General features: G+C 36.6%; 39 protein-coding genes. 25 read left to right on the top strand and 14 right to left on the bottom strand.

Features of this window, described 5'->3' with window-relative positions; genetic code table 11:
- Positions 1–85 precede the first annotated feature (85 nt).
- Positions 86–1,066 (top strand): DUF4097 family beta strand repeat-containing protein, encoded by a 981-nt coding sequence (locus GQR60_RS11865; protein ID WP_124993134.1) that lies wholly within the window; start codon positions 86–88, stop codon positions 1,064–1,066.
- A 908-nt stretch (positions 1,067–1,974) separates the two neighbouring features.
- Here the strand turns inward: GQR60_RS11865 and GQR60_RS11860 are convergent.
- On the bottom strand, positions 1,975–3,519 hold the full coding sequence (locus GQR60_RS11860; protein ID WP_124993133.1) for an MFS transporter: 1,545 nt from the start codon (positions 3,517–3,519) through the stop codon (positions 1,975–1,977).
- Between the two features lie 150 nt (positions 3,520–3,669).
- On the bottom strand, positions 3,670–5,097 hold the full coding sequence (locus tag GQR60_RS11855) for an MFS transporter (protein ID WP_124993132.1): 1,428 nt from the start codon (positions 5,095–5,097) through the stop codon (positions 3,670–3,672).
- A gap of 178 nt (positions 5,098–5,275) precedes the next feature.
- Here GQR60_RS11855 and GQR60_RS11850 point away from each other — a divergent pair, with 178 nt between their 5' ends.
- The 3 genes from GQR60_RS11850 to GQR60_RS11840 are packed head-to-tail and all read left to right on the top strand — an operon-like array spanning position 5,276 to position 8,369.
- Entirely contained in the window at positions 5,276–6,697 is a 1,422-nt protein-coding gene (locus GQR60_RS11850; RefSeq protein WP_124993131.1) for a nicotinate phosphoribosyltransferase, read from the top strand.
- Positions 6,698–6,736: 39 nt separating this feature from the next.
- Positions 6,737–7,855, top strand: coding sequence for an alanine racemase (locus GQR60_RS11845; RefSeq protein ID WP_124993130.1), 1,119 nt, complete (start codon positions 6,737–6,739; stop codon positions 7,853–7,855).
- Between the two features lie 58 nt (positions 7,856–7,913).
- Positions 7,914–8,369 (top strand): DUF2062 domain-containing protein, encoded by a 456-nt coding sequence (locus tag GQR60_RS11840; protein WP_160463470.1) that lies wholly within the window; start codon positions 7,914–7,916, stop codon positions 8,367–8,369.
- 194 nt (positions 8,370–8,563) lie between these two features.
- Here GQR60_RS11840 and GQR60_RS11835 read toward each other — a convergent pair whose 3' ends face one another.
- On the bottom strand, positions 8,564–10,024 hold the full coding sequence (locus GQR60_RS11835) for an aminoacyl-histidine dipeptidase (RefSeq protein ID WP_124993128.1): 1,461 nt from the start codon (positions 10,022–10,024) through the stop codon (positions 8,564–8,566).
- 319 nt (positions 10,025–10,343) lie between these two features.
- Here GQR60_RS11835 and GQR60_RS11830 point away from each other — a divergent pair, with 319 nt between their 5' ends.
- The 8 genes from GQR60_RS11830 (at position 10,344) to GQR60_RS11795 (ending at position 21,056) form a co-directional block, all read left to right on the top strand.
- Positions 10,344–11,588 carry an ROK family protein gene (locus GQR60_RS11830; RefSeq protein ID WP_124993127.1) on the top strand — a complete coding sequence of 415 codons (1,245 nt, stop codon included), beginning with the start codon at positions 10,344–10,346 and terminating at the stop codon, positions 11,586–11,588.
- A gap of 340 nt (positions 11,589–11,928) precedes the next feature.
- Positions 11,929–12,828 (top strand): nucleotidyltransferase family protein, encoded by a 900-nt coding sequence (locus tag GQR60_RS11825; RefSeq protein ID WP_124993126.1) that lies wholly within the window; start codon positions 11,929–11,931, stop codon positions 12,826–12,828.
- Between the two features lie 17 nt (positions 12,829–12,845).
- Entirely contained in the window at positions 12,846–14,225 is a 1,380-nt protein-coding gene (gene glmM / locus GQR60_RS11820; RefSeq protein WP_124993125.1) for a phosphoglucosamine mutase, read from the top strand.
- Between the two features lie 63 nt (positions 14,226–14,288).
- Positions 14,289–15,512, top strand: a complete 1,224-nt coding sequence (gene gluP / locus GQR60_RS11815; protein ID WP_225441407.1) for a glucose/galactose MFS transporter — start codon at positions 14,289–14,291, stop codon at positions 15,510–15,512.
- Positions 15,513–15,568: 56 nt separating this feature from the next.
- Positions 15,569–16,675 carry a phosphotransferase enzyme family protein gene (locus GQR60_RS11810; RefSeq protein WP_124993124.1) on the top strand — a complete coding sequence of 369 codons (1,107 nt, stop codon included), beginning with the start codon at positions 15,569–15,571 and terminating at the stop codon, positions 16,673–16,675.
- Positions 16,676–16,809: 134 nt separating this feature from the next.
- Positions 16,810–19,137 carry a glucosamine-6-phosphate isomerase gene (locus GQR60_RS11805; protein ID WP_124993123.1) on the top strand — a complete coding sequence of 776 codons (2,328 nt, stop codon included), beginning with the start codon at positions 16,810–16,812 and terminating at the stop codon, positions 19,135–19,137.
- A 63-nt stretch (positions 19,138–19,200) separates the two neighbouring features.
- Positions 19,201–19,848 (top strand): carbohydrate-binding family 9-like protein, encoded by a 648-nt coding sequence (locus GQR60_RS11800; RefSeq protein ID WP_124993122.1) that lies wholly within the window; start codon positions 19,201–19,203, stop codon positions 19,846–19,848.
- 254 nt (positions 19,849–20,102) lie between these two features.
- Positions 20,103–21,056 (top strand): ROK family protein, encoded by a 954-nt coding sequence (locus tag GQR60_RS11795; protein ID WP_124993121.1) that lies wholly within the window; start codon positions 20,103–20,105, stop codon positions 21,054–21,056.
- Between the two features lie 62 nt (positions 21,057–21,118).
- On the opposite strand, the gene GQR60_RS11790 is transcribed toward GQR60_RS11795, so the two are convergent.
- Positions 21,119–21,367 (bottom strand): hypothetical protein, encoded by a 249-nt coding sequence (locus GQR60_RS11790; RefSeq protein WP_124993120.1) that lies wholly within the window; start codon positions 21,365–21,367, stop codon positions 21,119–21,121.
- Between the two features lie 94 nt (positions 21,368–21,461).
- Here GQR60_RS11790 and galE point away from each other — a divergent pair, with 94 nt between their 5' ends.
- Entirely contained in the window at positions 21,462–22,478 is a 1,017-nt protein-coding gene (gene galE / locus GQR60_RS11785) for a UDP-glucose 4-epimerase GalE (RefSeq protein WP_124993119.1), read from the top strand.
- Positions 22,479–22,581: 103 nt separating this feature from the next.
- Here the strand turns inward: galE and GQR60_RS11780 are convergent, their stop codons facing one another.
- The 7 genes from GQR60_RS11780 to uxaC all read right to left on the bottom strand — a co-directional run bounded on the left by GQR60_RS11780 (position 22,582) and on the right by uxaC (position 30,503).
- The gene (locus tag GQR60_RS11780) at positions 22,582–23,640 is read right to left on the bottom strand and encodes a LacI family DNA-binding transcriptional regulator (RefSeq protein WP_124993118.1); all 1,059 of its coding nucleotides are present in this window, start codon (positions 23,638–23,640) and stop codon (positions 22,582–22,584) included.
- Positions 23,641–23,780: 140 nt separating this feature from the next.
- Positions 23,781–25,091 carry an MFS transporter gene (locus GQR60_RS11775; RefSeq protein ID WP_124993117.1) on the bottom strand — a complete coding sequence of 437 codons (1,311 nt, stop codon included), beginning with the start codon at positions 25,089–25,091 and terminating at the stop codon, positions 23,781–23,783.
- Between the two features lie 11 nt (positions 25,092–25,102).
- Positions 25,103–26,293, bottom strand: coding sequence for a mannonate dehydratase (gene uxuA, locus GQR60_RS11770; RefSeq protein WP_124993116.1), 1,191 nt, complete (start codon positions 26,291–26,293; stop codon positions 25,103–25,105).
- 114 nt (positions 26,294–26,407) lie between these two features.
- The gene (locus tag GQR60_RS11765) at positions 26,408–27,247 is read right to left on the bottom strand and encodes an SDR family oxidoreductase (protein WP_124993115.1); all 840 of its coding nucleotides are present in this window, start codon (positions 27,245–27,247) and stop codon (positions 26,408–26,410) included.
- Positions 27,248–27,253: 6 nt separating this feature from the next.
- A complete protein-coding gene (locus GQR60_RS11760; protein WP_225441406.1) occupies positions 27,254–28,027 on the bottom strand; it encodes a bifunctional 4-hydroxy-2-oxoglutarate aldolase/2-dehydro-3-deoxy-phosphogluconate aldolase in 774 nt (257 codons plus the stop codon).
- A 10-nt stretch (positions 28,028–28,037) separates the two neighbouring features.
- Entirely contained in the window at positions 28,038–29,075 is a 1,038-nt protein-coding gene (locus GQR60_RS11755; RefSeq protein WP_124993114.1) for a sugar kinase, read from the bottom strand.
- Positions 29,076–29,099: 24 nt separating this feature from the next.
- Entirely contained in the window at positions 29,100–30,503 is a 1,404-nt protein-coding gene (gene uxaC / locus GQR60_RS11750; protein WP_124993113.1) for a glucuronate isomerase, read from the bottom strand.
- Between the two features lie 795 nt (positions 30,504–31,298).
- Here uxaC and GQR60_RS11745 point away from each other — a divergent pair.
- The 12 genes from GQR60_RS11745 to GQR60_RS11690 all read left to right on the top strand — a co-directional run bounded on the left by GQR60_RS11745 (position 31,299) and on the right by GQR60_RS11690 (position 54,690).
- Positions 31,299–34,499, top strand: coding sequence for a SusC/RagA family TonB-linked outer membrane protein (locus GQR60_RS11745; RefSeq protein WP_225441405.1), 3,201 nt, complete (start codon positions 31,299–31,301; stop codon positions 34,497–34,499).
- Positions 34,500–34,520: 21 nt separating this feature from the next.
- Complete coding sequence (locus tag GQR60_RS11740) at positions 34,521–36,152, top strand: RagB/SusD family nutrient uptake outer membrane protein (RefSeq protein WP_124993112.1); 1,632 nt, start codon at positions 34,521–34,523, stop codon at positions 36,150–36,152.
- A 21-nt stretch (positions 36,153–36,173) separates the two neighbouring features.
- On the top strand, positions 36,174–38,162 hold the full coding sequence (locus GQR60_RS11735) for a hypothetical protein (RefSeq protein WP_124993111.1): 1,989 nt from the start codon (positions 36,174–36,176) through the stop codon (positions 38,160–38,162).
- Between the two features lie 72 nt (positions 38,163–38,234).
- Positions 38,235–39,917, top strand: a complete 1,683-nt coding sequence (locus GQR60_RS11730; RefSeq protein ID WP_124993110.1) for a cellulase family glycosylhydrolase — start codon at positions 38,235–38,237, stop codon at positions 39,915–39,917.
- An 83-nt stretch (positions 39,918–40,000) separates the two neighbouring features.
- Positions 40,001–42,853, top strand: a complete 2,853-nt coding sequence (locus tag GQR60_RS11725; protein WP_191991619.1) for a TIM-barrel domain-containing protein — start codon at positions 40,001–40,003, stop codon at positions 42,851–42,853.
- Between the two features lie 67 nt (positions 42,854–42,920).
- The gene (locus GQR60_RS11720; RefSeq protein ID WP_154675806.1) at positions 42,921–43,088 is read left to right on the top strand and encodes a hypothetical protein; all 168 of its coding nucleotides are present in this window, start codon (positions 42,921–42,923) and stop codon (positions 43,086–43,088) included.
- Between the two features lie 80 nt (positions 43,089–43,168).
- The gene (locus GQR60_RS11715) at positions 43,169–43,408 is read left to right on the top strand and encodes a hypothetical protein (RefSeq protein ID WP_370877221.1); all 240 of its coding nucleotides are present in this window, start codon (positions 43,169–43,171) and stop codon (positions 43,406–43,408) included.
- A 28-nt stretch (positions 43,409–43,436) separates the two neighbouring features.
- On the top strand, positions 43,437–45,614 hold the full coding sequence (locus tag GQR60_RS11710; RefSeq protein WP_124993109.1) for a beta-glucosidase family protein: 2,178 nt from the start codon (positions 43,437–43,439) through the stop codon (positions 45,612–45,614).
- Between the two features lie 68 nt (positions 45,615–45,682).
- Positions 45,683–49,780, top strand: a complete 4,098-nt coding sequence (locus GQR60_RS11705; RefSeq protein ID WP_124993108.1) for a hybrid sensor histidine kinase/response regulator transcription factor — start codon at positions 45,683–45,685, stop codon at positions 49,778–49,780.
- Positions 49,781–49,887: 107 nt separating this feature from the next.
- Positions 49,888–51,285 carry a sialate O-acetylesterase gene (locus GQR60_RS11700; RefSeq protein ID WP_225441404.1) on the top strand — a complete coding sequence of 466 codons (1,398 nt, stop codon included), beginning with the start codon at positions 49,888–49,890 and terminating at the stop codon, positions 51,283–51,285.
- A 20-nt stretch (positions 51,286–51,305) separates the two neighbouring features.
- Positions 51,306–52,391, top strand: a complete 1,086-nt coding sequence (locus GQR60_RS11695) for an SGNH/GDSL hydrolase family protein (RefSeq protein WP_124993107.1) — start codon at positions 51,306–51,308, stop codon at positions 52,389–52,391.
- 220 nt (positions 52,392–52,611) lie between these two features.
- Positions 52,612–54,690, top strand: coding sequence for a beta-galactosidase (locus tag GQR60_RS11690; RefSeq protein WP_124993106.1), 2,079 nt, complete (start codon positions 52,612–52,614; stop codon positions 54,688–54,690).
- A gap of 382 nt (positions 54,691–55,072) precedes the next feature.
- Here GQR60_RS11690 and GQR60_RS11685 read toward each other — a convergent pair whose 3' ends face one another.
- From GQR60_RS11685 to GQR60_RS11675, 3 genes are read right to left on the bottom strand one after another with little or no spacing between them, the layout of a single operon-like run.
- Positions 55,073–55,504 (bottom strand): 3TM-type holin, encoded by a 432-nt coding sequence (locus tag GQR60_RS11685; protein ID WP_124993105.1) that lies wholly within the window; start codon positions 55,502–55,504, stop codon positions 55,073–55,075.
- Entirely contained in the window at positions 55,491–55,781 is a 291-nt protein-coding gene (locus GQR60_RS11680) for a hypothetical protein (RefSeq protein WP_124993104.1), read from the bottom strand. The genes GQR60_RS11685 and GQR60_RS11680 overlap by 14 nt, the downstream gene beginning before the upstream one ends.
- On the bottom strand, positions 55,768–56,319 hold the full coding sequence (locus GQR60_RS11675; RefSeq protein WP_124993103.1) for a M15 family metallopeptidase: 552 nt from the start codon (positions 56,317–56,319) through the stop codon (positions 55,768–55,770). Before GQR60_RS11675 ends, GQR60_RS11680 begins: the two co-directional genes overlap by 14 nt.
- Between the last annotated feature and the right edge of the window lie 1,352 nt (positions 56,320–57,671).

Raw genomic sequence — 57,671 nt, 5'->3', positions numbered from 1 at the left:
AAGCGTCTCATAATACATGAGGAATAGACTGAGAATCTGTTCTTGATTATTAATTTACTAATTCAATTTTTAAAACCCGTATAAAATGAAAACTCAAAATTTAATTAAAAGGAATCTATTACTTCTAGTCTTGTTCCTGTTTTCTCTTAATTCCTTTTCTCAAACGGTATTTGCCGATGAAAAGGCAAATTATGATGGTGTGAAAAAAATAGTTGTAGAAGGAAGATTTTGTGATGTTACCTTGTTGGGTGAAAATCGTGAGGATGTGAAATTTGTGGGGATTATTAAAGGTGTATCCAGAAATGGGAGTTCTTATAAAATCAATCACCGGTTGGAAGGGAGCATTTTGAGAGTATGGATAGAATCGCCAAGAACGTCTTGGGGAAATATTGATGCATCATTACAATTTTTAGTCCCAACACAAATGGAGATTGACGTGAAAAATTCTTCAGGGGATGTTTATTGTGAGAATATTTCTTCGGATTACACCAAAATACACGCTTCTTCGGGCGATGTGAATGTGAAAAATATAATCTCTGATCTTGAGGTGATAACAAGTTCAGGAGAGATTAGTTTGTACGAAATCAAAGGGGATCTAAACTCACAATCAAGTTCGGGGAATCATGAATATAATAAAGTGGCAGGAAATGTAAAATGTAAAGCAACCTCAGGCGATATAGAAATGGTAAATGTGATTGGAAATATTTCTTCCCGAACTTCGTCCGGAAATCAGGAGTTTGATAAAGTGGAAGGGCAAATTAAAAGTATTTCTTCTTCGGGAAATGTTGGGATTCTTAATTCAAAAACAATTCTAAATTTAACCAGTAGTTCTGGTAATTTGAGAGGACAAGGATTGGTTTTGTTGGGAGAATCCTATTTTAAAGCCACCTCGGGAGATGTTAGTATGAACTTGTTAAATGATTTTGAGCAATTGAGTTTTGATCTTTCAGCATCTTCAGGATCGCTTAGGGCGGGTAACCGTAAAGGAGATGATAACCTGTATCTCAAGAGTGGCGAAATATGGGTTCATGGAAAAACCAGCTCTGGAAATCAAACTTTTAAATAAGTAGTTGTTGGGCCTGTTCGAAAACGTACATCGTGTGTGATGTATACGTACACTTTTAAAGATGTAAATATTTTCACATCACATGTAATTATTTGAAAGACAGAATTATATGCATTTTGGCCTGTGGATTGTAATTATATATTCGAAATCATTTGTTAAATGATTTTCCAAATATTGGGAGTGGTGTCCCGGGATTTTGGTTTTAATAGCATAATTAATTGGTTTTCTTTAATATGCCGTAACATTCAATTAGTTACGGCATATTATTTACTCTTAAGACTTCAATTAGGTTGCAAAACCATCATGTTGCGTATTTGTTGTTTCGTAACATTTTAGAAAATGGGGAAAAAATTAAATTTAACTTTTGATTAAATATAGCTTTTCCAGGTAATAAACAGTTAGCGTGTTTATATTCGGTTCAAGATTTTATTGTTAGACAATGATGCCAATAATTGTTTAACAGAGGTTCGGGAATATCTATAGGGGAAACTCCCGGACATTTTTAGTTGGTAATTGTTGGATGCAATGTGGTAATTCTAGACAACAATTCTAAAGGCTCCAAAATATAAGGGGTAACAAAGGATGTTCAAATTTGGGCATCCTTTCTTTACTTGGAAAAAGTTGCGTACTCATTATATATCACAAAATGGTAAAGGTGTATTGTCCCCTATAAAAACCAACGGGGGTTCAGGTTACAGTTCTGACAGAATCCTATTTTAAGTTTTCAAACCGCTAATACCCTTATTTGTCACTTGTGTAAACCGTACTGAAAATCACATTACAAAAAAAGTTGTTATCATGATTACTGGATTAGCCTGTCCCGATTAGATAGATCGCCTAAGAAGATACTAAAAAAAGCCGTCCAAAGGACGGCTTTTAATATGTAAGTGGTTTTATAAAATCACCAGTTAGCTAGGCAATTCCAAACCATAGTTTTGTTTTCTGTCAGCCTTTTTCAGTAAGAATGATAAGAAAATGGAAATTACACCACAGCCTACCAATACCAAAATCGGGATGGTATAATCTTTAGGTTGTCCTTCAGGTATTCCTTGATTTACAAAATCAAGCAGTGCCCCAATTCCCCAGAAGAATAAGAATAATCCCCAGTTTTGAAGGGTAAACATGGTAGCATATGCTGTACCTAATCTGTTTTCTGCAACAATTTTAGCAACCGAAGGCCACATGGCAGCAGGTACTAAAGAGAATGCAACTCCCAGACTTAATAATCCCAAATAAGCTATATACACATTATCTAGTATCGATAGAGAGATATGAGCAAAAATCAGAAGTAACGATCCAAGAATCATTAAGGATGCTGCTTTTCCTTTTTTATCTACATAATTACCGAAAATAGGAGTGAATATAATTGTTCCAAGAGGAATTAAACTCGCTGTTTTTGCTCCATTTCCTAACCAAATTGCTAGAATATCTTTCATTACAAACAGATAGAAACAGAAAGCAATCAACGCGCCGGTTTTAAACAAAAATCTGGTTTGTTTATTTTCAAAGTTATTAGGCACAACAGCAAAAAGAATTGCAAATAGGAAGAAAACAAGATAAATACTTGAGGCTCCAATTGCTTTGCTTCCCCATAAAATAACTTCTCCTGCCTGAGGAAGGGACTGAGTGAATCCAAATTTATTAATCAATAAATCGGGAGCATATTGCATGAATGGAAAAATGGCAGCATAAAAAGTTACACAAAGAAGAGCAATGTATAAAAACGATTTGTTCTTGATTAATGCAATTAAATCAGAGAATTTAAAATCTTCTTCAGGATCACAGACTTCACCGCTATTATCACTTATCGCTTTTTCTTGTTTATCCAACTTGATATCAAATACGGTATAAATCAGGAACATGATAAGGGCTAAGCCAATAAGCGAGGCTGCAAAAGTAACAGCAGGAGAAACATGTCCTCCTCCAATATCTAATGAAAGTGCAGTACCCATTGCACTACCCAATCGGCCAAATCCCATATTGATAGCCATCGCCAAGGCAAGATCGTAACCTTTAAACCATTTTACGATGGTTCTGGTTGCTACAACACAAACAACTTCAAGTCCGGATCCAAATAGAACCCGACCTACGATAATCATGTTTAACATGGTGCCGTGTTCAGTTCCGAAAAATCCGGAAGCAGCTAAAGCGGAAATAGATCCTCCCAGAACTGCAAGACCACCGAATACAATACCTGCAACTCGAATTCCCCATTTGTCGAGCATGATACCTCCAATGATAATCATACCAAACATATTGGCAATGGTGGTTAGAGCAAGAATCCGACCAAATTCTTCACTGGAAAATCCCATTTCCGATTCCATCAGCCCTTTTAAGCCGGAAAAGAAATCCTGAAACCAGTAGGTACTGAAGGTTAGTCCCGAAAGAAGGATCAACATTGCCCAACGCATTGCAGATGAGTCGCGCAACGTTCTTTTTAATGTTTCTGTCATTTTCGTTGTATTTTTTAAATTAAACTCAGGTTTAAGAGGTTACTAAATTAAGATAAATGAATAAAAAAACAAATCAGAAACTATATTGGGACTTATATGAAAAAAGCCGTCCCGAAGGACAGCTTTTTTATATGATATTTACTATTTAGGCTATTTTTGAATATTCGGTAATTCTAAGCCGTAACCTTTTTTCTTATCTTCCATTTTTAATAACATACCAACTATGATTGCCAGTAAGCCTAGTCCTGCAAAAATAAGCATTGGGTTTGTGTAATCGTATAATGGTACTGCTGTGCCGTTAGCTTTTGCTAATGCAACTTCTGGATTCGATTGATCCAATACATATCCAATTAACAATGGAATTCCCATTAATCCCCAGTTTTGAATCCAAAAGATCAATGAAAAAGCGGTTCCCAATTGATTTTCAGGAATGATTTTTGGAACTGAAGGCCACATAGCAGAAGGTACTAAAGACAATGCGATTCCTAAAATAATTACCAAAACAACTGCAACAAACCAGTAATTTAATATTGGTAATGAGAATACAGAATGGACTAATAATATTAAGACGGCTCCAATGATCATCATGGTAGCTCCTTTGCCTTTTTTATCGTAAACCCCACCAAACAGAGGTGTTAGGAATAGTGTTCCTAATGGCAGTAAACTTGGTATAATACCTGCAAGATTTTGGTCTAAACCATACTTGTTCACCATTAAATCGGATGCATATTTAATGAATGGAAAAACTGAAGAGTAGAACAATACACACAAAACAGCAATTAACCAAAAGCCTTTGTTGGTCACAATACGACCTATGTCGCTGAATTTAAATGGCTCTTCGCTATCAGTTCCGTTCGACTCAGCAAGTGATGCATCCAGTTTTTTATCCATCGACACATAGATAAAGAAAGTGATGAATCCAATAACCAGCAATATAAATGCAAAAGCAATAGGTGCGGAAACGCTTGGTCCCATTTTTTCAACTAGTTCACCGTTTACAACTTGGGTGTGTACACTTGAAAAATACGTAGCCAATGGAACCGGAGCTGCAATTGCCAGCATAGTTCCCAATCGGGCAACAGCCATTTGCATTCCCATAGCCAGAGCCATTTCGTTTCCTTTGAACCATTTTACAATGATTTTAGAAACAGTAATTCCTGCAATTTCTACACCAACACCGAAAATGGCAAATCCTACAGCAGCCATAAACACATGAGTATGGATACCAAAAGTTGTGTCAGTAACTAAGGTTGGATTAGTGATAGCCCAATACTTAATGCCTGCTCCTAAAACCATAATTCCGGATGACATAATTCCGGTAAAGCGAACCCCCATTTTATCAAGGATAATACCCCCGAAAATAAGCATCCCAAAAAATACATTTAACCAGCCATATGCACTGGTGAATATTCCGTAGTTTGTACTTGACCATGCAAACTCGGATTCCAGCATTGGTTTTAAAGGAGACATTACATCGGTTAAAAAATAACCTGCAAACATCGTGATAGAAATTATCCCCAATGCTCCCCATCGTGCTGCTTTCGAATCTCGAAGAGTCAGTCTTAGTGCTTCAGTCATATTCTTTTATTTTATCTGTTAATGTTGAGTAATTGTTTAAGGGGTGCTAAAGTAAGATTAATCCTTAAAGAAACAAAAAGCAGATATCATGTTTTATCTAAACATATCGATTCCAGATTTCTGGGCATAGTATCATATATTACTTATCTTTAGCAAGATTTTTATTTAAGTTAATCCAATGGACACATTAACAGAAAATACAGGGTTGTATACCGATTATTATGAGCTGACCATGGCTCAGGGATATTTTTTAAGTAGTAAAGAAAATGAACAAACCGTCTTTGATTACTATTACAGAACTAATCCGTACGAAGGTGGTTACCTTATTTTTGCAGGATTGCAGGACCTGCTTCAAATATTAAAAAACTTTAGTTACAGTAAAGAAAATATTGAATTTCTGAAGAAAACAGGATTGAAAGATGAGTTTCTGGAGTATTTAAAGGATTTTAAATTTACTGCCACTGTTTACAGTATGAAAGAAGGGGAAATTGTATTCCCAAATGAACCTTTGGTAAGGGTCGAAGGAAATATAATCGAAGCTCAGTTAATTGAGACCTTACTTCTGAATTATCTGAATTTCCAGTCGTTAATTGCCACAAAAGCTTGTCGGATAAGAAATGTAATTGGTGATAAGGATTTTGCTGATTTTGGATTGCGAAGGGCTCAGGGCTTGGGTGGAATACATGCCAGCCGTGCGGCTGTGATAGGAGGAGCAAATACAACATCGAATGTTTACAGTGCATTTAATTACGATATTCCGCTTACGGGAACACAGGCTCATGCCTGGATTCAGAGCTTTGATTACGAGCTGGAAGCATTTCGTCGTTATGCTGAAATCAATCCGGATAGTACTGTTTTGCTGGTTGATACTTACAATACACTTAAATCGGGTGTTCCTAATGCAATAATTGTTGCAAAGGAATTAGAAGCAAAAGGATACAAAATGATCGGCATTCGTTTGGATAGCGGCGATTTAGCATATTTAAGTAAAAAGGCCCGAAAAATGTTGAATGAGGCTGGTTTAGAATATGTGAAAATCATCGCATCAAACCAGTTAAATGAGTATGTAATTAAAAGTTTGAACGATCAGGGAGCACAAATTGATGGTTATGGGATCGGCACTGAATTGGTTACCGGAAAAGATGCCGGAGCTTTAGATGGGGTTTATAAATTGGTTCAGAACAACGGAATTCCAAGATTGAAAATATCTGAGAATATTGAAAAAATCACCATGCCTGGAAAGAAAAAGGTGATTCGTTATTTTGATGAGGATGGAATGTTTTTTCGGGATGGTATTTTATTAGAGAATGAAGAATCGACGAATCGTCTGTTTCATCCTTTTCATAGTCATAAGCATACTTACGTTACGGATTATAAGTGTGAAGAGCTGATGAGTAAGGTGATGGAAAATGGAGAGATATTAATTGAAAATCAATCTCCTGTTGAAATAAATGCCTATGTAAGGAAACGCTTTGCTCAGTTGCCGGATGGACATAAACGATTTATTAGTCCACACATTTATAAAGTCGGTTTTTCTGAAAATATACTAAGTGTGAGAGATCATATTTTAATGGATTTACGATCAAAAATAAGAGAATAGCACTGTTTTTTGATTGAGTACCATTTAAAATTAATTTCGATGCAAAATTTAGATTCTAAAATAATTCGTCCTACTCTTTTGCTTGACAAAGCAAAATGCATTGCCAATATTGAAACAATGCAGGCCAAGGCAAAGCGTTCAAATACGCGTTTGCGTCCTCATTTTAAAACACATCAATCGGCAGAGATTGGTGAGTGGTTCAAAGAAAGAGGAGTGGAGGCCATTGCTGTTTCATCCATGCAAATGGCGGAATATTTTGCCAATAACGGATGGAAAGACATTACTGTTGCTATTGCGGTAAATGTGCGTGAAATTGATTTGATTAACGAATTGGCTTCAAAAATTCAACTGAATTTAGTTGTTGAATCGCAGGAAACAATTGCGTTTTTACAATCTGAATTAAAACATGCTGTTGGTGTATTTATTAAAGTTGATACAGGTTATCAGCGCTCAGGTATGCCTGCTGAAGCAACTGGTTCTATTCGCTTATTGGTAAATTTAATGGATGAATCCGATAAATTAAACTGTAAGGGTTTTTTGGCTCATACAGGGCATAATTATCAGGCTTCAGATCAGAAGGAAATACACAAGAACCATAGTAAAACATTACTGGATTTAAATGAATTAAAGGATGTTTTTCGAAAAGAAATTCCTGGTCTTGAAGTATCCTTAGGGGATACACCAGCCTGCAGTATTAGTGATGAATTTTACGGGATTGATGAAATTCGTCCGGGGAATTTTGTCTTTTACGACATTATGCAATATGTGTTGGGATCGTGCAATGAGGATCAAATAGCTGTGGTGATGGCCTGTCCGGTAATTGCCAGAAATATTGATCGTAATGAATTGGTGATTCATGGTGGAGGTGTTCATTTTTCTAAAGAATATTTGGAAGCAGATGACGAGGGAACAAAGCTTTTTGGGAGTATTGTTCGCATTACCAAAAATGGATGGAGTGAAATTATAGGCGGAGGGTATTTAGCAAGCCTGTCTCAGGAACATGGAATTATCCGCTGCAGTGATGAATTATTTGATGAGTTTGTGATTGGTGATTTGATTGGAATATTACCGGTTCATTCGTGTATGACTGCTAACTTAATGGGGCGATTTATGACTACAGAGGGGGAATGGATTGAAACAATGAACAGTAAGCAGTAAAAAAGTAATTGGTGAACAATTATCAGTATGATTTGTTTGCTGATGAAAGATGAAGAAGATGAATTATCAGAAGGTGTTGCGGCGATTCAATTTAGACAAAATAAAGAAATCCATTGTTACAGAGATTGCTTGTACCGATACTTCCAATGCGACAATAGCATTATCATTGACGTTGGGAATATTTCTTGCCTTTTCTCCGGCTTGGGGATTTCAAACGGTACTTGCAATATCATTCGCTTTACTATTAAGATTAAACAAGGTTCTGGCTTTGATAACCGTGAATATCAGTAGTATACCTCCATTAATTCCTTTAATTGTAATTGCTGGTTATCAGACCGGAGCGCTTGTTTTGCATGGTGAATTCCAGAAGGAAGTGCCCGATTTGATGGATTTAAGGAATTTGGGTGAAAATTACCTGCAATTTGCCTTGGGTTCGTTGGTGTTTGCAATAATGATTGGTGTAATTTTCTATGGGGTCATTTTTCTGATTTTAGGAAGATATCGGAAAGTTTAAAAGAAAGCGATGGGGTTTTTTGTGATACACCCTTTCGCCTGTTGGTACTTTCTCTGCAAAATGAAAGATTCAACTCTTTTTTCTTTGTGTAGCTTAGTGGGTATCCTTCGAGTTTACTTTGTGGTTAAATTCTTATGCCATAGAAAAAAGGAACGCACAATTGTACGTTCCTTTCATATCAGTATTTGATTGTATTATTTTACCGGTATATTCTTAAGAGTTTCAACTAAGAAATCCCAGAATTTAACAACGGTATCAATTTTTACTTTCTCATCCGGAGAGTGAGGGAAACGGATCGTTGGTCCGAAAGAAATCATATCCCAATGTGGGTAAACAGCTCCTAATAAACCACATTCCAAACCAGCGTGAATAGCTTTGATTTCAGGAATTTTTCCGTATTTTTTATTGTACACTTCCTGCATGGTTTTCAAGATTGGAGAATCCATGTTCGGTTTCCATCCCGGATATTCACCTTCCAATTTTACTTTCCCGCCAGCCAATACAAAAGTTGAAACAATTGCTTGTCCCAAATCTTCTTTTGCAGAGTTTACTGATGAACGCAATAAGGCCTGAATGGTAACAACACCATCTTCACTTACCACACGTGCAAGGTTAGTTGATGTTTCAACCAATCCCGGCATAGCATCGCTCATGCGGATTACACCGTTTGGACATGCGTAAATGGCGTTGATTAAATTTTTCTGGCTCTTGTTTTTGAATACGTGCTTTGGGGCATCGGTTGGTTCAGCAAAAAATGCTAAATCTGGTTCTACAGCTGATAATTCCGATTTATAAATAGCTTCGTATTCTGCAACTCCGGCAAGGAATTTCTCAGTATATCTTTCAGGAACGGCAACAATTGCAAACGACTCACGTGGAATCGCATTACGCAAAGATCCTCCGTCAACAGAAGACATTCTTAATTTGTATTTTTTAGTTGCTGCTTTTAAAAATCGGAATAACAATTTGTTTGAGTTTCCACGGCCCAAAATGATCTCCATTCCTGAATGACCGCCTTTTAAGCCTTTCATGTATAGCTTGTAGCCAACATATCCTTTTTCAAGCTTGTCTTCTTTGTATTTGAAAGTAATATTGGCATCGATACCACCGGCACAACCAACATACAATTCGCCTTCATCTTCCGAATCCATATTTAGAAGGATATCACCATCTAAAACATCATTTTGTAGACCAAAAGCACCAGTCATACCAGTTTCTTCGTCGGCAGTGAATAAAGCCTCAACAGGACCATGCTCAATATCCGTAGCTTGAAGAACAGCCATTGCTGCAGCAACTCCCATTCCGTTATCAGCACCTAGAGTTGTTCCTTTTGCAGTTACCCAATCTCCATCAATAAGTGTTTCGATAGGATCTTTTTCAAAATCGTGAACGGTGTCAGCATTTTTTTGAGGCACCATATCCAGGTGACCCTGTAATACAACTCCTTTACGATTTTCAAAACCTAGTGTAGCTGGTTTTTTAATGATGATGTTTCCAACAGCATCTTTGATAGTTTCCAATCCCAAATCCTGTCCGAATTTCATCATGAAATCCTGAATTGCATTTTCGTGCTTCGATGGGCGTGGTATTTGAGTTAATGAATAAAAGTTTTCCCAAATAGCCTTAGGTTCAAGGCTTAAAATTTCTTTGCTCATTAGTATATTCCTCCGTTAAATTTTAGTGTTAATTATTCAAGAGCACTAAAGGTAGTATTTTTTAGTAAAGCCGAAAAGAGAATCGGGAAAAGTGATTGTGAATTAAGGATTTTTAAGAATACAGTAAAATTAATGCCGGGATATAATGGTTCTTTATAAAGCGATAATTATTTTTTTGTCCGCTTTGGGCCTTAATAAGGCCTAGTATTTACTAGGGACTTATTAATAATTCCATTTTAAAGAACCAACATCTTTTATAATATTTTTTAAAAGATGTTGGTTCTTTGTGAAAACTATATATATTTATCCTTTGAAAAAAATGATTAAAAGCGAGATTAAATTGGAATTAGAATTTCTATACGAAAAAACACTGGCAGGTACTGTTAATGCTAAAAAGAGGAAGCAGAACCAGTATCGTAAAATAATATCCCATTTGTATTACAATGGAGTTGCTTCAATTGCAGAAATCGTGAAAACGGCAAAAATGAGTCAGCCTTTGGTTGCTTCGCTTGTTGAAGATCTTTTGGGTTTTGGGGTGATTCTTGAAAATGGAATTGGAGAATCAATTGGAGGAAGACGTCCAAATTTATATTGTATGAATCCTGAATATCAATATGTAGTTGGTGTTGATATTAATCTGCATACACTCAATTTAGCTGTTTTCGACTTGAATAATCAGTTGATATACCGCGAAGAGTTTAAAGAATTTGAGTTGGAAAATAGCAGTGAGTATTGTCAGGCATTGATTGGAAAAATTAATGTTGCTCTTGAAACAATAAGTATTGAGCGGGAAAAGGTGTTGGCTGTAGGGATTTCAATTCCTGGTTTGGTTGATGCTGAAAATGGATTGACCCATACGCATTTGTCGTTTGCAGAAGATGGTTTAAGGGCTTACCTGAACTGGGAACTGGGATTTCCAATTTTGCTCGACAATGATGCCCGTACCATGGCATTAGGCGAGAAAGCTTTTGGAAAGGCCAAAGATAAAAAGAATGTGTTGTGCTTGAATTTAAGTAATGGTATTGGTTTAGGAATGATTTTGAATGGCGAATTGCATAGTGGTAAAAATGGATTTGCAGGTGAGTTTGGCCATATTTTAATCGATCCTGAGGGAACACTTTGTAATTGCGGGAAAATTGGTTGTTTGGAAACTTTAACATCAGGGAAGATTTTGGTGCGGCAAATAAAGGAAGGAATTGAGAGAGGGCAGGAAAGTTTTTTAGCCAAATATAAGGATGAGGGGAAAAAGATTGATTTAAGAGCTGTTGTTGATGCAATTTTAGCTGGTGATCAGTTTGCTATTGACCAATTGAACAAGATGTGTGAATATCTGGGGAAAGGTTTGGTGACTTTGATTCACTTACTGAATCCTGAAATGATAATTATTGGAGGAAGATTGGCTCAGGCAGGAAAATATATAATCAGTCCGGTAAGCATGTGGATGAATAAATATGCTATGGATAAAATTAGTTCGGAGACTGAGCTGGTAAATTCAGATTTGCTGGATGATGCCGCTCTTATGGGAACTATGGCAAACGTTATGAAGAAAATAGTTAGTGATTAGTTAAGAAGAGAATTGTCTCCCTGTTGTTTTCAACTTGCGTTGAAGATTTGTGTAGAAGTAGTGTTCTTACGGGGAGCAATTTTCATAAAGTATGGTGACCATCTGCCTTTTCTAAAAACCATTGGAACATTGTAGTAGTAGTGATGCACGGCAGGTGGTTGCTTTTTTTGAGAAAATCTTTACAGAAATGTATTGGTAAGGATAAAATTGAAGAGTAAAAATTGATTTAGAATTAAATAAGATATGAAACGTCCATGCCAAGACTGTTTTGACACACATGGGGATGATATTCCCAGCTTGGTAAGTTCCATATGGCAACTAAAAAACAAACTATAATAATATGAAACCTACGTTATTGGTATTAGCTGCAGGAATGGGAAGTCGGTATGGGGGATTGAAGCAGATCGATCCGATTGGGCCAACGAATGAAACTATTATTGATTATTCGATATATGATGCAATTGAGGCCGGTTTTGGTAAGATTGTTTTTGTGATTAGAGAGAGTTTTGAGGAAGAGTTTAAAGAACTTTTTAATGCAAAACTAGCAGGGAAGATTGAAGTTGATTACGTAAATCAGGAAATAGGAAAGGTTCCTGAGGGATCAGTATATAATCTGGAACGCGAAAAACCTTGGGGAACAGGTCATGCAATTTTAATGGCTAAAGACTGTATTAATGAACCTTTTGCAGTAATTAATGCAGACGATTACTATGGCGTTGAGGCTTTTACAACTATTGCGGAGTATTTAAGCAACACTATTACTGATGAAGAAAACTGCATGGTTGGCTACCAGCTAGGCAATACCATTTCAGAAAATGGTTCGGTATCAAGAGGAGTTTGCGGAACAAATGAGAATGATCACCTGACTGCCGTTGTTGAGCGGACTCATATTGAGAAGTTGGAAAATGGAATCGCATACAAGGAGAATGAAGAGTGGGTTCAGCTGGTTCCGCAAACGACTGTGTCGATGAATTTTTGGGGTTTTACTCCTAAACTATTCGATTATTTGGAAGCTCAGTTTATCCTTTTTCTGAAAGAAGAAGGGAATCAGTTGAAATCTGAATTTTTTATTCCTTCTGAAGTTGCCAATATTATTAAAGATGGAAAAACACAGGTTAAAGTATTGAAGTCGGATGCTCAGTGGTTTGGAGTAACTTATCGGGAAGATAAAGAAAAAGCGGTTAAAGCGATTGGTAAATTGATAGAGAAGGGAACATATCCTTCAAAGTTGTGGGCATAATTTTATAGGAGAGAAAAATGACTTTAATAAAATCAATATCAGGTATTAGAGGTACTATTGGAGGAAGACCCGGGCAATGCTTAACACCAATGGATATCGTCAGCATATCAGGAGCTTTTGGCATGTGGCTCCGAAACAGCGGTGCCGCTAAAAAAGTAATCGTTGGCCGTGACGCCAGAATCAGTGGAGAGATGGTAAACCAACTGGTGGTTGGGGCATTGCTTTCAGTTGGTATCGAAGTGGTTGACCTTGGATTGGCAACAACTCCATCAGTAGAAATGGCTGTTACCGATTTAAAAGCCGGCGGAGGTATTATTATTACAGCAAGTCACAATCCTAAAAATTGGAATGCACTTAAATTATTAAATGCAAAAGGCGAATTTATTTCTGATCAGGATGGGAAGGATTTGCTGCATCTTGTTGAGAAACAGGATTTCAATTACAATGATGTTGATGATTTAGGAAAGTACTCTAAGAAAGATGATTATTTAGAGACTCATATTCAGCATATTCTTAATTTGCCTTTGGTGGATAAAATACTAATTGAAGAAGCTGATTTTTCTATTGCAGTTGATGCTGTAAGTTCGGTGGGAGGAATTGCAATTCCTCAATTACTGAAAGCTTTAGGAGTGAAACAGGTGACGGAAATCAATTGCTGTCCTGATGGTAATTTTGCTCATAATCCGGAACCTCTCCCTGAAAATATTGTGGAAATATCGGAATGTGTTAAGAATGAAAAGTTAGATCTTGGTATTGTTGTAGATCCGGACGTTGATCGCTTGGCTTTGGTTTGTGAAAACGGACAGGCATTTGGCGAAGAATACACTTTGGTGTCGGTGGCTGATTATGTACTTCAAAATACAAAAGGCAGTTTAGTTGCCAATTTATCGTCAACCATGGCACTTCGGGAAATTGCTAAAAAGCATGGCGTTGAGTTCTATGAATCAGCAGTAGGCGAGGTAAATGTGGTGCGCGAAATGAAGAATCATTTGGCAGTAATAGGTGGTGAGGGCAACGGAGGTGTGATTTATCCTGAATTGCACAATGGAAGAGATGCGCTTGTTGGAGTGGCATTGTTTCTTACCTATTTGGCAAAATCAAAATTAACCTGTTCAGAACTACGGGCAGGTTATCCCGATTATAAAATCGTAAAACAAAAATTAGAATTAGAGGGTGTTTCCAATTTGGATGGCATAATGGATCAGGTTCGCAGAAAATTTATCGATTATCCCTGCAATACGATTGACGGATTGAAGATTAGTTTTCCGGAGGGATGGGTACACCTCAGAAAATCAAATACGGAGCCCATTATTCGAATTTACTCCGAAGCAACTACGGAAGAGTATGCTCGTAATTTAATGGATTATGTAAAGCAGTTGATGAAAAACACAATTTGAGGAAGTGATGATTTTAGACTTTAGAATATAATATAGAAATAGTAATCTTATAAATTTTAAATTATGGTAAGTGCACAAGTGGTGGATACTAAAGTAAATAGGTACGTAGTTCCTCTTATTATAGTTGGAGTAATGTTTTTCGCAATTGGATTTGCACTGGGGATAAACAGTTATATTATTCCGCTTTTAAATAAAGCTTTGGATATTTCTTCTGCCGAATCATACTTAGTGATTGCAGCTACTTTCTCAGCCTTTCTGATTTTTGGATATCCAGCATCATTGGTGATTGGTAAAATCGGCTACAAAAAAACAATGGCATTATCTTTTATCATGTTTGCAGTTGGTTTTTATTTATTTATTCCTTCTGCAAGAATGGAAAGTCTGCCTCTGTTTTTGCTGGCTTCCTTCATTAGCGGTATGGGAAATACTTTTCTGCAGGCTTCTGTCAATCCGTACATTACCATATTAGGACCTATTGAAAGTGCCGCAAAGCGGATGAGTTATATGGGGATCGCCAATAAATTGGCCTGGCCGATTGCGCCGTTATTTTTGGCATTGATTATTGGAAAAGAAGTGGACAATGTATCACTGATCGATATTAACATCCCTTTTTACATTATTATTGGTGTCTTTGTTCTTTTGGGAGTATTGGCTCTGTTGGCTAAACTGCCTGAAGTAAAAGCAGTAGGAGAAGATGAAGATTCAGCACACGATTGTCCTTATGCAGCAAATAAAACATCTGTTTGGCAGTTTCCGCACCTTTTGTTAGGCGTGTTTGCTCTTTTCCTGTATGTTGGAGTTGAAACCGTTTCGTTAGGAACCTTGGTTGATTATGCAACTGCTCTGGGCTTAGCCAATGCGGAATATTATGCATGGATTGCGCCGATAGGTATGGTTATTGGATACATCTGCGGAGCCGCTTTAATTCCTAAATATCTTAATCAGGCTACAGCCCTTCGAATTTGCGCGGTAACAGCCTTGTTTGGATCATTAATGGTTGTGCTTTCACCTCAAGATTTATCAATCTACTTTATTTCATTTATGGCTTTAGGATGTTCCTTAATGTGGCCCGCTTTGTGGCCGCTTGCAATGACTGATTTGGGAAAATTCACTAAAGCAGGCTCATCCTTAATGGTTATCGCAATTGTTGGCGGCGCTTTAATTCCAACGATTTACGGTTTTATGAAGGATTTTGCCGGAGCACAAAATGCCTACTGGGTTTGTGTTCCTTGTTTTCTTTATATTCTTTATTACGGTTTAAAAGGACATAAAATAAGAACAAAATAATGAATCCAATTTGGGCATGAGTAATCATTTACTGTGCCCTCATTCAAAGATGAAATATGACGAATACTTTAAAAGAAATAGCTTCAAAATTCTCTGTTGAAGGGGAAATAGCAGATATTAAACCTCTTGGAGAAGGGTTTATTAACGATACATTTATTGTAACAACCCTTGCTGAAGAAGACCCAAGCTATTTATTTCAACGCAAGAATAAGAACATCTTTAAGGATGTGCCCGGAATGATGGGGAATATCTTAAAAGTGACAACTCACCTTAAGCAGAAAATAGCTGCAGCAGGTGGTGATATCATACGCGAAGCAATGACAATTACACCTGCAAAGAATGGTGATTTGTTTTACAAAGATGAAGAGGGCGACTTTTGGGCAATGTGTCTTTTTATTAAAGACAACCTGACTTATGAAGCTGCGGACAGTCCGGAATTGGCTTATGCAGGAGGAAAGGGAATCGGTAAGTTTCAATTGATGTTATCGGATATGAAAGAACCATTGGTAGATATTCTTCCAGGCTTTCATAACATCAGATTTCGTTTTAAGCAGTGGGATGAAGTGTTGAGAAAAGATCCTGCAGGCCGTAAGGCTGGATTGACTGAAGAGATTGCCTGGGTTGAGAATCGCCGTGAGGAAATGCTTGAATTCTGGACTCTGGTTGAGAACGGAACCATTCCTACACGGGTAACTCATAACGACACAAAAATCAACAACATTCTTTTTGATAAAGAGGGAAATGATTTGTGTGTGATCGATTTGGATACCGTATTGAACAGCACGGTGCTGAATGATTATGGTGATGCTATGAGATCATACACCAATACTGGTTTAGAGGATGATAAGAATTTGGATCAGGTGAGCATGGATATGGAAATATTCAAGGCTTATACCAAAGGATATCTGGAAGAAGCAGTTTCGTTTTTAACAGCTTCGGAATTGGAATACCTTGCTTTTTCCGCCAGATACATCACTTTCGAACAAGTTCTTCGGTTTTTAATGGACTACATCGACGGAGATCAGTATTATAAAATAAAATCACCGCAGCACAATTTAATCAGAACTCATTCTCAATACAAATTATTAACAAGCATGGAAGAGCAATATGAGCAAATGAAGCAAGTGGTATCAAAATACAGCAAAGAATTATCAGTGCAGTAAAAGGAGTTTTATTTCTGATACCAAACCCGGTATTTAATCGTGTGGTAGCGTAATTTAAAACAAACAGTTATTTTCTCACGAAAGTGAAGTGTTTTAAACGAGTAAGGTTAAGAGATTATAGAAATAAAAAGAAAATGAAAACATTATTTACATCAAAAGTAGAGCAGGCATTCTATGAATTATCAGGAGTGCAGGAAGTTACAGCCAAAATACCTTATGTAACGGTTGATAATTTTCCAAAATTGGGTTTGATGACTTCACTTCGTTTTTTGGAGTGGGCAGAACAAAATCCTCAGGGAGTAATTAGTTTACCAACCGGTAAAACTCCGGAGTATTTTATCAAGTATACTCAGTTTCTTCTTGAGAATTGGAACAAGCCTAAAGGAATCGAAATCCGCAGTCAGTATGGACTTGGAAACATGGCTAAACCAGATTTGAGTGGTTTGCAGTTTGTTCAGATTGATGAGTTTTATCCAATTGATCCGCGTCAGCACAATAGTTTTTACAACTATGTGATGAAATACTATATTGATGGTTTTGGACTGGAGAAATCCAATTCATTACTAATTAATTCAGAGGAAATTCCATTGGTGGATAATAAACATTTTCTGGAAGTTTTTCCCGATTACAATATTGATTTGTCGCTTCGTTACCGCGAGGCAACAAGTGTTGTGGAAGAGATGCAGCAGAAATCAATTTTCATGATTGATAACTGGTGTACTTCTTACGAGCAAAAAATCCGCGATAAAGGCGGCATCGGGTTTTTCCTGGGCGGAATTGGTCCTGATGGTCATATTGCTTTTAACACCCGTGGATCGGATCATTTTTCGACTACACGGTTAACCAAGACAAATTTCGAGACACAAGCAGTTGCAGCAGGTGATTTGGGTGGAATAGAAGTATCAAGAAACCGTTTGGTTATCACAATTGGTTTGGATACAATTACCCACAATCGAGATGCGGTTTCAATCATTTTTGCTGCCGGTGAAGCTAAAGCTGATATCGTAAAAGGATCACTGGAAAGCGAACCTGATGCAATTTATCCGGCTTCGGTACTGCAGCGTCAGAAAAACAGTCGTTTTTATTTAACAACAGGAGCGGCCTGTAAATTGACGGATAGTGTGAACCAATTTTACAAAACAGGAGATTGGACACATGCGAAAAGCGAAAGAGCGGTTATCGATCTGTGTCAGAAAATCAATAAATATGGTCACCATTTAACTTTGGAAGATTTAAAGGCTGATCCTTACACCAGTCAAATTCCTGATTTGAATGAAGGAACTGTTCAGACTGTTATTGATTCCATCAAAAGGAAGTTGGAAAAAGGGATGAAACCTGATACCAACGAGGTAATTTATCATACCGGCCCTCATCATGATGATATCATGCTGGGAATTATGCCGTACACCAACCGTCAGATGCGTTCAGCAACTAACGATGTTCATTTTTCTGTTCTTACATCTGGTTTTACCGCAGTAACGAATGGTTTTGTGATTGGTGTATTAAAAGAGTGTCAGGAATTTATCACCAAAGGTGAAATTCAAATGTTGGAATATCCTGATTTCTTCGAGGTAGGATTTAGTAAGAAATGGGATAAAGATGTGTATCATTTCCTGAATTCGGTTGCGGCCCGAAATCAGAACGGAAAGCGAAGAGGTTTGTGTCATCGTGTAATTCGTTCCATTGTTGAAACCTGGAAAGTAAACAGCAAGGAGCATCTGAATGAGACAATTGCTTTTATTATTGCAGATTTGGAAAGCAGTTACGATGGAGGTAAAAATACTTCTGAAGTTCAGAAAATGAAAGGGATGATTCGTGAGTTTGAAGAGGAGTTGGTTTGGGCTCATTTCGGTACTCCTGTTAAAAATGTTCACCACTTGCGTTTGGGTTTTTATAAAGGCGATGTGTTCACCGAAACCCCTGAAAAGAACAGGGATATGCTTCCGGTTTTGGAGGAATTCAGAAAATACAAACCAACAATTATTAGTTTGGCTATGGATCCGGAAGGAAGTGGACCGGATACCCATTATAAAGTATTGCAAGCCATTGCAGGAGCAGTTAAGGAGTGGAAAGAGGAAGAGGATTTATCGAAACTTCGAATTGTTGGTTACCGAAATGTTTGGTTTAAATACCATCCTTCCGAAGCCGATTCGATTGTTCCGGTTTCTTTGAATGCTCTTGATGTTATGGAGAATTCATTTACCGAAAGTTATTTAAGTCAGGTGAATGCATCTTTTCCAAGCTACGAGTACGATGGCAAATTCAACGAGCTGACACAAAAGGTTTGGGTGCAGCAGTTGAAGCAAATTCAATTGCTTTTAGGCAAGAACTTCTTTTACGAAAATAATCATCCGTTGGTAAGAGCTACTCATGGTTTGGTTTATATAAAGGAGATGAATGCTGAAGAGTTTGTGTCTATGGCACAGGGTCTTGAGAAAGCAGTTGAAGAAAATCCGTTTTAAGTACCACACATAAATACCCCGGATCGGGAGACAATTGTCTCTCGGTCCACTTTTTTTAAGTATATGACGGAATATATCGTAAAACGAATAAAACAAGGCCTTTTAACAATTACAGGACAAGAAATGCATCCCGTATGGGAAATGGCTGATGTAAACTCTGACTTTACTTTTCCATGGGAAAATCAGAAAGCTCCAAAAACTAATTTTAGAGCTTTGCATGATGATGAGTATTTTTATTTCCGATTCGATGCGGAAGATGAAAATGTTCTCAGCTTTGTAGATAAGGATCATAAGATGGAAGTTGTTCATTCCGACCGAGTGGAGATCTTTTTCAGACAAGATGAAAAATTAAATCCGTATTATTGTTTGGAAATGGATGCCCGTGGTCGGGTTTTGGATTATGTAACCTGCTATTACCGCGATTTCGATTATGAGTGGTCGTGGCCCGAATCTAAAGATCTGGATGTAAAAGCTTCGGTAAATACAAACGGTTATGTAGTGGAAGGAGCTGTAAAACTATCTTCACTGGAAGGTTTGGGCTTATTAAAAGACTGTGTGTTGGAAGCAGGTTTGTATCGTGGATACTGTATGAAATTACCTGAAGGAAACAAAGAGGCTGACTTGAGATGGATCTCCTGGGTGAAACCGGATTCTAAGGAACCGGATTTTCATATTCCGTCATCATTTGGCAGGTTGAAGTTAGAGGCCTAATAAAAAGAAAGAATTAGCTTTGCTAAGTAATTTGTGTGTAAGTCTTACTTTTCACTAGCAAAACCGGAGCAGTACTAGTCCAACAACCGGAGTAGTACTAGTCCGACAACCGGAGCAGTACTAGTCCAACAACCGGAGTAGTGCTAGTCCAACAACAGGAGCAGTACTAGTCCAACAACTGGAGCAGTACTAGTCCGATAACAGGAGTAGTATCAGGGCTGTTTTTATTGGAAAGCAAATTAGAATAAATTGGAATGACAGATATAGCAATAGGTATAGACATAGGAGGAACCAATACAGTTTTTTCGTGTATTGATGCAAACGGAAAATCATGGGGGAATGGAACCATTCCTACTCAGGAGCAGGAACGGTTTGAGGATTTTCTGAATGACTTATGTGATTCAATTGATAAGACGATTGAAGATTCAGATGAGGATCTTAAATTAATTGGAATAGGTATTGGAGCTCCCAATGGAAATTTCCATACCGGGACGATTGAAAATGCTGCCAATTTACGGTGGAAAGGATTGCTGGAAATTTCCCGTTTGGTGAAGGAACGCATGAATGTACCTGTAAAATTAACCAATGATGCCAATGCTGCCGCTTTGGGTGAACGTATATTTGGAGGTGCCAAAAACATGGATGATTACATGGTGATTACTCTGGGTACCGGTTTGGGAAGCGGCATTGTTGTAAACGGCGATTTGCTTTACGGACATGATGGATTTGCCGGAGAAGTAGGACACATTATTATGCGCCCGGAAGGACGTGAGTGCGGGTGCGGACGAAGAGGTTGTTTGGAGACTTATGTATCGGCTACCGGAGTAAAACGGACTGCTTATAAAATGTTGGCAAAACATTTGGGTGATAGTTCTTTGCGGGCAATTCCGTTTAATGAATTGAATGCGAAAATGGTTGCTGATGCAGCTAATGACGGAGATCTGCTTGCAATGGAAGTGTTTGCCTATACCGGGAAAATGTTAGGGGAAGCTTTGGCGAATGTGGCATCGGTAACGAGTCCTAAAGCCATTTTCTTTTTTGGAGGATTGGCGAAAGCAGGCGAGCTTCTTTTTGAACCTGTTCGTGAGGCAATGGAAAAGAATTTACTGTTCCTGTATAAAAATAAAATTAGCCTGTTGCATTCTGAATTAGGCGATGATGCTGCGGTTCTTGGGGCAGCCGCTTTAATCTGGAACGATCGGGCATAATGAAATTACAATAAATACAATATTTGCTAAGGCCGTTTCTTAAAGTAATGAAACGGTTTTTTTTATTTCGGACTACTTCCTGGTTTGGGTATTGCTTTTGAAGTAGGAACCGGTCCAATCACATAAGATTTTGATCCCAAATACAAATCAGAATTCATCATTTCGTCCCAGCTTACTTCTTTTTCGGGATAATCGAAAGTCCATTTTACAGAGCCATCAGGATTATAAATCGTATTTTCACAATTTGTACTTCCTTTGCTGTCTTGAATAAGATCAGAAATTGAATTGCAGCTTTGTGTGATATCAGGCAAGCTGCCGTTGACGGAGGACAGAAAATACTTGCTGATGCCGGACTTCCTAAAGCAAAAGAATTGTAAATTTGTTTTTGATACTAAATTATATTAAATGAACAAACAAATTCTGGTAACCGGCGGAACTGGCTTTATAGGTTCACATACTGTTGTTGAGTTGCAAAACAGTGGTTACGATGTGGTGATTGTAGATAATCTTTCGAATTCGAAAGTAGAAGTGTTGAATAAAATCAAAGAAATATCCGGCATTCGTCCAAAATTCGAGCAGTTTGATTTAACCGACAGACAAAAAGTAAAGGATTTCTTTCATAAATATTCGGATATAGAAGCAATTATTCATTTTGCGGCATCGAAGGCTGTTGGTGAATCGGTTGAAAAACCATTGATGTACTACAACAATAATCTGAATTCTTTGATGAATATCATGGAGTCGATGATGGAATTTAATGTATCCAATCTTGTATTCTCATCTTCGTGTACAGTATACGGACAACCTGATTGTTTGCCGGTAACTGAGCAAACTCCAAGAAAAGAAGCAGAATCTCCATACGGAAATACCAAAACTATTTGTGAGGATATAATTCGTGATACCATTAAAGCATGTCCATCGCTTAAGGGGATTGCACTTAGATATTTTAACCCGATTGGTGCACATGCTACGGCAAAAATTGGGGAGTTGCCTTTAGGCGTGCCAAATAATTTGATTCCTTTCCTTACACAAACTGTGGCAGGTATTCGCCCGGAGTTGAGTGTATTTGGAGATGATTATGACACTGCCGACGGTTCAGCAATTCGGGATTATATTCATGTGGTGGATTTGGCTAAGGCTCATGTTGTTGCCATTGAAAGATTATTGAATAACAGAAATAAGGAAAACTACGAGTATTTCAATGTTGGTACAGGAAACGGCGTTTCTGTTCTTGAGATTATTAAATCATTTGAAAGAGCAACGGGAGAGAAAGTTCCTCATAAAATTGTAGCTCGTCGTGCAGGTGATATCGAAAAAATATATGCCGATACGTCCTTTGCAAATGAGGAGTTAGGATGGAAAGCAGAGAGCACTCTTGACGAAACGCTTCTTTCTGCCTGGAAATGGCAATTGAATATTTGAAATTTATACCAAGTCGCTAAGAATTATTTTAACGCCTGTCATTTAATTGATAGGCGTTATTCTTTTGATCGTGAATTACAATTTGTAAAAGGAGTGTTGAAAACTAAGCCTCATACAATTTAATACATTCCTGATTGATAATATCAACAGGAAGATACTCATCTTTTGGAATAGCGTGATTCAAAAGAACATATTCGAATAATTTTTTTACGGCTTTAAATCCTTGTTGGTGAGGATGCTGACCAATTAAGAAATTGATGGTTCCGTGATTTAGATATTTGATGTTTTGTTCGATAGGATCAAAACCTACAAGAATAATATCACTTAGTTCGTTGCCAATCAGATATCTTGCTATTTTATAAACCTTGGATCCTGTTATAAAAATGGCTTTTATGTTCTTGTTTTTCTTGATTACAGAATCTAATTTTTCTTTAATAATTTCAGTATCAGATTTAGGAATTTCAATACTTATTTTCAGACCTTGATTTTTTCCTTTATCCATAAAATAGCTTAAAAATCCTTGTGTTCTTTGATTTAAGTGATGAACATTTTCCAGATTTTTAGCCAGATTAATAATTAAAATATCTCCATTTTCGGGAATGCCAAAGTCTATTAAATTAGCGGCAACCCTTCCTCCATGAAAACCATCACTGCCAACATAAGCTAAATAGTTGCTTTTCGATAATTTTGATTCGATAAAAACATATGGAATTCCTTTTTTATCAAGTTTTTCGGTGAAATCAAGACTCTCTTTTGAGAAAATAGGGGAAAACACAACCCCTGAAGGATTAAGCTCTAAGATTGCTTCGGTTTGCTTTATAAAATCTTGTTCATTGTAATGCTCGAAAAAGAAATTTTTGACTTTTACTTGAAATTGTTCTAATTCCAAGGCGGCTTCAGTAATACCATTTAATGGTCTTTTCCAAAATATATCTTCCTCGGTTGGGCTTGGTAACAAAGATGCAAAAACACATTGCTTTTTAGAAGTAAGTGCTCTGGCAATAAGGTTAGGTTGATAGTTATTTACTTTTGCAATTTCCAGAATTTTATTCTTGGTTTCTTCCGCAACTTCTCCGCGATTGTGGAGTACACGATCTACCGTACCAACAGAAACACCTGCCTGTTCAGCTATGTCTTTTATTCGAATCTTCGCTTTGGTCATTTCTAGTAAATAAAAAAATCAGGAAGGAATTTATCCTTCCTGAAATTAACAAACTCTAACTACAATTATGAAACAAAAGTAATACATTTACTCATAAAAAATTTAGAATCCTAAGAGTAAAGTATTGAGGGGTTTATTAATTATTGAATTGGATTTAAATTTTCATCCAAAGGTCGCATTTTTGGCATTAATATATGTACCAAACCTAATAGGATTAGATAGGATGAACCGGCAACTAAAAATGCCCAGAAAAATCCTGTATTATTTGCATTATCAAGAACTGATCCTAGAATTACATTACTAATAATTCCAGCTACAGCACCTACCATACCACCAATACCAACAACAGATGCTACTGCTTTTTTAGGAAATACATCTGAAGCCAGAGTAAATAAATTAGCAGACCATGCTTGATGACCGGCAGCACCTAAACTAATTAAGATAATAGCAATCCATTTACTTTCTGTATAAGCAACAAAACAAACAGGTAGAATCACCATAGCACAAATTAGCAGGGTTAATTTACGGGCTTTATTTAGCGACCATCCTTTTTTTATAAACGCACCAGAAAGCCAACCGCCGAAAATACTACCTCCATCTGCGATTAAATAAATAACCAAGAAAGGCAAGCCCATATCGTGAATTTTTACATCAAAATTATCTGCAAGGAATATGGCACCCCAGAAAAGATAAAACCACCAAACAGCATCGGTTACTTTAGCTAGTGAGAATGCCCAGGTTTGTTTCTTTAAAATAACATTTTTCCATGGAAGTTTTTCAATTGATTCAACCTCGGAATCACTTTGAATGAATACCAATTCTTCTTTTGAAATTTTTGGATGATCTTCTGGCTTTTTATAAGTTCTGTACCACATATAAACCCATATTGCACTAAGTGCACCAGTAATCAAAAATGGAATTTGCCAGTTAACTAATTCCCCTTGACCTCTGTCTCCGCCACTCCAATATACAATAGCTCCAACAACAAAAGGTGCTGCAATGGCTCCAACACTAGTAGCAGCGTTAAAAATACCAGTTGCAAAAGCTCTCTCTTTCTTAGGAAACCATTCCGCAACAGTTTTAATTGCAGCCGGGAAGTTACCCGATTCTCCAAATCCCAGACCGAATCGTGCACCCATGAATCCAATTAAACTGAAACCTCGACCTACAGCAGCATGTGCCATCCCAAAGAGACTCCAGACACCAATAGATAATATGTATCCTTTTTTGGTTCCTAATTTGTCAATGATTCCTCCCATTGAGATTAAACCGATTGCATAAGCAATTTGAAATACCACAAGAATATTTGAATAATCTTGTTTTGTCCAACCGAAATATTCGATTAGCTCGGGAGACATTACTCCCATAATACTTCTGTCGAAATAGTTGATACTGGTAGCCATAAAAAGCATCGCCAGTATTCTATATCGATAATTCTTAATTTTGAGCATTTATTTAGTTTTTAGTTTGATTTTAAACCTGCAGTTAATCCTTGTTCTAAACCACGTAGCTCTGCCAATCCTTTCATTCTACCATATAAAGAATATCCTGGGTTTGTTTTCTTTGGAAGATCATCCAGCATTTTATTTCCATGATCGGGACGCATAGGAATTTGCCAGTCTTTTCGGCCTGATTCCTTACGTTCTTTTTCTTCTATCAGTAAAGCTTTCATTACAGCCGGAATATCAATATCTCCATCAAACAAGTAGTTTTCGAAGAAGTTTCCTTCCTCGTCTCTAGTCACATTTCTAAGATGAACAAAATTAATTCGGGGAGCTAATATCTTTGTCATTTCCGGCAGATCATTAAAATGACCAGCACCAAACGATCCTGTACACAATGTAATTCCATTTGAAACCGAGTCAACTACTTTAGTTAATTCCAAAGCGTCTTCGACGGTGCTGACAACTCTGGGTAAGCCAAGTAAAGCACGTGGCGGATCATCCGGGTGAATTGCCATTCTTACGCCTGCTTGTTCGGCAACAGGAATAATTTCCTGCAAAAACTCATGCAAATGTTTTTTTAATTTTGGCGCATCAATTTCTTTGTAGCCATCCAATACTTTTTGGAAACTTTCCAAAGTGTATGATTCTTCGGCACCAGGAAGACCTGCAATTACATTTCGGGTAATTTTTTCGATTTCTTCTGCTGACATCAATTTGAATTTGGTCTCAGCTTTTTTCAAAATATCTTCAGAATAATCTTGTCTTGAATTTTCTCTCTTTAGGATGAAGACATCAAAAGCTGCGAATATTTCAATGTCAAATTTAAGAGCATTGGAGCCATCTCCCGCTTCAAAGGCTAAATCGGTTCTAGACCAATCCAAAACAGGCATAAAATTGTAGCAAATGGTTTCAATACCACATTTACCTAAGTTTTTGATGCTCTGCTTGTAATTTTCTATGTATACTTTGTAATTGCCGGTCTGTTTTTTTATATCCTCATGAACTGGAACACTCTCAACCACCGACCAAGTTAGTCCGGCAGCTTCAATTTCGGATATTCTTTTTTTGATTTCGTCAATGGGCCATGCTTCTCCGTTTGGAATTTGATGAAGAGCTGATACAATACCGGTTGCTCCGGTTTGTCTTATTTCCTGAAGTGAGATTGGATCGTTTGGACCGTACCATCTCCATGTTTGTTCTAATGACATGCTGTTTGTTTTATAGTTAATGAACAAAACGGACAAGAGGTGATTGAATTCTTGTTCCGTTTTGTCACATAAACACGCTAACCTAAATAATATATAATTAAAACTAAAAGCCTGCTAAACTCCACTATACGCACTAAATCCTCCATCAACAGGAATAACAACCCCTGTAACAAAAGCAGACCAGTCCGATAACAGATATAGTAGGGTACCCTGTAATTCTTCAGGAGTACCGTAACGTTCCATTGGTGTATTGTTAATAATTTTTACGCCTCGTGCAGTTGGTTCACCTGTTGCTTCATCGGTTAGTAAAAACCGATTCTGATTTGTCAACAAAAATCCAGGAGCTATTGCATTTACACGTACTCCCATTTTTGAAAAATGAACTGCTAACCATTGCGTAAAATTGTTCACAGAAGCTTTAGCTGCCGAATATGCTGCAATTCTGGTCAGTGGACGGTAAGAGTTCATCGAAGACACATTTACTATTGAACCTCCTTTTTTCTCAATCATATCCATGGCAAACACCATCGTTGGAAGAATCGTTCCTTTAAAGTTCAAATCAAAAACTCTATCAAAACCTTCCATTTTCATTCCAAAGAAAGTTTCTTCCAAATTTTCAAGATCAGAATCTACCATTTGATCTACACCAGATGTAGCCAGAGGAGAATTCCCTCCGGCTCCATTGATAAGATAATCTACACTCCCCAGCTTATTATTGATTATCCTCTTTGCTTCCTGCAGTGATTCTTTATCAAGTACGCTTGCTGCAACCCCGATTGAAGAAACATTGTATTTGGTTTCAATTTCCTGAGCTAATTTTTCAACAGCATCAGCATTAATATCAATCAATGCCGTTTTTACACCCATTGCAGCCAATGATTTAGCCATGGCAGAGCAAATTACTCCTCCGGCACCGGTAACAACGGCTACTTTATTTCTTAAATTGGTTTCCATTTTGGTTTATTTTCTGATTTCTTTGATGATAGAGATAGCATTGGCAGTTGCAGCTTCAATTGCTTCGTAATTGAATGATCCATCTGCATTTTTCACCATCAGCTGAGATCCCATTCCTACACAATGAACACCTGCATTGAACCATTCTGTCAGGTTTCCGACTTCTGGTTTAACTCCTCCTGTTGGCATAATTGAAGACCATGAGAAAGGACCTTTTACGGCTTTTACAAACTCAGGACCACCCACTTGTTCTCCGGGGAATATTTTTACAACCTCAGCACCTAATTCTTCAGCGTAGGATATTTCTGTTAACGATCCACAACCCGGTGACCAGGCTATTTTCCGACGATTACAAACTTTAGCCATTTCCGCATTTAAGATTGGAGAAACAATAAAATTTGCACCCAACTGGATGTATAACGAAGTTGTACCGGCATCGATAATAGACCCGACACCTAAAATCATTTCCGGACATTCTTTAGCAGTCCATTTAATTAGTTCTGCGAAAACTTCATGTGCAAAATCGCCGCGGTTAACGAATTCAAATACGCGGGCACCACCTTTGTAGCACGCTTTAACGATTTCTTTACAAACTTCTATATCTGAATGAAAGAATACAGGAATCATTCCCACTTCTTTCATTTTTAAAGCAACTTCTATTCTTGAATATTGAGCCATTTCGTTATTAATTATGAATTGAGAATTATGAATTATAAATGAAGAATTATGAATTATAAATGAAGAATTATGAATGAAGAATACTTCAATCATATAATTCATAACTCATAATTTATCTAGCAACCCGTCCGGATGCATCACCTTCCATTAACTTCACAACTTCGTCAACAGTAACTTGATTGTAATCGCCATAGATTGTATGTTTCAAGCAAGATGCTGCAACCGCAAAATTGAGAGCTTTCTGATCATCTTTTGGCCATGTAATTAATCCGTAAATTAATCCACCCATAAATGAATCACCGCCACCAACACGATCAACGATGTGCGTTATTTGGTACGTATTATTTGCTTTGTACAATTCTGTTCCATCATATAAAACACCTGTCCATGAATTGTGGTTTGCGCTGATAGATCCGCGTAAAGTGGTAATTACTTTTTTACAACGGGGAAATTGTTTCATGATTTGTTGAGAAACAGATAAGTAAGCTCCCGCTTCAACATGTCCGCCGGTAACATCAACACCTTCTGGTTTGATTCCTAAAACTTTTTCAGCATCTTCTTCGTTTCCTAATATTACGTCGCAGCCGGCAACTAATTCCGGCATAACTTCGTTGGCAGTTTTACCATATTTCCAAAGATTTTTTCGGTAGTTTAAATCAGTTGAAACGGTAATACCTCTTTTGTTGGCTTCTTTAATAGCTTGTAAGCAAACATCAGCTGCACCTTGTGAAATTGCCGGAGTAATACCTGTCCAATGAAACCATGATGCACCTTCAAATACTTTTTCCCAGTCAATCATTCCGATTTCAAGTTCTGCAGCAGCAGAATTAGCTCTGTCGTAAACCACTTTACTGCCTCGGCTAATAGCTCCAGTCTCCAAAAAATAAATTCCCAAACGATCTCCACCCCAAACGATGTTGTCAACACCAACGCCGTATTTTCTTAAATCCATCATACAAGCGTGGCCAATATCATTCTTTGGAAGTCGGCTTACAAAATCAACCTCAATGCCATAATTTGCCAAAGAAACGGCAACATTAGCTTCTCCTCCGCCATAAGTAGCGTTAAAATTATCAACTTGAGAAAATCTAGCATAACCTGGTGTTGCAAGTCTTAGCATGATTTCACCGAAAGTAACTACTTTATTCATCTTTATTATTTTGTTTGAGTAAGATTAAAAATTGAAATAATTTTTAGCATTATAGTAACAGATTCCCTGTACTACTTCCTTCAATAGTTCTTCGTTATACGGAATTAATCCCTTTTCAACATCGTTACCAATTAGGTTGCAAAGAATTCTGCGGAAATATTCGTGACGACTGTAGCTTAAGAATGATCTTGAGTCAGTTAGCATTCCAACAAATCGGCTTAAAAGACCAAGATTAGAAAGAGCATTCATTTGTTTTTCCATGCCATCTTTTTGATCCAGAAACCACCATCCTGATCCCCACTGAATTTTACCTGCTATCTCACCATCCTGAAAATTCCCTAGCATAGTTGCATAAACTTCGTTATGAGCAGGGTTTAGATTGTAAAGAATGGTTTTTGTTAATTTTTCTTCAGTAGCCAGGCGATTTAGGAATTTCGACATATCTTCAGCCACCAATTTGTCAGCAATTGAATCGAATCCGGTATCAGCACCTAATTTGTTGAACATTCCGGTGTTATTGTTGCGAATAGCACCAATATGGAATTGTTGAACCCATCCTTTTGAATGATCCAAAACAGCAAATTCATACAACATTGCTGATTTGAATTTTAAAATTTCTTTTTCGTTCAATTCTTCTCCTTTTCGGATCTTTACAAAAATTTCAGTGGCTTCATCATTTGTATATTCAGCGGCAAAAAATTGCTCTAAACCATGATCGGAAGCTTTACAACCCATTTCAGCAAAGAAATCATGTCTTTTTTGAAGTGCCGAAAGTAAATCTTCAAATGTGTTGATTTCCATTTCAGATGCAATTGCCAGTTTGTTGATGTATGCGTTGTATTCTGATGCATCATCAACAGCCATTGCTTTATCTGGTCTCCAAGATGGAACCACTTTGGTTTCAAATCCGGAATCTTTAATTGCTTTATGATATTCCAACGAATCGGCAGGATCATCGGTTGTACCGATAACTTCAACATTGGCTTTGCGAATTAAGCTTCTGCATGAAAACTCAGGAGTATTCAATTTTTCATTGCACTCGTTCCAGATTTCCTCTGAAGTATCAGGACTTAATATTTTTTCAATGCCAAATGGCTTTTTTAGCTCCAAATGTGTCCAGTGGTAAAGAGGGTTGCGCAGTGTATATGGAACAGTACAAGCCCAATTTTCGAATTTCTCTCTGTCAGAGGAAGATTCTCCGGTGATACCTTCTTCTTTTATACCGTTGGTTCTCATAGCTCTCCACTTGTAGTGGTCACCATATAACCATATCTGAGTCATGTTTTCAAATTGCTTATCATCCGCTATTTCTTTTGGGGAAATATGGCAGTGATAGTCGATAATTGGAAGATCGGCTGCAAATTCATGATACAGTTTTTTCGCTGTATCGGTCTCAAGAATAAAATCCTTGTCTAAAAATTTCTTCATCGATATTGTATCAAATAAGTTTCGTTTTCGCACACGGTGGTTTGTAAAAAAAAAAGGTTTAAAACGATTGTTTAAATAATTAGAACCTTTTCAAAGTTTAAATCTAAAACATTTCCGTGTTCGGACACGAAGGTAGTGTTGTTTTCTAATTATTGCAAATTCAGATTTGTTTTTTTCACAGAATTAGTTTTGCCTGATGTAATTTATTAAAAGATTTCTTCAGTGCCTTTCAATTGTAATCTAGACTTACAGTGGTTTGTGCTGATATAGTAAAAAAAAAGGAATGCAGTTTATTGATTAATCTGAAAGTTGTTATTTATTCGGATTCTAAAAAAGAGAAGTTCGTATCAATCACATCAAACCTTGTTACTTGTGCTGAGGTGATACAGTTTTATTCGTTTTGCTAAAGATTCAAAAATTAAAGAATAATCTAAGTTTTCCATTTCTATCATGATTTAGAATTACTATATAAGATGAATTTAAGGTTTTACAAGAGTTGTCACAATGAATCTTGGACTACAGAAGGGGGCACTTAATTCTAAATTTAATAAGGTTAAAATTTCATGTTGTGGTAAAAAAAAATGGTTTTGCGTGTAGTAATGTACTGATTAATAATGTTTAATACATTGTTTTGGTTTGTTGTAAATTAACATCTGCGGCATTAATTTGTATCATAAATGACACATGAGTTATCATTTCAACCCTCATCATTAACAAATTTTAACATGTTGGAGTAAGACCCGCGATATATTTGTAACATGTTTAATAACCGAGTTTTATTTAAATCAGATTTCTATGATGATTAAAAAAGCGAAATTAAAAATTCCGGTGCAATCGTTATCAAGGCAGTTGCTAATTTTTACTGGAATTGCGCTGATGTTGCTTTCAGCAACTGTGGCATATGGGCAGACAGAGCGAACCATAACGGGTGTTGTTGTATCTGCGACAGACGGTACGCCAATACCGGGTACAAATGTAGTTATAAAAGGAACTACAATTGGTGGAATTACCGATATTGATGGAAACTACTCTATTCAGGTTAACGAAAACGATGTCGTTGTTTTTTCTTTTATTGGATTTAGATCTCAGGAAGTTCTTATCTCCAATCAGCAGGTAATAAATATTGTATTGGCTGAAGATGTATCCAGCCTTGATGAAGTTATTGTTGTAGGTTATGGTGTTCAGCAGAAAAAGCTAGTGACTGGTGCTACTTCTCAGATGAAAGGAGATGCAATTCAAAAGCAAAATGCGACTAACCCTTTACAAGCCATGCAAGGTCAAACGGCCGGTGTTAATATTGCGTCTACTTCAGGGCAGCCAGGGTCAGACATGAGAGTAACCATTCGTGGTATTGGTACAGTTGGAGATTCTCAACCACTCTATATTATTGATGGAGTTCAGGGAGATATCACAACGGTAAATGCTTCGGACATTGAAAGTCTGGATGTATTAAAAGATGCTGCATCTGCTGCTATTTATGGTTCTCAGGCTGCTAATGGTGTTGTTTTGGTTACTACAAAACAGGGGAAAGCTGGAAAAGCACAAATTTCTTTTGATGCTTATTATGGTGTGCAAAATGTAGCAAGAACCACTGATATGCTGAACAGAGATCAATACATTACAATGATGCAGGAGCAAGCATTAAACTCAGGGTCAGCTTTGTATGATGCAAGTGTTTTTGATGGTGCTGCCGATACTGATTGGGTAGATCAAATGTTTACAGACAATGCTGTTACTGAGAATTATTCACTTGGAATTACCGGAGGAACAGATGCTTCTGTTTATGCTCTTTCCTTATCTTATATTGATCAGGAAGGTATTGTAGGTGGTGCAGATGTATCAAACTATGAACGATATGGCTTTCGTGTTAATACTGAGCACAAATTGTATGAAAATATTTTAAAGGTTGGTCAGCATATGAATTTCAATTATATTAAGAATAATGGAGTTGCTGTTGGGAATCAATATAGTAACAGCTTAAGAGGTGCATTTGGTACGTCTCCTTTATCACCAGTATATAGTGATAACAATATTTACGGCAGTCCTTACAATGACACATCTAATTCTCCTTGGAATACCGGTGATGGTAATCCTTACGGATCATTAATGACAAACAATAAGAATGCCAGCGATCAGCAAAAAATGCTTGCTGATATTTATGCGGAGTTAGAGCCTGTTAAAAATTTAAAAATCAAATCATTGTTTGGTTTTAACTATTATGCTTCTGAATATCGAAGTTATTCACCATTGTATCAGTTCTCTATTTATTCATACAACAATGATCACACTACAGTGAATCAAAACATGAGTAAAGGACATACCATGACTTGGACGAATACAGCAAGTTATAGTTTTGATCTTAATGAAGTACATAAGTTTGATGTATTGGCTGGTATGGAAGTTATTCGTTTTCAGGGAACTAAATTAGAAGGTTCAAATTGGGATCTGCTCTCACAGTTCGACAATTTCGGAGGTGCTTATCTTGATAACACAAGTGGACAAGCAGAGTTGGATAAAGATCCGGAAACAGGTGAAGTAAAAGGAGTTATTGAGAAACGCACAGTTGGAGGTGGACCAGAGGTGAAATCACGTCGTCTGTCCTATTTCGGTCGTTTGGGATACAACTACAAAGAAAAATACATGCTGAATGCGACTTTACGTGCAGATGCATCATCGAAATTTACCAAAGGGAATCGCTGGGGATATTTTCCATCTGTTTCAGCAGGTTGGGTTGCAACAAATGAACCATTTTTAGAATCGGTTAATACCTGGATGGATTTCCTTAAAGTAAGAGCAAGTTGGGGACAGGTAGGTAACCAGTCTATTGATGATTTTCAGTATGCAGCACCTGTTAATACATCAACCAATTTTTCAGGAACTGATCCAGCTGCTAATTATGTGTTTGGTACAGCACTGGTAAATACACCTGGAGCATATCCAAGCAGATTATCCAACCCAATTGTAAAATGGGAGACCTCGGAACAAACCAATATTGGTTTCGATGCTTATTTTATGAATAGTCGATTCGGTGTTAATGCAGATTTTTATGTGAAAAAAACCAAAGACTGGTTGGTAACAGCACCAATTTTAGCAACTGCAGGTACATCTGCTCCTGTTATTAATGGAGGTAATGTGAAAAATACAGGAATTGAATTGGCCTTAACATGGTCTGATAATATTGGAGATTTGAATTATCATATTGGTGTTAACGGTGCTTATAATAAAAACGAGGTAGGACAAATCCCTACTGATGATGGAATTATTCATGGCTTATCAAATATGTTGTATGATAATTCACCGGAGTTTTACAGAGCTGAAAATGGACATGCCATCGGATATTTCTGGGGTTATGCAACAGCTGGAATATTCCAAAGTGAGGCAGATATACAAGCTTGGCGAAATGCGGGAAATGGAATTTTGCAGGACGATGTAAAACCAGGTGATGTAAAATATGTAGATCAGGATAAAGATGGAATCGTAAATTCTGACGATAAAGTAGATTTGGGTAGTGGTATTCCTGATTTGACTTATGGTTTTAATCTTAGTTTGGACTACAAAGGATTTGATTTGGCAATTTCTGCTAATGGTGTTGTGGGGAATGAAATTGTACAGTCGTACCGGAACCAGGGGAATAAGAAGGCTAATTACACAACAGCTGTATTGCAGCGCTGGACTGGCGAAGGAACATCCAATAACATGCCGCGTGTTACAGAAACCAATGTAAACTGGCAATTCTCAGACCTTTATATACAAAATGGAGACTTCTTACGCATTAGTAATATTGCTTTGGGATATGATTTTAGCAGATTGACTAAAAACAAATTATTCAGTCAGCTGCGATTATATGCTGCTGTTCAAAACGCATTTACTTTTACAAAGTATGATGGTATGGATCCGGAAATAGGATATGGAACACAAAGTTGGGTGTCAGGGGTCGATTTAGGATATTACCCACGTCCTCGTACTTTCCTGATTGGTGTTAATCTTAAGTTTTAATGTTGATAAAGATTTAGAATTATGAACAAAATAAAATTAAATATTCTAACATTTGGAATGCTGAGTCTGGGCTTATTCTCTTGCTCAGAATCATTTCTGGATGTAGAACCGGAAACCTCTATTTTTGATAGTAATTTTTACAAAACGGAGGCTGATTTTGAAATGGCTTTAGTTGGTTGTTACGATGGATATCAAAGAACAACATCTGATGGCGGAACTGCTTTCTATGTAGCTTCAGAGCTTCTGTCGGATGAATGTTTTGGTGGTGCAGGTGCAGGAGACGATAGAAATAATCAGCTTTTGGATCGGTTTGATCTAAGTCAGGCACCTTCTTACAACGATATCTTTAACGAGACATGGAAATCTTATTATGCAGGAATTTTTCGTTGCAATAAGTTGTTAGCGAAGCTGGATGATATTAGTTGGGAGGGCAAGGAAGATACTCGTAACAGAATTGAAGGTGAAACTCGTTATTTACGTGCGTTATTGTATTTCGATTTGGCACGATTGTTCAATAAAGTGCCCTTGTTGCTTGAACCAACTACCGATAATGTGCCTCAATCGGAACCTGCAGCTATTTATAAAATAATTGCTGAAGATTTAAAGTTTGCTGCTGAAAATATTAATCAGCCGGCTTATTCCCCTTCATGGGCGACAGCAAATGACGGACGGGCTACTCAATGGGCTGCAAAAGCTGTGTTGGGAAGAGTATTCTTATTTTACACCGGTTATTATGGTACTGCCGATTTAGAAGGAGTGGTTGATAAAGCTTATGTGTTGGCAGGACTCGATAATGTGATTGCCGAAGGAGGTTTTTCATTAGTTCCGGAATACAAAAATCTTTGGGAAGCAGCCTCGACTACACCAGTATCTGAAGATAATACTTTAGCAAGTACTTGGGCCGGAAGAGGAAACTCTGAAGCAGTATTTACACAAAAATTCAATTATACTTCCGATTATAATGGTAATGTTGATGGAAATAGATGGTTGGTGATGATGGGATTAAGAGAAACTACTTCTTCGCCTTATGGTTACGGATGGGGATTATGCACCGTAAATCCAAAAACCGCTCAGAGTTTTGATACTGATGATCAGCGGAAAACTGCATCGGTTATTGATATGGTTTCTGAAGGTGTGATAGAAGATGTTGATCTATCTAAGTGGAGGGAATATACTGGATATTGTAATAAAAAGTACATACCTCTTGCCCTTCCTGATGGAACTAATATTGTTGACGGTTTAGGGGAGGGTGATAACCAAATTTCACAATTTCAGGATTTTATCGTGATGCGTTATTCTGATGTTTTATTGATGGCTGCTGAATTGGGTAGTGCAAAGGCTCAAACATATTTTGATGAAGTGAGAGGACGGGCAGGTTTAGGTACTAAAACCGTAACAAAGGAAGCCATTATGGCTGAGCGTAGGGTAGAGTTTGCTTTTGAAGGAATCAGATATTGGGATTTATTGCGTCAGGGAATTGATGTGGCTGCCGCTGCAATTGCAGAAAATAATACAGAAGTATTAAGTGCTAATGTGTCTGATTTTATTACAATCACAGAGGCAAACATCAAAAAAACAAATGGTTTTATGCAAATTCCAAATACACAAATTACTCTTTCGAATGGTGTTTTAAAGCAAAATGCAGGATGGTAGTAGTTTTAAAAATATAATATGATGAAAAAACTATATAATTTATTAACATTTCTGATTCTATCAGCTGTAGTGTATACGAGTTGTACACCTGATAAATACGATCTGGAAAAAATCGATATCAAATCAGAAGATTTGGTGGAGGGTATAGCCTATACGATAACACATGATACTGAAAATCCAAATATTGTTTATCTGACAAGTTTAATGGAATCAAACTATCAATCTTTATGGAGTCATCCTCAAGGTAGAAGTCAAACTCAAAAGGATACATTAAAGATTGCTTTTCCAGGTACTTATAAAGTTCTTTTTGGTGTGAATACAAGAGGCGGTGTTGTGTTTGCAGCCGATTCAGCAGAATTTGTAATTGATGAATTCTATTCTGGTTTCGTTGATCATATACTATGGACTAATTTAACTGGAGGTGTCGGACATGAAAAAACGTGGCGACTGGATTATGGTTCTTATGGCCTTGCGGCAGGACCTTTAACTTATTGTGAACCTCAAACAACCTGGGATGAATGGCAAGCTGGAACTGCTAAGGTTGGATGGGCTCCTGCATGGGTTGGTAATGAATGGATTATAGAAGAAGCTGATAAAGACAGTAGAATGACTTTTAGCCTGATTGACGGTGCTGAGATAACTACACATAAAGTTACCGAAGGAGTTGATGAGATAGGAACTTTTTCACTGGATGTAGATAATCATACTATAACGACTACAGATGCTACCATTCTTCGTTCCAACAACTTTATTGCCAATGCAACTAACTGGAACCAGAATTTGGCTATTTTGGAGCTAACAGAAAATCAGTTGATGGTTGGGGTTAGAAGAACAAATGATGAAGGAGATTACCTGTACGTTTGGAATTTTGTTTCTGATGAATATGCTGAAAATTATGTGCCGGATGATGTACCTGATCCTGAACCACCATATGATGGTGATGCTAATAATGATTTAACAACAACAGTTACTGTTTCAAAAACATGGACAGTTGATATGGATTACCCATACAATTGGTTTGGATTAGATGGCAGTGCACTAAGTGAGGTTGCTACTTACGGAAGTGATCCAGAGGGATTCACTTTTACAACATGGACACCTCCATATGACCAGGTTATTTTTGAATCCATAAACTTATCCTTAACTAAGCAAGGGGATAAGGATGGAAATTATGAATTAGTAACTGCAGACGGAACTGTGGTTGGAAATTATACAATTGATGATTCTAACAATATAGATTTTGGTCAACCTTTGAGTGTATTCTCAGGTGTTGGAGGTTGGTTATCTTTTGGCACAAGCGAAGCTGAAAATCTGACGAATACTTTAAGAGTTATTGTTTCCGAAAAGGATGCATTAGGTAATATTGAAGCTATATGGTTGGGCATGAGATCAGCTGATAAGGATGAATATTTAGCATTGCATTTAAAACCAACTAGCTCTGGTGGAGAAGAGAATCCAGAAGAAGCTCTTAAGAATATTATTTGTGGAAGTACATGGAAAGTTGATTCCGGGCGCAGCTATGATAAAACTACTAGCTGGGGAGCTGAACAAGGTCCTGTTATTTTTTCAGATTATTCTACTTGGGCTTATAATCCTCTTCCAGGTCAACATTATGCTGCAGGTGAAGCTGATATTGACTATGGTAGTATGAAATTTGAATTAGACGGTACAGTATCTGTTAGTCAACATCGCAGAATCTACACGTATGTTGATGAAACATCTGGTGAAACTCTTGTTCGTAATGGTTCTCCTGAAGATGGAGATATTCTGGATACGGATGATATTGTAAATTTAAACGGCACTTGGACACTTGATTTGGATAATAATAAATTAAGTATGTCTGTTGGAGTTGTTCACCCATGGACCTGTGATTATATGGTCTTGGATTGGGGAGATCTTACAATTTACCGTATTGATGGAGAAGCTATGTTGTTACAAGCTTTGCGAGATCCTGATCGCTCTGGTGAGGATGCTTTTCAAATGACTTATGTTTTTGTACCTCTTCAATAAATTAGAACTATAATAGATATTTTATCCCGCCCCATTGCGGGCGGGATCATTCTATAATCAAAATTACAAACAATGAAATTGCACCATATATTAATCTCCTTTTTGATTGGGTTGATGGTTTTTGGAGGATGTTCAAATGACGAAACCAGCATAAATCCGAAATTGGTAGTTTCTGTTGATAAGCTGGATATCGCAAAAGCCGGGGAAACAAAAACCATTCATGTTAAAAGTAATGTGGATTGGACGATCGAAAGTTCAGAATCATGGTGTACTGTAACTCCAAATTCCGGAGAAACAGGAACTAACGCAATAGAAGTACTTGTTAGTGCAAATAACAACACCGATGAAAGAGCAGCAAGCCTTACTGTAAGAGCTGGTGATCTTACTAAGGAAATATCTGTTGTGCAAGCTCCCGAATATTTATTGTTACTGACAAAAAGTGCATTTGAACTTAATTCCGATGCTCAGGAAATAAGCATAGAATTTCAAACATCCGGAAAGGTAGAAATTGCTGTTGACGGAGATTGGATTGCAAAGAAAGAATTAAAAAGTATAGTTGATGGATCTCAGACCTTTATCATAAGTGCAAATGAATCTTTTATCGCACGGGAAGGCAGCATCAAATTTACTTTAGATGATATTACAGAAATTGCCACAATCAATCAAAGTGGAATCGATTTGAACATTCCTGCAGATGAAACTGGTGTTGAAAGTAATGCACTGACTTTGGCTGGGAAAATGATAGCAGGATGGAATATTGGGAACTCTATGGAAGTCCCCGGAGGAGAAACAGGTTGGGGAAATCCGGTTGTTTCCAAACAACTAATAGATGGAGTTAAAGCGGCAGGTTTTAATGCCATTCGTATTCCATGTGCATGGGATGCTTATATTACAGATAGAGAAACTTACAGGGTTTCGGATGCTTGGTTTGCCAGAGTAAAAGAGGTTGTTGATTATTGTTACGAAAATGAAATGTATGCCATCTTAAACATTCATTGGGATGGGGGATGGTTAGAGAACAATCCAACTTTCGATAAACAAGACGAAGTAAATAAAGAACAATATGCCCTTTGGCAGCAAATTGCTGTGTATTTCAGAGAATATGATGAGCACTTACTATTTGCAGGAACCAATGAAGTACATGCTGATTATGGCACACCTTCAACCGAAAACATTACTGTTCAGCAATCATTTAATCAAAAATTTGTTGATGCTGTTCGATCTACAGGAGGAAAGAATGCCTACCGAAACTTAGTGGTTCAAACTTATAATACCAATATTGCTCATGGAGTTAATTTTCATGAAATGCCTACGGATGAAGTTGCAGATCGGTTAATGCTTGAAGTACACTATTATGATCCTTGGGATTTTTGCGGACAGGAGGAAAGCGGTTTCAAAACCCAATGGGGAGATGGATATACAGATGTTTCCAGTTACGGTCAGGAAGACTATTTAGATGAACAATTTGGAGCCATGAAAACCAACTATGTGGATAAAGGTGTTCCTGTAATCTTAGGCGAATACGGAGCCATGTTACGTGCAGATCTTACCGGAGATGCATTAGCAATCCATATCGAATCAAGGAATAATTATTTGAAAACAGTAACAAGCGCAGCTAAAGCAAATGGGATGATTCCTTTTATTTGGGATAATGGAGGTACTGGTAATAATAGTTTCGGATTGTTCGATCGTAATACCGGTAATGAAGTACATTCTGATGCTATTGACGCTATAATTGAAGGTGCGATAAATTAAGAATACTTGATATATAGAAATTATTAATCTCAGTTTTTTCGATGTGAAAGAGTAATATAATAGGTTATTTAAAATAAGATTTTATGATTTTTAAAAATAAGAAATTAACTATATTTTTCGCAGGTCTGGGGATGTTGGGAGTTCTTGCTTCCTGTTCGCAGCCAAAATATGAAAAGTTAGAGAATGGGGTAGTAGTTTCTCTTAATAAGAAGGAAAATACAGAAGCTGCCTTGGTGAAATTGGAGGTTGTTTCTGATGAGATTATTCGCGTTAGTTCCACACCGGAAAATTCATTTTCTGCAAGGGAGAGTTTGGTTGTATTGCCTCAATCAAGTACAACTTATACTGTAGAAGAGAATCAAGACCAAGTAACACTTTCCACAGCAAGTATCAAAGCAAAGGTATCACTTTCAACAGGAAAGGTGTCATTTTATGATTTAAACGGGCACTTGTTACTGAAAGAAGCAACAGGAGAGTCAAAAGGATTTACGCCTATTGAAGCAGATGGTTTTAAAGGATATTCTTTTCAACAGGTTTTTGATTCACCTGATGATGAGGCTTTTTATGGTTTAGGACAACACCAAAGCGATGAATGGAACTACAAAGGTAAAAATGAGGAGTTGTATCAGTACAATACCAAAGTATCTATTCCTTTTGTTGTCTCTAATAAAAATTACGGTATTTTATGGGATAACTATTCGTTAACACGTTTTGGCAACCCTAATGATTACGGTCAATTGTCACAATTTAAGTTGTACAATAAGGAAGGAAAAGAAGGTGCTTTAACTGCAACATATACAACAGGAAAGGGTGAAGAATTTACAAAAAGGGATGAAGCAGATATTGATTATGAAAATTTGGAAACGGTGAAGAAGTTTCCTGCAGATTTTCCTTTTAATAATTCCAAAATTGTTTGGGAAGGAGAGATTGAAGCCAAGGAATCAGGTATTTATCATTTTAAATTGTATTATGCCGGATATACCCGTGTTTCGATTGGTGGTAAAGAAGTAGTAGAGGAACGTTGGAGAACAGCATGGAATCCGAATACTTATAAGTTTACCGTTGAGCTTAAAAAAGGAGAACGTGTGCCTGTTAAATTGGATTGGAAACCGGATGGTGGTATTTCTTATGTCAGTTTGAAAGCATTAAGTCCTCGTCCGATGGAAGAACAAGGTAAATTGGCTCTCTGGTCAGAAATGGGACAAGAGCTTGATTATTACTTTATTCATGGCGATAATATGGACAAGGTGATTAGTGGATACCGTCAATTAACTGGGAAAGCAACTATTTTGCCTCGTTGGGCATATGGTTTTTGGCAAAGCCGCGAACGCTATAAAACCCAGAAAGAAGTAGTAGGTACTTTAGCCGAATTTCGGAAACGTAAAATTCCTATCGATAATATTGTAATAGACTGGTCGTACTGGGAAGAGGATCAGTGGGGAAGTCATAAATTTGATGCTTCACGTTTTCCCGATCCACAAAAAATGATGGATGATATTCATGCTATGAATGGACATGCTATGATTTCTGTTTGGCCTAAGTTTTATACAAACACAGATAACTATAAGGAACTCGATGCAAAAGGATTTATGTATCAGCAAGCGGTAAAAGATAGTGTGCGCGACTGGATTGGGAAAGGACACATTGGCTCATTCTACGATCCATATTGTAAAGAGGCACGACAGCTTTTCTGGAATCAGATGAAAAGTAACATTTATAATTTTGGAATGGATGCCTGGTGGATGGATGCTTCTGAACCTGATATTGTATCTAATTCGAGCATGGAATATCGTAAGAAGCTAATGACACCAACTGCTATCGGCTCATCAACAGAGTTTTTTAATACCTATGCGTTAATGAATGCAAAGGCCATTTATAACGGACAGCGTAGTGTAGATCCCAATAAGCGGGTTTTCTTATTAACTCGCTCTGGTTTTGCCGGATTGCAACGATACAGTACAGCAACTTGGAGTGGTGATATTGGAACGAGATGGGAAGATATGAAAGCGCAGATTACAGCAGGAATGAATTTTGCTATTTCGGGTATTCCTTATTGGACGATGGATATTGGTGGCTTTTGTGTTGAAAAACGTTACGAAAAAGCTAAAGAAGGAAGTGAAGATTTAAAAGAATGGCGCGAATTAAATACCCGTTGGTATCAGTTTGGATCTTTTGTTCCATTATTCCGTGCTCATGGACAGTATCCATACCGAGAGATTTATAATATTGCACCTAAATCTCATAAAGCATATCAAAGTATATTATACTACAACAAGTTAAGATATCGATTAATGCCATATATCTATTCTTTGGCAGGACATGTATATTTTGACGATTACACCATTATGCGTGCACTGGTAATGGATTTTACCAAGGATACCAAGGTAAATGATATTGATGATCAATACATGTTTGGGCCTTCAATAATGGTGTGTCCGGTTTCTAAATTTAAAGCACGTGAACGTCAGGTTTATTTACCTGAGGGAAGCGATTGGTATGATGCATACAATGGCTCACTTTTAAAAGGCGGACAAACAATTAATGCTGATGCTCCTTATGAAAAGATGCCTCTTTTTGTAAAAGCAGGATCTATTTTGCCTGTAGGACCAGAGATTGAGTACACCAGCCAAAAGTTAAATGCACCGATAAAGTTGGTTGTTTATACTGGTGCTGATGCTCAGTTTGAATTGTATGAAGATGAAGGACTAAACTTTAATTACGAAAAAGGCAAGTACAGTACAATCTCAATTAAATGGTCTGAAAATGACCAAAAGCTGACTATTGGAGAGCGGAAAGGTGAGTTTGATGGAATGCCGCAGGAACGAATATTTACTATTGTGTTTGCCTCTGAAACCAAAAAAGTAGATTTTAATTTTGATGACTACAAAGGCAAAGAAGTTAAGTACAATGGAAAATCAGTTCAAGTTGAATTGTAATAAGCCATAGCAAGTAATATAATCCCGGCAGGCAATTGTTTGCCGGGATTATTTTAAGGTAAGTATAATGAATATCAGAATAATTTTTTTGTTATTGTTGGCAATACTAATTCAAGTGTCAACTTATGCACAAAAGGAAAGTGTACCCGAAAAAGGATTTGTAAGTTGGCTGCCTGCAACCAAATGGGAAGATGCCTCTTTAATATGGATATTAGTGGGGGTTTTCCTTCATTAATCACACTTATGATTGTGAATAGCAGGCCGGGATATATGACAGTATTTTCTACTTTGCTTAATGATTGAGAAAATGGCGAGATTACAGGTGTTTTGGCACGGGGGAACATTAAAATAAAGCGCATTAAATGGGATGACCGACAAGTTAAAATCCAATTGTCATCAAAAAACAAACAGAAGGTAACATTGGAAATTGGAAATGGTATTCAATTAACAAATAGTAAAGTAAATGGAGCAAAATATAAAATTAAAGATGGTAAATTAATGCTCTATTTAAGTAATGATAAAATTGTCGAAATTGTGGTTTCCCGTTTAAAGTAAACGAAAGAAGAAAATTAAAGGAACGAATATGAAAAAAATACTATTATATGTAGGATTAACACTTGGAGTGATGACCAATGTAAATGCACAAAGTAATGCAAAAACAGAAAAGAAAATTGATGAAATAATCAATCAATTGACTCTTAAAGAGAAAGTAGCGATGTGTCATGCGCAATCAAAATTTAGTTCTCCGGGTATTCCTCGTTTGGGTATTCCAGAGTTGTGGATGTCTGACGGACCTCATGGAGTTAGAGGTGAAATAAACTGGGATGATTGGGGCTATGCTAATTGGACAAACGATTCGATAACTGCATTTCCTGCACTAACTTGTTTGGCGGCAACATTTAATCCTGAACTTTCGCATGAATATGGTGTAGCCATTGGAGAGGAGGCACGATTTAGAAAAAAGGATGTTTTATTGGGACCTGGCGTTAATATTTACCGGACACCACTTAATGGACGTAACTTCGAATACATGGGAGAAGATCCTTATTTGGCATCGGTTATGGTTGTTCCTTACATAAAAGGAGTTCAGGAGAATGGTGTTGCTGCTTGCGTTAAACATTACGCACTTAATAATCAGGAAGAATGGCGCGGACATATCAATGTAAACCTTAGCGACAGAGCTCTTTATGAGATTTATCTGCCGGCATTTAAAGCGGCAGTTGAAAAAGGTCATGTCTGGTCCATAATGGGAGCTTATAATCAGGTTCGGGGCGAGCATTGTTGTCATAGCGATTTGCTGCTTAATAAAATATTGAAAGGAAAATGGAATTTCGATGGAGCTGTAATTACGGACTGGGGAGGGACTCATGATACCAAACAAGCTGCTTTTAATGGATTGGATATTGAAATGGGAACATGGACCAACGGATTAACAGCTTCTGCTAAGTTTGCTTACGACAACTATTTTTTAGCGGATCCTTTTTTGAAATTGATTCAAGATGGTGAAATTGACGAATCGGTTGTTGATGACAAAGTACGACGAATCCTGCGGTTGATGTACAGAACCAATATGAACTTAAATCGTTCGCTTGGCCGGATGAATAACGTTGAACATACTCAGGCAGCACGAAAAGTTGCCGCAGATGGTATTGTATTATTGAAAAACAAGAATGGGTTTTTTCCAATTAATCCGGACACGAATATCAAGATTGCTGTAATTGGTGAAAATGCTACTCGTTCAATGACTGTTGGTGGCGGTTCATCAGAATTAAAAGCAAAATATGAAATATCACCACTGGAAGGCATTAAAAACCGCTTCAAGAATGCGACCATTCTTCATTCAATAGGTTATGCTTCCGGACCATCAGCTTATGGACGTGAAATACCTTCCAAATTGAATGCCGATTCATTGGTAAAAGCAGCCGTTAATGTGGCTTCAAAAGCAGATGTTGTTTTATTTATTGGAGGACTCAATAAAAATCATTTTCAGGATTGTGAAGGTGGTGACCGCAAGCATTTCGAATTGCCGTTTGGGCAAAATGAGTTGATTGATAAATTATTAAAAGTAAATAGTAATCTAGGACTTGTATTGGTTAGTGGAAATGCAGTTGAGATGCCATGGTTATCGCAGGTTAAAGGATTAATGCAGTCGTGGTACAATGGCAGTGAGGCCGGAAACGCTTTGGCTGATGTTATTTCGGGAGATGTGAATCCTTCAGGAAAACTTCCCTTCTCATATCCGGTTAAATTAAATGATAATGCAGCTCATTATTTTGGGGAGCTTTCATATCCGGGCGATAGTATTAATCAGTACTACAAAGAAGATATTTTAGTTGGTTACCGTTGGCACGACACAAAAAAAATTAAGCCTTTGTTTGCCTTTGGTTACGGTTTGTCCTATACGGATTTTAAGATATCCGATCTTAATACAGACAAGCAGATTTACTTTAAAGGTGATAAGATAAAAGTTAGCTGTATGCTGGCAAATACAGGAAAAATAAAAGGATCAGAAGTTGTTCAGGTTTATATCGGTAAGCCAAAATCAAAAGTTGATCGGGCTCTAAAAGAACTCAAAGGTTTTAAAAAGGTTTCTTTGGATCCAGGTAAAGAAGAACAGGTAGAGATTGAAATTTCTGTTGATGATTTAGCTTTTTACGATGAATCAATATCCGATTGGAATTTGGAAAAAGGCACTTATATTATTTATATTGGTAATTCCTCCGACAATATTATTCAAAAGCAGAAAATAAATATAAAATAGAGAATTAGGGATGGGTTTTACTGTCCCTTTTGTATTTTAACTTTAAAATAAATTCACAAAACTTATTTATGTATCGACTAATTGGCATAATCCTGCTTTTTGTTTTATCAAGTTTTTCAATTCATGCAGAAAGACAATATTCTTTCTTGAAGGTTAATAGTGCCGATGGGTTGGTGAATAATCAGGTAACCTGCATACACAAAGATGCAAGAGGGTTTATTTGGATCGGAACAACAGCAGGTTTAAGTCGGTATGATGGTTCAAGCTTCGTCAATTATAAACACAAATCTTCCGATTCAACATCAATTATTGATAATTATATTGTAGGTATTCAGGAAGATGCAAATGGAAATTTATGGATTAAAACAGGGTGGGGTAATATTGTTTATGATATCAATAAAGAGAAATTTCATAGTGATTTGTCATTATTTTTAGGACAAAAGGGTTCTGAATATAATATTGAGAATATCTACATTGATAAGAATAAGAAAATTTGGGTAAAGGAATTTGAGAAACTGTATTATCAAGCTATTGATTCAGTTACAGGTAGGCTTAGGAGTAATTTTCCAGAGTTAAAAGAGGAATCTTATATGGTTGTAAATTTCGTGCATGCCAATGGCGATTATTATTACCTGTTGAGCAATGGCTGTGTCGAATGTTTTGATGGGCAGGACTATAAACTTAAGTTTAAAAATGATTTCCTTGCAGGAAAATTAGGAGCCGATAGCTTAAATACAGCCATTTTTATTGATGCAGAGAATGATATTTGGTTTTATGGAAACAATGATGGACTTTATCAGTACCAAATAAAAAATAACAAGTGGAATCATTATACCGTTCATTCAGATAAAATACGTTTAACAAGTAACATCGTAAAAAAAGTTATTCAAGATGACAAAGGATTAATTTGGGTAGGTACTGACCATGGAGGTATTGATGTGATTAATAAATTCTCAGGAGAAACCACTAAAATTTATCACCAGTCAGATAATGATAAAAGCTTGTCTCAGAATTCGATAACAGAATTGTATATGGATAATAATAACGTTATCTGGATTGGGACATTTAAGAATGGAGTAAGTTATTACCATGAAAGTATTCATAAATTTCCACAGCATAGGAATTTTCTGTCCGACGAATCGAGTTTGCCGTATAATGATGTTAACTGTTTTGTTGAAGATAAAAAGGGAAATTTATGGATTGGTACGAATGGTGGTGGTCTCATTTATTTTAACCGCAGGAATAATACTTTCAAAAGCTATAAGGTTGATGAAGCCAATTCTAATTCCTTAATTAATAATGTTGTTGTAAGTTTATTTATTGATAGTAATGATGAATTGTGGGTAGGAACATTTACGGGAGGATTAAATCGTTTTAATGGAAAAACCTTTAAAAGATATCAATATTCACCAAATGGAAATAATGGTCTTACGAGCAACAATATATGGTCAATTAATGAAGATGATCAGCAAAATTTATGGATCGGTACCCTTGGCGGAGGTATCGTAATATTCGATCGTAACAATGAAATTTTTAAACCTGTTCCAAATAAAGGCAATGTGAAATTGCCTACGGAATATGTGAATCAAATCTGTAAATTGGATAACGGTAACATGTTTATTGCAACAGCTAATGGAGTGACATTTTATGATGTTAAAGAGCAGCGGTATAAAAATTACCCCTTAGTTACAAGATCAGGAGCACCGCCTTTAAATAGTAAAAATGTGAATGGAGTATTTGAAGATTCAAGAGGTCTTTTATGGATTGCTACAAGAGAAGGATTAATTATGTTTGATCCAAATGCAAGTTTCTCGAAACATTTTACCAGCGAAGATGGATTACCTGAAGATGTATTTAACTGTATACAAGAAGATGAATTTCAGTCAATTTGGGTCAGTAAATCAACAGGATTAAGTCAGATTATTGTATCGAAAACAGCTCCTGATAAGGAGTATTCTTTTCAGATTTATGATTTTACAGAAGAGGATGGATTGCAAGATAAAGAATTCAATCCCAATGCAAGTTATAAAACAACAAATAATGAATTGATTTTTGGCGGGCGCAATGGTTTTAATCTGTTTGAATCAAAGAATATAAAATACAATCAGATTTTACCCAAAGTAGTATTTACTGATTTTCAGGTTTACAACCAAAGTGTATCTCCTGGGTCAAAAGTGAAAAATGTTAAATTACTGGAATCTTCAATAGTATCAACAAAAAGTATTGAGATTAAACATTCTATGAATGTTTTTTCCATTGGATTTACGGCACTTAACTTTTTTATTCCGAGTAAAATTAAATATCAATATAAATTGGAGGGATTCGATGATGATTGGGTGTCGCTGGATGCGAATCGAAATCGGGTAACCTACACCAATCTTAATCCGGGAGATTATTATTTTAGAGTGAAGGCATCCAACAATGATGGAATTTGGAATGAGGATTATGCAGAATTACGTATTATTGTATTACCACCTTTGTATGCAACACCATTGGCTTATTTTATATATATCCTTTTAGTTGTTGGAATTCTTGTGTATTTCAGATATTCAATGTTGCGTAAGGAACGTGTAAAATTCCAAAAAGAGCAAGAACAAATACAGGCCAACCGTAATCATGAGATGGATGAGATGAAACTGAGGTTTTTAACGAATGTCAGTCATGAATTTCGTACGCCATTAACGCTGATTTTAACGCCTTTGGATAAATTGTTAAAGCAAACCAGATCCGAATCGGATAAAAGATTGCTCGATACCATTGAGCGAAACGCCAAACAACTCCTTAATCTGGTAAATCAATTGCTGGATTTTCGTAAGTTGGAGTTGCATGGATTGCGATATAATCCATCTTACGTTGATATTGTTACTTTTTTAAATGACGTGACTCATAATTTTGAGGATGCCTTTAACAAGAAGCGCATCAAATTCACATTTGAGCATTCAACAGAACATTTTATATTCAATTTCGATAAAGAAAAACTGGAGAAGGTAATGATGAACCTACTATCCAATGCTTTAAAATTTACTCACGAAAAAGGGAATGTAAAATTAAAGTTGGAGATAAAAGATGAAGATGGAATTGTTAATATAATTATTCAGGATAATGGTGTTGGAATAGATGAAGAGGATATCGACAAGATATTTGTGCGTTTTTATCAGTCCGAAAAAAATAAGAAATTGGGACTGTCTGGGAGTGGAATTGGATTGAATCTCGCCCGTGAGATGATTCAGTTGCACAATGGCATTATTGAAGTGGAAAGCGAAAGGGGTAAAGGAGCCAAATTTAAAGTGAGTTTGCCAATTGATAAGACAGTTGTAGTAGATAATGAAGATTTGGAAAGAGTAGATGAAGATTTTGCCAGACCTCAGCAAGAGTCTGAAAGTAGCGAGAAAATCAAAAAGCCAATTATTTTATTGGTTGAAGATAATATTGATTTCAGATCGTTTATGAAAGAAACACTGCAGGAACAGTTTAAGATCTACGAGGCTCAGGATGGTCAAAAAGGATACGATACAGTTCATAAGGTACTTCCTGATTTAATTATTAGCGATGTGATGATGCCGAATGTGGATGGCCTTGAATTATGTACAATGCTTCGTAAAGATATCCGGACATCCCACATTCCGTTTATCCTTTTAACTGCGCGAACTGCTGATGAGGATAAAATTAAAGGGCTGGAAATTGGTGCCGACGATTACATAACAAAACCCTTTAATATGGATTTACTTCTTTTGCGGGTTCGTAAATTATTGGAAAAAAGAAGTCAGTTCCAAAAGCAATTTCAAAAAACGGTTGATATAAGTCCAAGCGAAGTTCAAATTACTTCAATGGATGAAAAATTGATTAAAAAAGCCGTTGCAACAGTTGAAAAAAACATTTCAGAATCTAAATTTTCAGTTGAAGATTTAAGCCGTGAACTGGGTATGAGTCGTGTCTATCTTTATAAAAAATTAATTTCGATTACGGGTAAATCTCCTATTGAGTTTATTAGAATTATCAGATTAAAAAGAGGACTGCAGCTTTTGGAAAAAAGCCAGATGAATATTGCAGAAATTGCCTACGAAGTTGGTTTTAACAGCCCGCGTTATTTTAGTAAGTATTTTAAAGAAGAGTATGGTGTTTTACCAACGGCTTATGCGAAAAGGCATAAGGAAAATGGAGAATAACTGCATTTAATTCGGAATAAATACATTTAGTTACCCTTTTGGAAACATTTGGTAAGTAAAAATATTGCATTTGTAATTATTTTTAGCCTCTAAATTGAAATAGAGTTATGAGTTCAAAATTTTTAGCTAAAGTAAGCCTTGTGCTTATGCTTTTTTATTTATTTCCTAATACTGCTTATTCCAATGTTTCATTGCCTGCTATTTTTGGCAAACACATGGTGATGCAGCAAAATTCTGAGGTGAAACTATGGGGTTGGGGCAAACCGATGGAAAAAATTAGAGTAACTACCTCTTGGGACAATGATACCTTAAATACTGTGACCACTAATAATGCAAAATGGTCGGTAATGTTAAAAACTCCTGAAGCAGGAGGTCCATATTCAATAAAAATAGAGGGATACAATTCTGTAGTTATCGATGACATATTAATGGGTGAGGTGTGGTTACTTTCGGGGCAGTCGAATATGGAATGGAAAACCAGCTTTGGAATTAATAATATAGGAGAAGAGGTTGAAAATGCTGACAATAATGAAATTCGTTTTTTTTCAGTAACGCTTAAAACATCACCAACTAAATGTATTGATGTTTCAGGTCAATGGATGAAATGTACGCCCGAAAGCATGAATGATTTTAGTGCTATAGGTTACTTTTTTGGAAAGGAACTGAATAAGGAACTTAAGATTCCTGTTGGGTTAATCAGCTCTAATTGGGGTGGAACGCCAATTGAAACATGGGTTCCGGAGCAAGAAATTTTGGCTTCGAATGAGTTAACAGAATCTGCTCAAAAGGTACCTTATTTTCCTTGGGCACCCAATATGCCTGGTTGTGTTTACAATGCAATGATAGCACCGATTATGCCTTTCCCAATGAAAGGAGTTTTGTGGTATCAGGGAGAAGCTAATGTCGATAATTCAGCAACATATACCAAAACCCTTGAGACTTTAGTGAGAAGTTGGAGGAAAGGTTTTAAAACTGATCTTGCTTTTTATTATGCACAAATAGCTCCTTTTACTCACTATGCTAAAGATGCAGGAGTAAAAGTCCGCGAAGCTCAACGCCGTGCTTTAGAATCTATTCCAAATTCGGGAATGGCTGTAATGAGTGATATTGGTGATACTCTTGATATTCATCCACGTAATAAAATTGACGCAGGGAAGCGGTTTGCACATCTGGCACTTAATAAAACCTATAAGTTGAGTGATTTTCCAGCATCAGGACCGCTTTTTAAGACTTTTTTGATTAAAGGATCAGAAGTCGAAGTAATTTTTGATTGTGCAGAAGGATTGCATTGTGAGAAAGCTGATTTGCCCTATTTTGAATTAGCAGGAGAGGATGGAATCTGGTTTTCTGCTCAGGCTTTTATTAAAAACGACAAAGTACTTGTGAAATCAGAGGAAGTTAGGAATCCCGTTAATGTGAGATTTGCCTGGGCCAATTCAGCCACACCAAAACTTTTTAACAAGGATAATTTACCGGCTTCCTGTTTTACTACAATTGATTTTTGAAAACCATATAATTTTTATAAATGAGAACTATAGTAAAAAATATCATTTTATTGTCCTGCGTGTTTGTTTTTGGATTTTGTAATGTTCAAAATCAGGATATTGCATTCGATCAGCCAAATTTAACTTACGAAGGCCGAATTAGGTTTCGACCCGATGCTGCGGAGCTTTCATGGTCAGGTTCTTCGGTAAGTATCCAATTTAAGGGAAGCAGTATTTCAGCTACTTTGCAGGATTTGGATACGGCAAATTATTACAATGTGATTGTGGATCGTAAGGTGATTTCGAAATTGCATACCGATACACTGAAAACAAAATACATACTAGCCTCAGGCTTATCCGAAGGAATACATCAAGTACAATTGTATAAACGTACCGAATGGGATAAAGGGAAAACATTGTTTTATGGTTTTGAATTACCCGGTGATGCAAAACTTCTGCCGGCGGAAACACCAAAAAAGAGAAAAATAGAGTTCTACGGAAACTCCATTACCTCTGCGTATGGAAATGAAGATACTAGTGGAAAAGATCGTCCGTATGGTTATTTTCAAAATAACTATGAATCATACGCAGCTATTACAGCAAGACATTTTAATGCTCAATACCATTGTATTTCTAAAAGTGGTATCGGAGTATTGGTTAGTTGGTTTCCATTGATTATGTCCGAAATGTATGATCGAATCGATCCAAATGACTCAGTTTTAAAATGGGATTTTTCCAAATATACACCTGATGTAGTAGTAATTAATCTTTTTCAGAACGATTCATGGATCGTAAATATCCCCAAAAATGAGCAGTTTAAAAATAGATTTGGTAAGGATGCACCCGATTCAACAACTATTATTGCAGCTTACAAAGATTTCGTAAGTTCCATTCGCGGTAAGTATCCACATTCGTCTATTATCTGTACCCTTGGTAGTATGGATGCAACCCAAAAAGGATCTCAGTGGCCTGGATATGTACAAACAGCAGTAAGTCAATTAAAGGATGATAAGATATTCTCTTGTTTTTTCCCGTTTAAAAATTCAGGTGGACATCCAAACATTAAGGAACATCATGCAATGGCTGACCAATTAATTGGGTTCATTGAAGAAAATATTGAATGGTGATTTAGAGCCTAATATAAAAAACTGCACTTAAATTGATATCATTAGCGTATTATTAAGGACCAAATGCAGTTGAGAGGTAGTGTTAGGAAACTAGTACTACCTCTCTTTACAAAAAATATCTTGTTAATACTCGATTTTTGATCTCTTCAGAAGGCATTGAAAAAATAGCTTACGGTTTAGGCAGGACACCAAAATTGAGAAGATCTAATAAAGAAAAAATATGGCAAAGAAAATTAGCTTATTGGCATTACTAATCAGCAGTTGGATTGGTGTTTTATCTGCACAGGATTTTTTTCCTAAAAAGGATTTGATGTCTGTTGGTGTGTATTACTATCCTGAGCAATGGTCGGAAGATCAATGGGAAAGGGATATTGAGAATATTGCCGGTCATGGATTCGAATTTATTCATATGTCTGAATTTGCCTGGGCTCAGATGGAGCCATCTGAGGGCAAGTATGATTTTACCTGGCTTGATAAAGTAATTGAGTTGGCTGATAAAAATAAGCTGAAAGTGATTTTGGGAACACCTACGCCATGTCCTCCGGTATGGCTCGGAATTAAGTATCCCGAAATATACATACAAGATGGTAATTATCAATCTAAAGAACATGGCACCCGTGCAAACATGTCATTATCCAACCCGATTGTTTTGGAGTATACACAAAAAATTGTTGATGAAATGGCTAAGCATTATGCACACAACAAAGCTGTAATGGGATGGCAAATTGACAATGAGCCGGAGGCTAAAGAAGATTACAGTCCGTCTGCGCAATTGGCATTTCGGGAATGGTTACAAAATAAATATGCAGATATTACTGAACTGAATAAGGCATGGGGAACGGCATTTTGGAGTCAGTTGTATTCGGCTTTTGATGAAGTTAGAATTCATAATGCTCAGAATGTTGGTTGGTGGGGTGCAAATCCTATTGCTTTATTAGATTTTAAGCGTTTTACAGCGGATACGCAAGCATCTTTTTTAGATTTTCAGGCAGAAGAATTGCGGAAATATATTGATGAGTCACAGTTTATAACTACAAACTATGTGGCAAAAGGCAGCCAGACGGATCCGAAAAGAAGTAAAAAACTTGATTTTGCTTCATTTACAGCTTATCCCAATTATGGAAGCAATAACCTGGGAGACTTGGGTTTTCGTTTAGGTGATCACACCGTTTTAATGTATGCCAATGATTATTATAAGTCGGTAAGTGGTATTACAGGAGTTATGGAACTGCAGCCCGGGCAGGTAAATTGGGCCAATTACAATTCATTGTTACAGCCCGGAACCGTTCGTATGTGGCTGTGGCATTGTTTTGCAGGAGGTAGTTCTTTTGTATGTACCTATCGTTACCGACAAGTACTTTATGGTGCCGAGCAATATCATAATGGTGTGGTTCGAACCGATGGTGTTACTTTGAGTCAGGGAGGAGAGGAGTATGTACAGGTGATCAAAGAGGTGAATGAATTGAGGAAAAAGTACAGCAAGAATACTCAAATGCCTGATGTTATTCAGAAGAGGAAAATTGCTGTCATGTGGTCGTTTGACAACCTTTGGAATCTGGAAAGACAGAAGCAAACCAACCAATGGAATACATGGAAGCACATGCAGCGTTATCAGCAGATATTGCATTCATTTGGTGCTCCAGTGAGTTTCATTTCAGAGGAAGATGATTTTGATGATTATGAATTTATTATAGTTCCTGCTTACGAAATGGTAGACGAGGCGTTGGTTCAGAAATGGAAAAAGTTCGTTTCAAAAGGAGGTAAGCTTATTGTTTCACCAAGAACCGGAGCTAAAGATAAAAATGCTCATTTATGGGAAAATAATTTATCGGGCATTATGAATGAACTAATTGGAGGAAAGATTTATTCATTTGATATGCTTCCATCCGGGAAACAAGGTGATATTTTAATGGATGGGAAAAATTACAAATGGAGTTCATGGGGAGATTTAATTATACCGGAAGATAAAACTGAGGTCGTAGCTAGTTATACCGATCAATTTTACAAAGGAACTGCTTGCATTTTAAAGAATGAAATTGGTAAAGGGCAAGTTTGGTATATTGGAACAGAATCTGTTGATGGGAATTTAGAACGCAATCTTCTGAAAAACATATACCAACAAAATAATGTCGGGGTAGAAAATTATCCTGAAGGTGTTTTTGTTCAGTATCGCGATGGTTTTATGGTGGCTGTTAATTATTCTTCCGATGAGTATATTTTAAATTATAATGGAGATTACCTGATAGGAGATAAAGTGTTAAAACCAGCAAATGTTGCCGTGTGGCGCATTGAGAAATAGCTTGGTGATTGAGAAAATGCTTTTATTAAGAAGTGTTTAGTGTTAAATGATGAGAAACTAGCAAAAAAAAAATCCAGGCTTCAATTGAAGTCTGGATTTTTTTTATTTAGTAGTATCCCATAAAGTGTGTAGAAATATTTTTCATTTCTCTCCCTAAGCAAGCGTATTTTACTGTAATTCTCAGTCTTTTCGTGAAAGACCATATTTTCTCGCATTCTTTTTGAATGATTAGATAGTTCCTCATATGGTTTTATTTATAAAGGATGAAGCCTAAATATCAAATCAACACCCCCCTTAACTTTATTGCTAAGGGGGGTGTACTGGTTGATAAATTTTCATGCTTCATCTAATTTATTTAACCATATTATAAAGTTAATGAAGACTATTGCCTTTTACTTTTTTTATTTAAAGTAATACCACTACTGGTTAAACTACCAGCAATCTTTTCAGCGCTTCTGCCAATAACAAATCCGCCTAAACCAATTTCTAGTAAATCCCAAAATTTTGTTGGTAAATCTGCTGGGGGTAATCCAAACACTTTAGAAATAAAATATTCGTAAATGACTATAAATCCAAAAGCTAACATGATAATTGGTCGCCAACTTCGTTGTAATTTATTACCATTAACTTCTGCAAGAACAATGTCTCTTTGTACATCCATCATTTTACCCGCAAATATATTTATCACATCCATTATCTCCTTTTGCAGAGTAAGACGTTCTTTATCGGTTGTTACTAACTTATCAATTATTCCCGAAACTGCATTGCCTGTTTCTTTAATCAAACCTCCTTTTATACCATTAAATAGTCCCATGTGCATTAAAATTTCGGCATGATGCCTGTTTACTTTCTAAATTTCTAATTCTCACTGAATGATCGTTTAACCTACTCTTATTAACTTCTTCTCTATTGTACAAATTCTTAATCTGTTCCGCTTGCTGAGTAGTGACCATAGTGAGTCTCTCAACAGAGCTGATTAAAATATCCATTTTTGCGCCAAAACGAGTAGCAATAATTCTAGCTGCAAATAATATTACAGAAAACCCAGTCGCTAATACACCAGTAAGTACCCATACTTTAATCGACTCCATTAAGCAAACCATTTTCTGTTAATATTGCTTTAATTACTTCAGGGGGATATAGTTTTAATGGATTACTTCCTACTCGAAGTTGTGCATGTGGTAAATCTTTAAATTTTTTCTGAAAATTACCCCCCCATATTAAATCATTTTCATTTAATGCTTCTGCATAAGTATCCCAACCAATTTTATAGTCATTGTATTTCCACATGGGTTTTCCTGATAATAATGGAACAGCATCAAAAGCTTCTCCGTATGCATGAAAACTTTCTCCGGGAGCTGCATTAGTAACTGGTTTTATTTGTTTCTGAGGACCGACATTTTTGATTATATCTGCTAAAAATTTAAACCCTCTGCTTTCGAGCTTAATTATTTTATTCTCGATAAACTTCCAATCGTGTGATTTCCGAAATAGGACCGCTTGTTCCTCTAGTGGTCTCATTGTACAATAGATTAATATTACCGCTCCTTTATCTTTGCAATATTCTTGTACCCGTTTCGCTTTTTCCTCCATTTCAGGAACAAGACTTGTTATACTTCTACTTGCCATAATTATTTTCTTAATTGATTTATAATAAGTACTTCTTTTTTACCTAACTAAGGCAAATATGTAGAAGTTGTTTTTATTAAACAACTTGATTTATAGTCAATTGCAGTAATGTGCAAAACACTTGTATATCAAATCCATTCTTTACAATTAAAAAGCGACTAAGTTGTTTGTGTTCAGTAATTTGTCTTGAAGAGAAGCTGCCATCTATTTAAGGTACAATATAAACTGTCATAAAATTAATAAGTGTAAAACTCAAATCATATAAATAATTTTAACTATCAATAAAATTGAGCTATTATAAATTCGCATTTTACAAATTAGGAACGCATTTCTTCCAAAATTTCTTTAGTCGAGTATCTAAAAATCGAATATGATAATCGATCTCAATTGTGATAAAGCGCATCAAATTATCATTCGATGAACCATTGGAAAAGCAATTAAAATATGGTTTCTTATGTAGATAACAACAAAATAACACAAAGCTTTTACACTCCTATTTTATTCTCTAATAACCGACTTGCATTCTGTTAATCAGATATGTAGGTTTGTTTCGAATTCTGTCAAAAAGAGTTTACTAACAAACATTATTATCTGTCTTGTAAATTCGAATTGACAGGAATAAATAAGCAATGTATTGTTATTAAAAATTGTATTGGATAAACAAATAGAATAATCAAAAAAAGGAGAGAATCAACAGTGAAAACTGAATATGTAATTTTAATGATGCTCAAGGAGCAGGAAGAAATGCTCGATTTTAAAATTGAGTTGAGCATGGTTCAGTATGAGGCTGACAATAAGTAGGTTGATATTTACTAACAAAATGGCACTTCAGATTTTTATGTTATTGGTAGATGCGTGGTGCTTGAGGTTGTTGAAAATTCCATCATTTGAATGATGGAGCTAATCTGTATAAATTAATTATTCCTCCCAATTTGGATGAAATAGAAGAAACTGGCACAAGAAAGCATTATTAGGGTATTAAGAGAATAAATTTACTTGAAACTAAAAATCTTGGTGGCAATTTGTTTCAATATGAATTAGATTGATGATGGCTGGATTCTTTTTCGAAGCTTTTATGATTGGTTCGCACATTTGGGGAAAAGGCGAACAATAGAAAAGACAGTTCATTTTATTTAAAATGAAAACCTTCCTTAATTCGATGAGATTATTTCATTATTGTTAATGTCCACATGTAAAAGGCTGAAAACTAATTGTCTATTGGTAAAAAACGATACCACTTCCGACTAAACATTAAGATAATGCAAATTCGCAGGTAGTGCCAGTAAGTCGTATCGATTTTTTTAGGCAAAGTAAGATCCGGATATTCAAAAGTCTGCAGATAGGGGATTAAT

Source organism: Labilibaculum euxinicum (assembly GCF_009795715.1).
Classification (GTDB): Bacteria; Bacteroidota; Bacteroidia; order Bacteroidales; family Marinifilaceae; genus Labilibaculum; species Labilibaculum euxinus.
This window is presented reverse-complemented; position numbering and strand designations above follow the sequence as displayed.

Coding starts and splice junctions, on each gene's coding strand:
- GQR60_RS11865 (WP_124993134.1), top strand. CDS start 86: ATGAAAACTCAAAATTTAATTAAAAGGAATCTATTACTTCTAGTCTTG.
- GQR60_RS11860 (WP_124993133.1), bottom strand. CDS start 3,519: ATGACAGAAACATTAAAAAGAACGTTGCGCGACTCATCTGCAATGCGT.
- GQR60_RS11855 (WP_124993132.1), bottom strand. CDS start 5,097: ATGACTGAAGCACTAAGACTGACTCTTCGAGATTCGAAAGCAGCACGA.
- GQR60_RS11850 (WP_124993131.1), top strand. CDS start 5,276: ATGGACACATTAACAGAAAATACAGGGTTGTATACCGATTATTATGAG.
- GQR60_RS11845 (WP_124993130.1), top strand. CDS start 6,737: ATGCAAAATTTAGATTCTAAAATAATTCGTCCTACTCTTTTGCTTGAC.
- GQR60_RS11840 (WP_160463470.1), top strand. CDS start 7,914: ATGAATTATCAGAAGGTGTTGCGGCGATTCAATTTAGACAAAATAAAG.
- GQR60_RS11835 (WP_124993128.1), bottom strand. CDS start 10,024: ATGAGCAAAGAAATTTTAAGCCTTGAACCTAAGGCTATTTGGGAAAAC.
- GQR60_RS11830 (WP_124993127.1), top strand. CDS start 10,344: ATGATTAAAAGCGAGATTAAATTGGAATTAGAATTTCTATACGAAAAA.
- GQR60_RS11825 (WP_124993126.1), top strand. CDS start 11,929: ATGAAACCTACGTTATTGGTATTAGCTGCAGGAATGGGAAGTCGGTAT.
- glmM (WP_124993125.1), top strand. CDS start 12,846: ATGACTTTAATAAAATCAATATCAGGTATTAGAGGTACTATTGGAGGA.
- gluP (WP_225441407.1), top strand. CDS start 14,289: ATGGTAAGTGCACAAGTGGTGGATACTAAAGTAAATAGGTACGTAGTT.
- GQR60_RS11810 (WP_124993124.1), top strand. CDS start 15,569: ATGACGAATACTTTAAAAGAAATAGCTTCAAAATTCTCTGTTGAAGGG.
- GQR60_RS11805 (WP_124993123.1), top strand. CDS start 16,810: ATGAAAACATTATTTACATCAAAAGTAGAGCAGGCATTCTATGAATTA.
- GQR60_RS11800 (WP_124993122.1), top strand. CDS start 19,201: ATGACGGAATATATCGTAAAACGAATAAAACAAGGCCTTTTAACAATT.
- GQR60_RS11795 (WP_124993121.1), top strand. CDS start 20,103: ATGACAGATATAGCAATAGGTATAGACATAGGAGGAACCAATACAGTT.
- galE (WP_124993119.1), top strand. CDS start 21,462: ATGAACAAACAAATTCTGGTAACCGGCGGAACTGGCTTTATAGGTTCA.
- GQR60_RS11780 (WP_124993118.1), bottom strand. CDS start 23,640: ATGACCAAAGCGAAGATTCGAATAAAAGACATAGCTGAACAGGCAGGT.
- GQR60_RS11775 (WP_124993117.1), bottom strand. CDS start 25,091: ATGCTCAAAATTAAGAATTATCGATATAGAATACTGGCGATGCTTTTT.
- uxuA (WP_124993116.1), bottom strand. CDS start 26,293: ATGTCATTAGAACAAACATGGAGATGGTACGGTCCAAACGATCCAATC.
- GQR60_RS11765 (WP_124993115.1), bottom strand. CDS start 27,247: ATGGAAACCAATTTAAGAAATAAAGTAGCCGTTGTTACCGGTGCCGGA.
- GQR60_RS11760 (WP_225441406.1), bottom strand. CDS start 28,027: ATGAATTATATGATTGAAGTATTCTTCATTCATAATTCTTCATTTATA.
- GQR60_RS11755 (WP_124993114.1), bottom strand. CDS start 29,075: ATGAATAAAGTAGTTACTTTCGGTGAAATCATGCTAAGACTTGCAACA.
- uxaC (WP_124993113.1), bottom strand. CDS start 30,503: ATGAAGAAATTTTTAGACAAGGATTTTATTCTTGAGACCGATACAGCG.
- GQR60_RS11745 (WP_225441405.1), top strand. CDS start 31,299: ATGATGATTAAAAAAGCGAAATTAAAAATTCCGGTGCAATCGTTATCA.
- GQR60_RS11740 (WP_124993112.1), top strand. CDS start 34,521: ATGAACAAAATAAAATTAAATATTCTAACATTTGGAATGCTGAGTCTG.
- GQR60_RS11735 (WP_124993111.1), top strand. CDS start 36,174: ATGAAAAAACTATATAATTTATTAACATTTCTGATTCTATCAGCTGTA.
- GQR60_RS11730 (WP_124993110.1), top strand. CDS start 38,235: ATGAAATTGCACCATATATTAATCTCCTTTTTGATTGGGTTGATGGTT.
- GQR60_RS11725 (WP_191991619.1), top strand. CDS start 40,001: ATGATTTTTAAAAATAAGAAATTAACTATATTTTTCGCAGGTCTGGGG.
- GQR60_RS11720 (WP_154675806.1), top strand. CDS start 42,921: ATGAATATCAGAATAATTTTTTTGTTATTGTTGGCAATACTAATTCAA.
- GQR60_RS11710 (WP_124993109.1), top strand. CDS start 43,437: ATGAAAAAAATACTATTATATGTAGGATTAACACTTGGAGTGATGACC.
- GQR60_RS11705 (WP_124993108.1), top strand. CDS start 45,683: ATGTATCGACTAATTGGCATAATCCTGCTTTTTGTTTTATCAAGTTTT.
- GQR60_RS11700 (WP_225441404.1), top strand. CDS start 49,888: ATGAGTTCAAAATTTTTAGCTAAAGTAAGCCTTGTGCTTATGCTTTTT.
- GQR60_RS11695 (WP_124993107.1), top strand. CDS start 51,306: ATGAGAACTATAGTAAAAAATATCATTTTATTGTCCTGCGTGTTTGTT.
- GQR60_RS11690 (WP_124993106.1), top strand. CDS start 52,612: ATGGCAAAGAAAATTAGCTTATTGGCATTACTAATCAGCAGTTGGATT.
- GQR60_RS11685 (WP_124993105.1), bottom strand. CDS start 55,504: ATGGGACTATTTAATGGTATAAAAGGAGGTTTGATTAAAGAAACAGGC.
- GQR60_RS11680 (WP_124993104.1), bottom strand. CDS start 55,781: ATGGAGTCGATTAAAGTATGGGTACTTACTGGTGTATTAGCGACTGGG.
- GQR60_RS11675 (WP_124993103.1), bottom strand. CDS start 56,319: ATGGCAAGTAGAAGTATAACAAGTCTTGTTCCTGAAATGGAGGAAAAA.